Origin of the sequence: Kitasatospora sp. NPDC059146 (assembly GCF_042786665.1) — a bacterium.
Classification (GTDB): Bacteria; Actinomycetota; Actinomycetes; order Streptomycetales; family Streptomycetaceae; genus Kitasatospora.
Window position 1 is genome coordinate 1 of record NZ_JBHZCY010000087.1, and the last position, 40,714, is coordinate 40,714.

Genomic DNA, 40,714 nt, shown 5'->3' on the forward strand with positions numbered 1-40,714 from the left:
TCGCAACCCGCTACGACAAGCGGGCCTACGTCTTCCATGGCACGGTCACCGTCGCAGCGATCCGCCTCTGGCTCCGACCATGATCCGCCGGACAGGCCCTAGAGCTCGGGCCGGTCCTCGGGTACCACCGCGGCGATCCCCGTGCCGGTGCGTGGGGCGGTGCTCGGCAGCCGGCCGGAGTCGATCAGGGTGTGAGCAGGCGTGACCGCAGGGCGTCGATCCGGGCGTGGTCGATGCCGACGGTGCCGGTGAGGTAGGCCTCGACGGAGCCGTAGCGGGTGGCGAGGTCGGCGAGGGTGAGGCGGATGACGGTCTCCGGGGCGCGGCCGTAGCCGGGCCAGCGGAGGGTTTCGCCGGGGTGGGCGGCGTGCCAGTCGGCGACCAGGTGCGGGGTGGCGAGCTCGGTGAGGGCGAAGTCGGCGGCGATGTCGTCCTCGGAGACGCCGAGCAGGGTGAGCACCAGGGCGGCGATCAGGCCGGTGCGGTCCTTCCCGGACATGCAGTGGAAGACCGCCGGGGCGTCGGCGTCGGTGATCGCGTCCAGGGTCTGGCGGATCTCCTTGACGCCGTCCTCGGCGACCTCGGCGAAGCGGTCGGCGAGGTAGCGCCACGGGTCGAGGTCCGGGTCGATCGCGGCCTGGTCGTAGGGGCGGTGCTCGATCGAGTGGTTGCGGAAGTCCAGGCCGTCGACGTCGGGCACCCGGCCCTTGGCGGCGATCTCCCAGTCGTAGCGCAGGTCGATCACGGTCCGGACGCCGAGGGCCCGGAGCCGCTCCAGGTCGGCGGGGGAGGAGAGCTTGCCGAGCGAGTCGGAGCGGTAGAGCAGGCCCCACCGGACGGTCCGTCCGTCGGCGGCCCGATAGCCGCCCAGGTCACGGAAGTTGTGCAGGGCGTCGAACGCGAGGTGGCGGGTCGTCATGGGCGGCCATCCAACCACGGCGTCAGGCGCCGGAGTAGCCCCGGGCGAGCAGCTCGAAAGCGCGGTCGGCGTGGGCGACGGCCTCGGGGTGGAGGTCGTCGGCGGTGCGGCCGCCGTCCCGCAGGAGCTGCCAGTTGTGCAGGGCGAGGACCCGCTGGGTGGCGGTGACCTGGGCGGCGAGCAGGGGGGCGGTGAGCTCGTGCGGCGGGGCGAGGTCGGGGGCCTCGCGCAGCGCCTCGGCGAGGGACTGCTCGGCGCGGGCCACGTACGCGCCGACCCGGGCGGCCAGGCTGGGGGTGCCGTACACGAGGGCGGTGAAGGCCAGCACGGCCGGGTGGTCGTTGAGGCCGGTGACCGGGTCGTGCCGGTCGAGGCCGTCCAGGAAGTCCCGGCGCAGGGCGTCCAGCACGGTCTCCTCCCCGGTCCGGCCCCGGACCACGTCCGCCGCCTGCTCCTGGTGGTCGGCGAAGCGGTGGACGACCAGGTCCTCCTTGCTGGCGAAGTAGCTGAACAGGGTGGGCTTGGAGACCTCGGCGGCGGCGGCGACCTCCGCCACCGAGACCTGGTCGAAGCCGTGCTCCAGGAAGAGTGCGATGGCGGCCTCGGAGATGGCCCGCCGCGTCCGTTCCTTCTTGCGCTCCCGCAGTCCCGTCATGCCGACCAGGCTAGCAGTCGGGGTTGACCGGGACAGTTTTCTGACCCAGTACGAAAATCAGCTGCTGAGCGAGTCCAGGATCCGGCGGACCGACTCCACCACCGGCGCGCCCGCCCGCACCAGCGAGGCCACCCCCGAGATGTTGCGCAGCGCCCGGCGCAGGGCGGACGGCGAGGCCCCGGCACCGTCGCCGATGGCCTCCAGCGACTCGTCCAGCACCTCGCGGTCCTCGGCCGGCACCTGGTCGCGCAACTGCTGCACGGCGGCGACGAGTTCGCGCAGCGCGGCCTGCGGATCGACCGGGCCCTGGTTCTTGACGATGCCGATGTTGTGGTCACCGTGCTGGGTGACCGAGTCGCCGAAGTGGAAGGAGTTGCTCACAGTCCGACCCGCTTTCCGGTGTTGTGGTCGCCGTACTGGGTGATCTTGTCGCCGACGTGGAGGTTCTCCACCTGGAAGGCGAACTCCGCCTGGGGGTTGTCGATCGCCTCCATGATCATCTGGATCAGGTTGGTGATCTGCCACTCGTGGTGGCTCACCACGGCGGTGGTGGCGGCGTTCGAGGTGTCGAGGACCAGCCGGTACACCGGCTTCTGCCGCAGCTTGGTGACGAGCCGGTAGAGGAAGAACGCCAGGCCGGCCAGCAGCAGCACGCTCGGGAGGGCGGCCTGCGTGGCGTCCGCCCCGTTGCGGGTGAGCGCGCTGAGCAGGCTGACCGCGCACAGCAGCCCGATCACCTGCCGGACGAACCTGATGACCGTCCGCGAGCGCTTGGGCGGCCACCACACCAACTGCCGAGCCCGGGCGATGTGCTGCAGCGGGTAGGCGTCGCCGCCGATCCACAGCACCCGCCGGCTCACCCTGACGTCGATCACGTTCCGTGCCAAGTCCGCTCCCCCTGCCGCTCGTGCGGGGAGAACCATAGCAACGGCCGAGGACGGCAGGAATGCTGGCGGTGGATCAGGCGGTCCTCACCGGGCCTGGCGCCGGGCGGTCACCTCGATCTCGATCCGCATCCGGGGGTCGGCCAGGCCGCAGACCTGCATCGTCGCGGCGGGCCGGACCTCGCCGAAGCAGCGCCGCAGCACCGGCCAGCAGGGCTCGAAGTCCGCGCGCTCGGGCAGCAGGTAGCGCACCCGCACCACGTCGGCGAAGCCGGAGCCGGCCTCGGCCAGGGCGGCCGCGATGTTACGCAGGCACTGCTCGGCCTGCTCCACCACGTCCGGGGAGATGGTCATGGTGGCGTAGTCGAACCCCGTCGTCCCGGACACGTGCACCCAGTCGCCGTCCACCACGGCGCGGGCGTAGCCGATCTCTTCCTCGAAGGTGGAGCCGCTGAGCACGGCGCGTCGCCCGAGTCGTTCTGTCATGCGCCGAACGCTAGGTGGCCTGCGGGGATACGTCCAATACTCCTGCCGGGCCGATCTGATATCCCTGGAGGTATGGAGCACCGCCCCGAACTCCCCCTCCCGCAGCTGCACGCCTTCACCGTGCTCGCCGGGGAACTGCACTTCGGCCGGGCCGCCGCCCGCCTCGGCATCGCCCAGCCGCCGCTGTCCCAGCAGATCCGCCGACTGGAGGAGAAGGTCGGCCACCCGCTGTTCCGGCGCGAACCGGGCGGCGTCACCTTGACCCCGGCCGGGCAGGAGCTGCTGCCGGTCGCGCGCCGGGTGCTGGCCGAGCTCGCGGACGGGCTGGCGGCCGCCCGGGCGGTGGGCGACGGGGAAGCGGGCCGGCTGCGGATCGGCTTCTCCGCCTCGCTCGCCCTGACCGTCCTGCCCGGCCTGCTGCACGCCTTCCGGGAGCACCACCCGGGGGTGCGGCTGGACGTCCGGGAGATGACCAGCGCGCCCCAGCTCACCGCCCTGCGCGACCGGGGCATCGACGTCGGCCTGCTGCGCGAGCCGCCCGCCGACGACCCGGAGCTGCGCTTCCGGACGGTGCTCGGCGAGCCCTTCGTCGCGGTGCTCCCGGCGGACCATCCGCTCGCCGCCCAACGGGTCGTCCGGCTCGGGCAGTTGGCGGCGGAACCGTTCGTGCTGCTGCCCCGGGAGGAGGGGCCGCAGCTGTACGACCGGATCACCGGCCTGTGCGCGGAGGCGGGTTTCACCCCGCGGATCGGACAGCAGGCGGTGGAGTGGCAGACGGTGTGCGCCCTGGTGGGGGCGGGCCTGGGCGTCTCGCTGGCCCCGGCCGGCATCCGGCGGATCCGGCTGCGCGGCGTCGCCTTCCGCCGGATCGACCCGGCTGCCGCCCGCACCCGGGTCGCCGTGGCCTGGCGGGCCGACGACCGCAGCCCGCTGGTGCACCGGCTGCTGGAGATCGTCGGGCCGGAACGACACCAGGTCTGCCGTCCGGCTCAGACGCTGCGGTCGGCGAGCACCTCGCGGACGACGTGACGGGCGTTGGCGGTCCGGGCCGGGTCGGTGTGGCGGTAGTAGGGGATCGTCACCAGGGCTATGGAGAGGGCCCAGGCGCGGCCGCGGGCCCACATGGCGTCGTCGGCGCGCAGGGCGGCGCGGAAGGCGGGTCTGGCGGCGGCGGGCAGCAGGTTCCAGGCGGGCATCAGGTCGGTGGTGGGGTCGCCGACGCCCATCAGGGCGAAGTCGATGACGGCGGTGAGCCGGCCGGAGCCGTTGAGCAGCAGGTTGCCGGGGGTGAGGTCGCCGTGCGTCCAGGCCGGCGGTCCGGCGTACTCGGGGAGGCGGAGCGCCTTGTCCCACAGGGCGGTTGCGGCGGCGGTGTCGATCGCACCGGTGAGTTGGGCGATCGCCGCGCGGGTGGCGCCGTCCCGGGAGGCGAGCGGCACGCTGCGGTGGCCGGCCGGGGCGCCGGCCGGGTCGAGGGTGCGCAGGGCGTTGACGAAGCCGGCCAGGTCGCGGGCGAGGCCCTCGGGTGCGGCGAGCACGCCGACCGCCGGGTTGACGCCGTCGAGCCAGCGCAGCACCGACCACTGCCAGGGGTAGCCGGCGGCGGGGCGGCCGACGGCCAGCGGGGCGGGGACGGGCAGCGGCAACTGCGGTGCCAGCCGGGGCAGCCACTGGTGCTCGCGCCGGACGTCCCCGGCGGCCCACTCCACCCGGGGCAGCCGGACGGCGAGTTCGGGCCCGAGCCGGAACATGGCGTTGTCCGTCCCGGCGGACCCGACGGGCGTGACCGGTAGGCCCACCCACTGCGGGAACTGGGCGGAGAGCAACCGCCGTACCAGGGCCGCGTCGACGACCGGTCCATCGGGGTGCATCCGGGCGGCAGCGCACATGCCCGGCAGCGTACAGCGCGGACCGCCGCCCGACAGGCGGATCGGCGAACTGCCGGGCCCGACGAGGTGAGGGGACGGTGATCGGCCGGCGGACGGACGGAGAACGCCGGGCCCGGGCGCGCGCCACGCCCGCCACCCCGGGTGCGGCCGTGCGGTGTCACCGGCACCTGCCAGAATGCGGGGGGTACGGCGAAAGCACTGAAGGAGAAGGTGACCGGCTTCGTGACCACGCCAGTCGAACAGGTGGCCCGGCAGGCCCAGCAGGCGATCGAGCGCAAGATCGCCGAGGAACTGGGCGTTCGCGAGGGGCAGGTGACGTCCGCGGTCGAGTTGCTCGACGGCGGCGCGACCGTGCCGTTCGTGGCCCGCTACCGCAAGGAGGTCACCGGCTCGCTGGACGACGCCCAGCTGCGCACCCTGGAGGAGCGGCTGCGCTACCTGCGGGAGCTGGAGGAGCGCCGGGCGGCCGTCCTGGAGTCGATCGACGCCCAGGGCAAGCTGGACGACGCGCTGCGCGCCCAGGTGCTGGCCGCCGACTCCAAGGCACGGCTGGAGGACATCTACCTGCCGTACAAGCCCAAGCGGCGCACCAAGGCGCAGATCGCCCGGGAGGCCGGGCTGGAGCCGCTGGCCGACACCCTGCTCGCCGACCCGACGCAGGACCCGGCGGCGCTCGCCGCGCAGTACCTGAACGAGTCGGTGGCGGACGGCGCGGCCGCGCTGGAGGGCGCCAGGTCGATCCTGGTCGAGCGCTTCGGCGAGGACGCGGACCTGGTCGGCTCGCTGCGCGAGCGGATGTGGGGCCGCGGCCGGGTGGTCGCGAAGGTCAGGGACGGCAAGGAGGCCGACGGCGCCAAGTTCGCCGACTACTTCGACTTCTCCGAGCCGTACACCAAGCTCCCCTCGCACCGCATCCTGGCGATGCTGCGCGGCGAGAAGGAGGAGGTGCTGGACCTCGAACTCTCCCCCTACGACGGCGAGTCCGAGGGCGACCTGCCCGGCGAGAGCGACTACGAGCAGCGCATCGCGGCCCGCTTCGGCATCGCCGACCGCGGCCGCCCGGCCGACAAGTGGCTGGGCGACACCGTCCGTTGGGCCTGGCGCACCCGCGTCCTGGTGCGGCTCGGCATCGACCTGCGGGGCCGGCTGCGCGCCGAGGCCGAGGACGAGGCGGTGCGGGTCTTCGCCGCCAACCTGCGCGACCTGCTGCTCGCCGCCCCGGCCGGCACCCGCGCCACCATGGGCCTCGACCCGGGCTTCCGCACCGGGGTGAAGGTCGCCGTGGTGGACGCCACCGGCAAGGTGGTCGCGCACGAGACCATCTACCCGCACCAGCCCGCCAACAAGTGGGACGCCGCGCTGCACACCCTCGCCGCGCTGGCGAAGAAGCACGACGTCGACCTGGTGGCGATCGGCAACGGCACCGCCTCCCGGGAGACCGACAAGCTCGCCGAGGACCTGCTCAAGCGCCACCCCGAGCTGGGGCTCACCAAGGCGATGGTCAGCGAGGCCGGCGCCTCCGTGTACTCGGCCTCCGCGTTCGCCTCCCAGGAACTGCCGGAGCTGGACGTGTCGATCCGCGGCGCCGTGTCGATCGCCCGCCGGCTCCAGGACCCGCTGGCCGAACTGGTCAAGATCGACCCCAAGTCGATCGGCGTCGGCCAGTACCAGCACGACCTGAGCGAGGTGAAGCTGTCGCGCTCGCTGGACGCCGTGGTCGAGGACTGCGTCAACGCCGTCGGCGTGGACGTCAACACCGCCTCGGCACCGCTGCTCACCCGGGTCTCCGGCATCACCGCCACGCTGGCCGACAACATCGTGGCGCACCGCGACGCCAACGGCCCGTTCCGCACCCGCAAGCAGCTCAAGGACGTCTCCCGGCTGGGCCCCAAGGCCTTCGAGCAGTGCGCGGGCTTCCTGCGCATCCCCGGCGGCGAGGACCCGCTGGACGCCTCCAGCGTGCACCCCGAGGCCTACCCGGTGGTGCGCCGGATCCTCGCCTCCACCGGCGGCGAGCTGCGCGAGCTGATCGGCAACGGGGAGCGGCTGCGGGCGCTGCGCCCGGCGGAGTTCGCCGACGAGACCTTCGGCGTCCCGACCGTCACCGACATCCTCGGCGAGCTGGACAAGCCGGGCCGTGACCCGCGCCCGGCCTTCCGCACCGCGGTGTTCAAGGAGGGCGTCGACAAGATCGGCGACCTGGAGGTCGGCATGGTGCTGGAGGGCGTGGTCACCAACGTGGCCGCCTTCGGCGCCTTCGTCGACGTGGGCGTCCACCAGGACGGGCTGGTGCACGTCTCGGCGCTGTCCAGGAACTTCGTCAAGGACCCGCGCGAGGTGGTCAAGCCCGGCGACATCGTCAAGGTCCGGGTGCTCACGGTGGACGTGCCGCGCAAGCGGATCGGGCTCACCCTGCGGCTGGACGACGAGGTCGGCCGGGAGCGGGGCGGCGACCGCGGTGACCGCGGCGACCGCGGTGGTGACCGGGGCGAGCGGCAGGCCCGCCCGCCGCGCCAGGAGCGCCGGGGCGGCGACCGGGGCGCAGGTCAGGGTGCGGGCCAGGGCGGCCGGGGCGGCCAGGACCGGCGCGGCGGCGGCTCGGGCTCCGGCTCCGGCGGTAACGCCCCGCTGGCCAACAGCGCCATGGCGGACGCGCTGCGCCGGGCCGGTCTGACCGGCGGCGAGGGCGGCGGGAAGGACCGGCGCTCCGGACGGCGCTGAGCCCGGACGGCGGCGGGGCCGGTGGATGCGTCGTCCACCGGCCCCGCCGTGCGGGTGACCTCAGGCGAGCAGCTTCTCCTTGGCCCGCTGGTACTCCTCGTCGGAGATGAGGCCCTTGCCCTTGAGGTCCGCCAGCGCCGCCAGGTCGTCGACATGACTGCGAGCGCCGCCGCCCTCCGGCGCTGCGGCCTCCTTGATGTACGCCTTGACCGCAGCCTCGGTCTGCTGGGCCTGGGAGAGGTCCCGCTTGTGCATCGAGTCACCGCGGGCGATCAGGTAGGCGAGCACGCCGATCAGCGGCAGGATGATCACCAGGACCAGCCAGCCCGCCTTGCCCCAGCCGCTCAGGTCGTGGCTGCGGAAGACGTCAGTGATGATCTTGAACAGCAGGAAGATCCAGAGGATCCAGAGGAACAGCTCCAGCATCGTCCAGAAGACGTTCAGCAGCGGGTAGTCCGCGGCCAGGTGAAAGGTGCCCATGGCCGAGAGATATCATGACAAATCGGACACTGTTCCGCCCTGCTCGCCTGTTCGGGTGATCCTCGCCTCCCGACCCCCAGCCCCTCTCGGCCCTCAGCCCCGCCCGGCCCGCCGTCGCAGCTCGACCGCCAGCCCGATCAGCTCGCCCCACCAGGCGTCGTGCCCGCCGAGCAGCAGTCGCTGCGCCTCGGCGACCGGGACGGCCCGGACCTCGACCACCTGCTCGCCGTCCGCCGGGTTGGTCGGCGTGGAGTCCAGCTCGACCTCGCCCCAGCCCCACAGCCAGGCCTTGTCCGGGTGCGGCTGCCACGGCCGGTACGGCACGAGGTCCTCGGTGTGGCAGCGGTGCGCGCCCAGCCAGGCCGGCTCGCCGAGCAGCCGGGCGCCGGCCTCCTCGCGCAGCTCCCGGATCAGGCAGTCGACGACGGACTCGTCCTTCTCCCGGGTGCCGCCGGGCAGGAACCAGTGGTTCCGGTCGTCCCGGCAGAGCACCACGCCACCGTCCGCGAACCCGACCAGGTGGATGTTGGTGACCAGCTCGTCCGGCGGCAGCACGGTCGAGAACTGGGCGTCGTAGCGGCCCCAGGCCCAGTACTGCGGCGCGTGCAACGCCGGGAACAGCGCGGCGAGTTCGGCCGCTCTGGCGGCGGAATCGGTGTCGGTGCGGTCCGTGGTGTCGGTCATTCGGAGATCGTAGTGCCGGCCGGGAAACGGCGGGGGGCGCCCTGGTGGACGAGGGCGATGTCGGAGGTGGAGATGGCGCGCGGGCGCCGGCGCACCGGTTCGACCGGGGTGTCGACCCAACTGCCCAGCGAGATCTCGGCGGTGATGCCCGGTCCGAAGCCGGCGATCAGGCCGGTGGTGCCCTCGGCGACGCCGCCGTCGGCGAACAGCCGGGCCAGGGCGTCGAAGACGACGGCGCTGGCGATGTTGCCGCGCTCGGTCAGCGTGGCCCGGCTGTAGCGGAAGGTCGAGGGCTCCAGGTCGAGGAAGTGGCAGAGGTCGTCCAGGATGCGCGGGCCGCCGGCGTGCACGATGTAGAAGCCGAGCCCGGAGACGTCCCAGCCGTGCTGTCCGGCCAGGGTGCGCAGTGCGGGGGCGAGCATCTCCATGGTGCCGGGCACCCGCTTGTCCAGCTGGAAGTGGAAGCCGGTGTCCTTGACCCCGTAGGAGATCCAGCCCTCGGTGTCCGGGACGAGGTGCGAGCCGTTGCGCTCGACGTGCACCCCGCGGCCGCCCCGGCCGCGCATCACCACGGCGGCGACGGCGTCCCCGAACAGGCCGTTGGAGAGCAGCGAGCCGACGTCGAGGTCGCTCGGCTGGTAGCAGAGCGAGCAGAACTCGCAGGCGACGATGAGCACGTTGGCGCCCGGGTAGGCGCGGCAGAAGTCGTGGGCGCGGTTGACGGCGGCGCCGCCGGCCGCGCAGCCGAGCTGGGCGATCGGCACCTGGCGGGTGTCGGAGCGGAAGCCCATGGCGTTGATCAGCCAGGCGGTCATCGACGGCATCATGAAGCCGGTGCAGGACACGTAGATGATCAGGTCGATGTCCTGGGCGCCCAGTTCGGCGTGGCCGAGGGCGCGTTCGACCACCTCGGGGACGCGGCGCTTGGCCTCCTGCTCGTACACCTGGTTGCGGTGGGTGAAGCCGGGGTGGGTGAGGGTCCGCTCGATCGGCTGGACCAGGTGCCTGGTGCGCACCCCGGTGTTCTCGATCAGCCGCAGGGCCAGGCCGAGTCGGGGGTGGCCGGCGTGCAGGGTGCGGGCCAGGTCGAGGGTCTCGTCGAGGGTGATGACGTGCTCGGGCACGGCGACGGCGGGGCGGCAGAGTGTGGCCATGGGTGTGTGGGTCTCCCCGGTGCGGGAACGGTGTGTCGGGGGGAGCGGGCTACCAGGCGACCGGCAGGGTCTGCGGGAAGCGCCAGATCGAACCGGATTCCCAGTCGAGTTCGGCCGGGTCGACGGCCAGGCACAGCCCGGGGAAGCGGCGCAGCAGGGTGCCGATCGCGACCTGGAGTTCCATCAGGGCGAGGTGCGAGCCGAGGCAGCGGTGCTGGCCGTGGCCGAAGGCCATGTTGACGGGCCCGTCGGTGCGCTCCAGGCGCAGCTCGTCGGGGTGCTCGTAGGCGGCCGGGTCGCGGTTGGCGGTGAGGTAGGAGACGTGCACGGCCTCGCCGGCCCGGATCAGCACGCCGCCGAGTTCCACGTCCTCGGTGGCGATCCGGGCGATGCCGGGGCCCTGGCGGAACGGGATGAAGCGCAGCAGCTCCTCCAGGGCGCGGGGCAGGCCCTCGGGCCGGGCGCGCAGTTTCGCGAGCTGCTCGGGGTGGGTGAGCAGGGTGTAGGTGATGTTGCTCAGCTGGTAGGTGCTGGTGTCGTGGCCGGTGACCAGCAGGACCATCGCCATGACGGCCAGTTCGTCCGGGTCGAGCAGGTCCTCGCCGTCGCGGGCGGTGGCGAGCGCGCTGATCAGGTCCTCGCCGGGGTGGGCCCGGCGCTCGGCCGTGAGCTCGGTGAAGTAGGCGCGCAGGCCGGCCTTGGCCTCCTCCTGGCCCTCGCGGCTGCCGGGGCCCGTCCGCATCATCGCGACCGCCCGGGCGCGCAGCCGGTCGCGGTCCGGTTCGGGGATCTCCAGCAGTTCGCAGATGGTGTGGAGCGGGAGCCGGGCGGAGAGGAAGTGCGCGAGGTCGGCGGGGGCGCCGTGCTCGGCCATCTCGTCGAGGAAGCCGTCGACGATGGCCTGGGTCCGGGGGCGCATCCGCTCGACCTGGCGGTTGGTGAAGCCCTGGGCGACCAGGCGGCGCAGCCGGTTGTGCTCGGGCGGGTCCATCAGGTTGATGGACTCGGCCTGGGCGATGGTGGCGGGCGTCATCCGCGGCAGGTCGCGGCCGATGCCCGCGGCGCGGCTGAACCGGCGGTCGGTGGTGACCAGTTTGACGTCCTCGTAGCGGGTGGCCAGCCAGGCCTCGCCCGTGCCGTGGGGCAGGCGGACCCTGGCGATCGGGGCCTCGGTGAGCAGCCGCTTGAGGAGGGGGTCGAACTCCAGGCCGTCGGTGTGGTGGAAGGGGCAGTCCCACACGGGGGTGGTGGTGGTCACGGGCCTGTCCAATGGTCTTCGTCCTGCGGGGTGGTGCCGCGCGGACGGTGTTCGTCGCTCCGGTCGCGGATACGCAGATGCTCCCCCATGGACTGGCAAAAATGTGAATCCCTCGAGCTGTTCCCCCTAATGAGTGAGCTGGCTGATTGTCATGCGAATCATCGTGACGGGGAAGGGAATTGACGGTCAGTCGTTCGTGCCCGGTGCGACCAGGCCGGTCTCGTAGGCGAGCACCACCGCCTGGGCCCGGTCGCGCAGGTTCAACTTGGCGAAGATCCGGGCCACGTGGGTCTTCACGGTCGACTCGCTCAGGGTCAGTTCGACCGCCAACTCGCCGTTGGACAGGCCGCGTCCGAGCAGGCCGAGCACCTCCGCCTCGCGCGGGGTGAGCGGCGCGAGGTCGCGGTGCAGCCGCGGCGCGTCGGTGCCGCGCGCGGCGGGGTGCGGGGCGCCGGTCGCGAAGCGCTCCACCAGCCGGCGGGTGATCGACGGGGCGAGCAGGGCGTCGCCGGTGTCCACCAGGCGTACGGCGGCGGCGAGGTGGGCCGAGGTGACGTCCTTGAGCAGGAAGCCGCTGGCCCCCGCGGACAGCGCCGCGTAGACGTAGTGGTCCAGGTCGAAGGTGGTCAGCATGATGACCCGGCAGCCGGGCACCGCGGCCAGGATCCGGCGGGCCGCCTCCAGGCCGTCCATGGTCGGCATCCGGATGTCCAGCAGGGCCACGTCCGGCCGGTGCAGGGTGGCGGCGGCCACCGCCTCGGCGCCGTCGCCGGCCTCGGCGACCACGTCGATGCCGCGCGCGGTGAGGATCATCCGGAAGCCGGTGCGGACCAGCTCCTGGTCGTCGGCGATCACCACCCGGGGGCGGCGCTGCTGGTCCTGTTCCACGGTTCCCTCCGAGTCGTTCACGGCCGGTCCAGCGGGATGCGGGCGCGGACCCGGTAGCCGCCGCCGAGCCGGCGCCGGGCGTCCAGGTCCCCGCCGTACACGGCGACCCGCTCGCGCAGGCCGAGCAGCCCGCGCCCGGCGCCGTCCGCCTGCTTCGGGGCGGGGGCGGGCGCGCCGGAGAGCACGCTCGGGCCGCTGTTCAGCACCTCCACCCGCAGGTAGTGGTCCGCGTACCGCACCGTCACCTCCGCCGTCACCCCGTCCCCGTGCTTGAGCGCGTTGGTCAGTGCCTCCTGGACGATCCGGTAGGCCGTCACGTCCACGCCGCCGGGCAGCGGCCGCGGTTCGCCGGAGACCCGCACCTCCACCGGCAGCCCGGCGAAGGCGAACCGGTCGATCAGCGGGCTCAGCCGGCTCAGGCTCGGCTGCGGCGCGAAGTCGTCGCGCTCCGGCTCCTCGCTGCCGTCGGCGGCCGGGGCGAGCAGGCCGAGCAGGTGCCGCAGCTCCGTCATCGCGTCCCGTCCGGCGGCCTCGACCGCGCCCATCGCGGCCGCCGCCTCCTCCGGCATGGTGGCCAGCACCTCGCGGGCGGCCCCGGCCTGCACCACCATCAGGCTCACGTTGTGGCTGACGATGTCGTGCAACTCGGCCGCGATCCGCGCCCGTTCGGCGTCCACGGCGGCGCTCGCGGCGCTCTCCCGCTCACGCTCCAGCAGCCAGCCGCGCTCGCCGATGGCCGCCCGGTACAGCCGCCGCGCCCGTACCAGCGCGACGCCCAGCCAGCCGGCGGCCGCGCAGGCGGCGCCCGCCGTCGCGATCGCGATCCAGTCCGTCCCTGTTCCCCACACGGCGTCAAGCCTCCCAGGCCGGGGCTTGATCGACATCATCCGGGGGTGCCGCCCGCGTACATCCCGGGTACTACGGCGACCTGCGGTTACACCCGGGGTGGGACGCCCGGCCCGGGAGGCCGCGCCTACCGTCGTCGACCATGAGCAACGACCACGACGGGACCACCCGGCCCGACGACGCGCCGTACGTCGTCGAGCTGTCCGGGGTGCACAAGGAGTTCGGCGACGCCAAGGCGCTCGACGGCGTCGACCTGAGGATCCGCGCGGGTGAGGCGGTCGCCGTGATGGGCCCCTCGGGGTGCGGCAAGTCCACCCTGCTGAACATGGTGGCCGGACTGGACCGGCCCAGCTCCGGCAGCGTCCGGGTGCAGGGGCAGGACCTCGGCGGGCTGAACGAGAACGGCCTGGCGCTGTTCCGCCGCCGCCACATCGGCATGATCTTCCAGTTCTTCAACCTGATCGACGACCTCCCGGCCCTCGACAACGTCGCCCTGGCCGCCCAGCTGACCGGCACCAGCGCCAAGCAGGCGCGCCGACGCGCGCTGGAGCTGCTGGACGAACTCGGCGTCGCGCACCGCAAGGACGTCTACCCGGCCACCCTCAGCGGTGGCGAGCGCCAGCGGGTCGCGGTGGCCCGCGCCCTGATGAACCGTCCCGCGCTGCTGCTCGCCGACGAGCCGACCGGCGCGCTGGACAGCCGCTCCGGCGAGCAGGTGATGGACCTGCTGATCGACCTCAACCAGATCGGGCAGACCCTGCTGATCGTTACCCACGACCCCGACCTGGCCACCCGCTGCGCCAGTCGGCTGGTCGAGGTCGCCGACGGCAAGGTGGCGCGCGAGCGGATGCTGGAGGGGTCCTCGTGAACAGTGCTGTGTGGCGGGCCTCCCGGGCGGCCGTGAAGCGCCGCCGGGTGCAGACCGTCGTGATCGGACTGGTCGTCTTCTGCTCCACCGCGACGGTGCTGCTCGCCCTCGCGGTGATCAGCGCCGCCCGGGCCCCCTTCGACACCGCCTTCGAGGGTGAGCGCGGCGCGCACGTCAGCGCCCTCTTCGACCCGGCCAAGGCCTCGGCGGAGCAGCTGGCCGCCACCGCACACCGGCCGGGCGTCGAGGCGACGGCCGGGCCCTTCGACCAGGCGGTGGTGACCATCCCCACCGACTGGATCGGGCACCCGCCCGGCCCGCTGATCCTGGTCGGCCGGCCCGACCCGGCGGCCGCGCCGGTGGACCGGGTGAAGCTGCTGTCCGGCCGCTGGGCCACCGCGCCCGGCGAGGTGGTCATCGGTACCGCCGGGGGTTCCTCGGAGGGGAACCTCGGCACCCGGCTCACCACCGGCACCGGGGAGCGGCTCACCGTCGTCGGCTTCGCGAGCGAGATGAGCCAGTCCGCCGGCGGCTGGGTCACCCCCGAGCAGGCGGCCGCCCTGCACCCCACCGGGCGGCAGATGCTCTACCGCTTCACCGACGCGGCCACCGAGCAGCGGCTCACCGCCTCGCTCGGCCGCGCCACCGAGGGCCTGCCCGAGGGCGCGGTCGCCAACGCCCAGTCCTACCTGGTGCTCAAGCAGGCGTTCTCGGCCGGCGCCGACGCCTACCTGCCGGTGATGACGGTCTTCGGCGTGCTCGGCCTGGTCGTCGCCGCGCTGATCGTCGGCAACGTGGTCAGCGGCGCGGTGGTCTCCGGCTACCGGCACATCGGGGTGCTCAAGTCGATCGGCTTCACCCCGCGCCAGGTGGTCACGGTCTACCTGACGATGGTCTCGGTGCCCGCGGTCGTCGGCACGGTGCTCGGCACGGCGGCGGGCTGGACGGCCGCGTACCCGATCCTCAAGACCGCGTTCAGCGGCATCGCCACCGGCACCGCCGTGATCGATCCGGCCGGCTGGCTGCCCGCCGCGACCCTGCTCGGCGTCCCGCTGCTGGTCGCCCTCGCCGCGCTCGTCCCGGCCTCGCGGGCCCGGCGGCTCTCCGCCGCCCAGGCCATCTCGGCGGGCAGTGCGCCGCGCACCGGGCGCGGCCTCAAGGTCCAGCGGTGGCTGAGCGGCACCAGGCTGCCCCGCGCCGTCAGCCTCGGCCTCGGCCAGCCCTTCGCCCGCCCGGCCCGCACCGCGCTGACCATGGCGGCGATCGCGCTCGGCGTGGTCACCGTGACCGTGACCACCGGGCTGACCAGCACCCTGGCCGCCTCGATGTCCGCACCGGACCAGCACACCCACATCAACGTGCAGACCGCCGTCTTCTCCGGCAGCAAGCTCGCGCCCCGGCTGACCGCGGAGCAGACCGAGGCGATGCTGCACGCCACCCCCGGCGCCGACCAGGTCTCCGTCCGGGGCCTGGTGCGGGTCGGCATCGTCGGCCAGCCCCAGCCGGTCTTCGCCAACTTCTACGGCGGCGACGCCATGGTCGACCACCGGCGGCTGAACGTGGTCGAGGGCCGCCCGGCCACCGGGCTCGGTGAGGCCGAGGCCGGGCCGGCCTTCCTGGACCAGCACGGGCTCAAGCTCGGCGACCGGATCACCCTGGCCCTGGACGACCGGCGGACCACCGTCACCCTGGTCGGCCTGGAGACCCAGGGCAACGCCAACGCGCTCTCCTCCAACGCCGCCACCAGGGCGCTGCTCACCTCCGACCCGCACGTGGTCGAGTACGACGTGCGGCTCGCCGACGGCGCCGACGCCGCGGCCTACCGGAAGGCCGTCACGGACGCCGACCCGAGCCTGGGCACCGCGGTCGTCGCCCCGAGCACGGAAGGGTCGGTCGTCGCGATCAAGACGTTCAGCACGACCTTCTCCGTCCTGCTGTCGGTGGTCGCCGCGCTCGGCGTCTTCAACACCCTGCTGCTCACCATCCGGGAGCGCCGCCGCGACCTCGGCATGCTCAAGGCGATCGGGATGACGCCCCGGCAGGTGGTCGGGATGACGGTCACCTCGGTGGCCTGGCAGGGCGTGGTCAGCGGGATCGTCGGCATCCCGGTCGGGATCCTGGTGCACCGGCTGATCGCCGAGCACGTCCGGATCATCCACTTCACCGACGCGATGATCGACGTCTGGGGCGCCCCGCTGCTGGCCGCCCTCGCCCTCGCGGGCGTCGCGATCGCCGTCCTCGGCGCGCTGGTCCCGGCCCGCTCGGCGGCCCGGCTGCCGATCGCCGAGGTGCTGCACAACGAGTGAGCCCGCTCGGGGCGCGGCGGGCGGCTGGTCCGTAGGGCGGCGGGGCGGCGGGGCGGCCGGGTGGTGCACCGCCCGGCCGCCCCGCCGTGGGCGGAACCGCCGCGCCGTTACGCCGAGTACGTGACGCGGTCACGGCCGTGGCCGTAGGGGCGCCTATCATCGCGCCATGGCCACCGCTGAGCTGATCCGCATCGTGTCCCGCTCCTCACCCATGGCACTCGCCCAGGTCGACCGGGTCCGCGCCGAACTCGCCGAGCTGCACCCGGGGTTGCGCACCGAGGTGGTGCCGGTCACCACCTCCGGCGACCGCTGGACCGGGGACCTCGCCGCCCTGGGCGGCAAGGGCGCGTTCACCAAGGAGGTGGACGCCGCGCTGCTCGCCGGGGAGGCCGACGTCGCCGTGCACTGCCTCAAGGACGTGCCCGCCGACCGCCCGCTGCCCGCCGGCACCGTCTTCGCCGCCTACCTGCGCCGCGACGACATCCGCGACGCACTCGTCCACCCCGGCGGCCTGACCCTGGCCCAACTCCCGCCCGGCGCCCGGATCGGCACCTCCTCCGTCCGCCGGATCGCCCAGCTCGCCGCCTCCCACCCGCACCTGGAGTGCGTGCCGATCCGCGGCAACGCCAACAGCCGGCTCGCCAAGCTGGCCGCCGGGGACGTCGACGCGCTGCTGCTCGCCGTCTCCGGGCTGGAGCGGATCGGCGAGCGGGCCAGGATCACCGAGGTCCTGCCGGTCGAGGAGATGTGCCCGCCGATCGGTGCCGGCATCCTCGTGCTGCAGTGCCGCGAGGACGACGCGGCGACCATCGAGGCCGTCACCGGGCTCGGCCACCACGACACCTGGCGTGAGGCGGCGGCCGAGCGGATGTTCCTGCACGTGCTGCAGGGTCACTGCAACAGCCCGATCTCCGGCTTCGCCAAGGCGGAGGCGGACGGCCGGCTCTCGCTGCGCGGCCGGGTCTTCACCCCCGACGGCAAGCGGGTGCTGGACGCCCACGAGTGGGCCGGCGCGCTCACCCCGGAGGACCTCGGCACCTCGGTCGCCCTCGCGCTCAAGCGACAGGGGGCGCACGAGCTGATCTCCTCGATCCCGCACTGAGGCCCGTGCGGGCCGCTCCTCGCCCCGAGTGCCTTTCCTTCGGTTCTTTGCCTTCGTGATCTGGCCCCGCAGGCGTGCTGCTGAGATGATTCCCCGTGCGGGGCACGGCAACTGACATGTGCTCAACTGCCGTCGTCCCCGCGGAACGTGGAACGCGCACGCCGGGGGTGGACGTGGAGGCGTTGAGACCCACCGACCCGAGGACGGTCGGCGGCCGCTACCGGCTGCTGGCCCGGCTCGGCAGCGGTGGGATGGGGACCGTGTACCTGGGGCGCTCGCCCGGCGGGCGGCTCGTCGCGGTCAAGTGCGTGCACTGGGACCTCGCCACCGACCCCCACTTCCGGCTCCGCTTCACCCAGGAGATGGAGGCCGCCCGGCGGGTCGGCGGCTTCCACACCGCCCAGGTGGTCGACGCCGACCCGGACGGCGACCCGCCCTGGCTGGTCACCGCCTACATCCCCGGCCCGTCCCTGGAGTCGGCCGTCGCCGCCCACGGCCCGCTGCCCGAACCCGTCCTGCGGGTGCTCGGCGCCGGACTGGCCGAGGCCCTGGCGGCGATCCACGCGGTCGGACTCGTCCACCGCGACCTCAAGCCCTCCAACGTGCTGCTCAGCGACGACGGGCCGCGGGTCATCGACTTCGGCATCGCCCGCGCCCTCGACGGTGCCTCGATCACCCGCACCCAGACCGTCATCGGCACCCCCGGCTACATGGCGCCGGAACAGATCGCGGGCGAGCCGCTCAGCCCCGCCTGCGACCTGTTCAGCCTCGGCCGGGTGCTCTGCCACGCCGCCGGCAGCGCCCCGTACGGACACGGCGGCAACCCGCAGGTGCTGCTCTACCGGATCATGCACACCGAGCCCGACCTCGGCGAGGTGCCCGAGGCGCTGCGCCCGCTGGTCGCCGCCTGCCTGGCCCGCCGCCCGGAGGACCGGCCCACCCCCGCCGAGCTGGTGGAGCGGCTCGGGCCGCCCGGGTACGAAGGGCCGACCGGCTCATGGCTGCCGGAGGCGCTGCGGGTGCGGCCCGCCGTCCCGGAGGCACCGCTGCTGGCGCCCGGCCCGGGCCCCGGGGTGGCGCCGCCCGGGCGGGTGCCGTCCACCCGGGTGCCGACCCTGCTGGGCGCGGACCCGTACGGCGCCGGTGGCTGGGTGCGCACCGAGCCCTCGGAGGCGGCGGCCCGGAGGCGCCGGGCGCGGCGGCTCCGGATCGTGCTGCCGAGCGCGCTGGTGCTGATCGCGGCTGCGGTGCTGGTGCCGGTGTACCTCCAGCACGACAAGGGCGGCGGCACCGGGCTGGACAACGGCGGCTTCGTGGTCGCCAAGGACGACGGCGGTTCGCCGGACTGCGTGACCGGCGGGTCCTCCGGCGCGTCCGGTTCCGCCGGCGGTACGGGCGGTGACGCGAACGCCTACCAGGGCCCGCCCGCGGCGGTGCCGAACGGCACCCCGCACGCCTCCGGCCTGCTCACCCCCGCCGACCGGGACACCCTGACGCTGGGCCGCTCGCTGACGCTCAGCTGGGACAAGGCCGGCGCGGTGACCAAGGTCTTCACCCGGCGCGGCAGCCTGCCCTGGCAGGCCTCCGGCTGGCTCACCTCCGCCGCCTGCACCTTCAAGCCCACCGAGGCGGGCGTCTACCAGTGGGCCGTGGTCGGCGCCAACGCCTCCAGCGGCAGCATCGGCAGCGGCTGGAGCGCCACCCGCTACCTCAACGTGCAGACCGACCAGGACCAGGTGGCCAACCCGGTCAAGTCCGCTCCTTCGGCCCCCATCCCGGTCTTCCCGAAGGACCAGCAGGTGGTCCCGGTGGGGAAGCCGGTCGAGTTCAGCTGGGCGAGCGCCGGCACCACCTCCACGGTGAACATCCTGACGCCGGGCGCCACCGACTGGGACCACCGGCCCTGGCAGACCGCGCTGAGCATCACGTACACGCCGAAGCTGCCCGGGGTGTACATCTGGACCGTCTTCACCTCGGGGCCGGGCGACTGCACCGGCGGGCCGGCCACCGGCGGGGGCTGCGTCAGCGGCGGGAGCGAGCAGCGCTACCTGGTCGTGCAGTGACGGCCGCTCAGGGCGCCGCCGCCCGGGCCCGGGCCACTCGCCGGACCACCGGCGCCAGCGCCAGCCCCACCGCCGCCCCCAGGACGACCCCCTGCACCCCGTCCCAGACGTTCTGCACGTCGCAGGCCCGCCCGATCGACGGCACCGCGTACTGCACCGCCGACACCGCGAACGGCAGCACCGCCGCGCCCAGCAGCGCCACCACCGCCCGCCGCCTGGTCCCGGCCAGGGCGGCGGCGAAGCCGACCGGGGCGTAGGTCGCCAGCTTGAGCTCGATGTGCCGCACGTGCATCAGCTCGTACGGCGAACGCGGCCGCGCGCCCTGGACGGTGCAGTGCCGCACGGCGTCCGCGGACAGCCGGAACGCCTCCGGCAGCAGCGTCGCCACCAGGACCCCGCCGAGCCCGAGCAGCAGCAGGAAGCCCACCACCCAATGGGCCCGCAGCAACCGCCCCACCGGCCGGTTCAGCAGCGCGGCCGGCACCAGCGAGAGCAGCAGTCCGGGCCAGAACATCGGCATCCCGCCGAGCACCGCACTGATCACGCCTCAAACGGACGCACCGAACGTCCGTCCGGTTCTGGTGCCGCGCCGGTGGCCTCAGTGCTCTTCCAGCAGGGGGAACAGCCGGGTGACGGCGGCGACCGGTCGGGCCCCGGCGGGGCGGGCGGCCGGGTCGGCCTCGCGGTCGCGGTAGCGGGCGAGGATCCGGCGCACCTCCGCGCCGACGGCGGCCAGTTCGGCCGGGGTGAGGTGGACGACGGCGCTGAACGCCTCGTCCCGCTGCCACTCGGCCGGGGCCTCGGAGCGCCGGGCCAGCCAGCGCCGGTGGCTCTCGTCCTCCAGGCCGCGGGCGAGTTCGCCGAACTCCTCCTCGCCCGGCTCCGGGCTCTGTTCCGATCCCCGCTCCGGGCTCTGCTCCGGTCGGGCCCGGGGGAGGCGCCAGGGTCGGGCCCGGCCGTCGAGGGCGGGCGCCTCCTCGATCAGCCCGTAGTGGGCGAGCCGGCGCAGGTGGAAGGAGCAGAGTCCGGAGCTCAGCCCCAGGTGTGCGGCGGCCTCGGTGGAGGTGAGGGTGCCGTGTTCGGCGAGGAGTGCCAACAGGGCGGTGCGCACCGCGTGTTCGGCGAGGGCCTCGGATCTGACGACGTCTTCGGTCACTTTGCAAAGTCTGCTACTTTGCAAAGCTGACAGCAAGTCCATCGAAGGGGAGCACCCGTGTCCGAGCTGCGCGAGCGTCCGACCGTCCTGAGGATCACCGAGGTGGGGGAGGAGATCCTCCGCCGCACCTGCCGCACGGCGACCGAGCAGGACTTCGGCAGCGAGTGGCTGGCCCGGCTGGTCGACGACATGTTCGCCACCATGTACGTCGCCGACGGCTGCGGCCTCGCCGCCAACCAGGTGGACGTCGACCTCAGGCTGTTCGTCTACGACTGCACCGACGAGGACGGCGTGCGGCACGTCGGACACGTGCTCAACCCGGTGGTCGAGGCGCAGGAGCCCGGCCGCCGGCTGGTCGAGGACGTCGAAGGCTGCCTGTCCGTGCCCGGTGCCAACACCCAACTCGCCCGCCCCGCCCACGCGGTGGTGCGCGGAGTCGACCAGCACGGCGAACCCGTGGTGATCGAGGGCGCCGGCTACTTCGCCCGCTGCCTCCAGCACGAGACCGACCACCTGAACGGCGGCCTCTACCTCGACCGGCTCTCCGCCCGCGACCGCAAGCGGATGATGAAGCAGACCGCCGACCGCCGCGAGAAGGTCTTCGCCGAGCGCGCCGCCCGGGCCGCGAAGCCTGGTGCGGCGCGGTGAACCACCCTGCTCGCCCCGCCCACTCCGACCACTCCGACCACCCCGCTCACCTCGCCGCCGTCCGCGACTCCTACGACACCGTGGCCGCCGACTACCTGCGCCGCGTCGTGCCGCCGGAGGGCATGGACCCGCTCTCGCGCGCGATGCTCGCCGCCTTCGCGGAACTGGTCCGGGAGGCGGGCGGCTCCGAGGTCGCCGACCTCGGCTGCGGACCGGGGCGGGTGACGGCGTACCTGAACGGGCTGGGGCTCCGCGCCCACGGCGTCGACGTGTCGGGCGCGATGATCGCCCTCGCCCGCGGCGCGTACCCCCGACTGCGCTTCGCCGTCGGCTCGATGGCCGCCCTGGACGCCGCCGACGGCAGTCTCGGCGGCATCCTCGCCTGGTACTCCGTCCACCACACCCCGGAGGCCGAACTACCCGCGCTGCTCGCGGAGTTCCACCGGGTGCTGGCCCCCGGCGGGCACCTGCTGCTGGGCGGGCACACCGGCGACGAGGAGTCCCGGCCGAGCTCGGCGTACGGGCACCCGGTGACCTGGGCCTCCCACCTCGTCCCGGCCGACCGGCTGGTCGCGCTGCTCGCGGGAGCCGGGTTCACCGTCACCACCCGGCTGGAACAGGCCCGGCCGGAGCGCCCGGACCGGGGGTACGTCAGCCTGCTGGCGAGGGCGTGACCCGGGGCGCTCTCGGGGGTGCACCCCGACGGAAGATCAGGGGGCGGCGGCGGTCCGACCCTGATGATCGGGGCGCGGCGGGTCGGCAGACTCGTCGGTGAGCCGGACGCGCCGGCTCGCCGACGACCAGTCTGGAGCTGCAGAACCCGTGAACGCCTCCACGCACCGCACCCGTTGGGCCGCCGTCGCCGCGGCCGGAACCCTGGCGGCCGTGCTGACGGTCGGGGCCGGTGCACCCGCCCTCGCCGCCCCGGCTGCTCCCGCCGCGGGCGCGGCCGGGGCCGGAACTCCGGCACCGCTGGACCGGGCGGCCGTCCGGGCGGCACTCGCCGGGCGGCCGGCCGCCGACGTCTCCGCCTCCTTCGTCCGCGTCACCGGCTCCACCGGCCGCTTCGAGGGCAGTTCGGCGGAGGACGGCATGGCGGTGGACCCGCACGGCAGGTTCCGGATCGGGTCGGTCTCCAAGGTCTTCACCACCACCGTCGTCCTCCAACTCGTCGCCGAGGGCCGGATCGACCTGGACGCCGACGTCCGGCGGTACCTGCCGGACTTCCCCTACCAGGGGGTCGAGGTCGGCCAGTTGCTCAACCACACCAGCGGGCTGCCGGACGGCTCCAACGCGCCCTGGGGCGACGGGACGACCACCTGGTTCGAGGCCCACCGGTTCGACTCCTTCACCCCCGAGCAGGTCCTCGCCACCATGCACGGCTACCCGCTGGGCTTCACGCCCGGCACCGAGCAGCAGTACAACGGCATGAACACCTTCGTCGCCGGGCTGGTCGTCGAGGAGGTCACCGGTCGCAGCTTCGCCGACGAGCTGAACGACCGGATCATCCGGCCGCTCGGCCTGCACGACACCGCCCTCCCGGACGCCGACGACCCCTCCCTGCGCCACCCCGCCACCCGCCCCTACCTGACCGTCCCCGACGCCGGCGGCGGCACCCACCGGGCGGACGTGACCGAGCAGAGCGCCTGGCCCTGGGTCGAGGGCGGCATGGTCTCCAGCGCCGACGACCTGGACCGCTTCATGACCGCCCTGTTCCGCGGGCGCCTCCTCCCCGCCGCCCAGCAGGAACTGCTCTTCACCGTCCCCGACGTCCCCACCGCCGCCCACAGCACCCACTGCCCCGGCGGCAAGGCCTGCATGAGCACGGGCCTGGAGCGCCTCCAGGCCCACGGCATCACCGCCTGGGGCAAGACCGGCTCCCGCCCCGGCTCCACCAGCGGGGTCTTCGCCACCCGCGACCTCTCCCGCAAGGTCGTCTACTCCGTCGACCCGACCTCCCTGAACGGCGCCGAGTCGACGTACGTCCTCGGCCTGGTGGCCGCCTCATTCGGCATCAGTTCCGTGTTCTGACGCCCCCGCGCCCTCCTCCCGCAGGGTGAACCGCGGTTGGCTCTCCCGGGGGAGGAGCTCCGGTCGCGCGGTCGAGGCGGGGGAGGGGCGGTGGCGGCGAGGGTGGACGCATGGTGATGAACATCCCGGTCGGTGATACCGAACGCCCAGTGCCCCGTTGGGCCCTGCGCCTGGCCAAGGCCCTGCCCTTCGTCCTCCTGCCGCACTGCCTGTGGCGGCTGCCGTTCGCCTTCGACTTCGCGATGGGCACGGTCGACCCGGACCGCCCGCCCTGGGTCTGGTGGGCGACCCCGTACGTGTTCGGACTGAGCCTGGTCACCGAGGGGCTGGCGCTGCTCACCCTGGGCCTGGTCAGCGGCTGGGGCGAGGTGTTCCCGCGCTGGGTGCCGTTCCTGCGGGGGCGCCGGGTGCCGCCGCTGGGGCCGCTGGTCGCGACGGTGCTGGGCGGGCTGGTGCTGTTCGGACTGTTCGGGCTCCAGCCGCTCGCCTGGGCCGGCGTGGTGGACGAGGTCGGGTTCAGCAACGGCTGGTGGGAGGCGCTGTGCCGGGTCTGCGTCAGCCCGGCGGCGCTGTGGGGGCCGATCACCATCGCCCTCGGTGTCGCGTACTACCGCCGCCGCACCGCCTGAGCGCCCGGTCGGCGCGGGAAGCCGGACCGGCCGGCCTCCCGCGCCGACCGGGTGGGCGTCAGTGCGTCCGGTAGTACTCGCCGACCGCGGTGAAGGCCTCCTTCGGGTCCCAGGGCAGGCCGGGGAACCTGCTGCCCGGGCGGTCCTCGTACACCTTGACGATGCCGTAGCTGGCCAGGTCGAGGTCCTCGCGGGGGTCGCCGTCCGGGCGGTGGACGAAGTCGTACAGCGCGAAGGTGAACACGAAGGCGGCGTCGATGCCGCCCTCGTCGAAGGCCGTCAGCAGCTCGCGGACGTACCCGGCCTGGGCGGGCTCGTCGCGCTCGTACCTGCCGTCGAGGCGCACCGGGCCGTCGGCGTCGTACTCGACGACCTCCAGGCCGAGCGCGCCCCGGTCGCCCGCGCCGCGGTAGGTGGCGGAGCCGAACTCGGTGACGGCGACCGGTTTGCCCTGGGCCGTGAGGTCCCGGACGCCGTCGGCGAAGCGGTCGGCGATTCCGGCGGAGCGGTACAGGTCGAGGGAGATCCGGTCGAAGGGCGTCCAGTCGACCCGCTCCAGCGGGACGGCGGCGTAGGTGACGGGCCCGTCGAAGTGCGCGCGGACGGTGGCCACCGCCTCGCCGAGGAAGGCGTTGACCTTGGCGCTGACCGCCCCGAGGTGCTGGCGCACCTCCTCCGGCCGGGCGAGCAGCGCGACCCGCTCGTCCGTGGTGGCGCCGGGCAGGAAGCCGGGGTTCATCAGGCTCAGTTCGGCACCGGCCACGAACACCACCTCGGCCCCGCCGCGCCGCAGCCGCTCCGCGCGCCCGGCGCAGTCGGCGAACAGCCGCAGCATCTCCTCGGTGGTCAGCTCCAGCGGGTACGGGGAGAACCAGACCTCCAGCCCGAGTCCGGCGGCCAGCCCGGCGGCGAGCTCGATCCGGTCCGGATCACCGCCCATGATCCGGACGGCGGTGCAGTGCAGTTCGTCGCGGATGATCCGCAGCTCGCGTTCGACGGTCTCCGGCTCGAACAGCTTGCGGGAGTACGACCCGTCCCTGACGAAACCGGTGTCGTAGCTGATTCCCTTGGCGCGCATGGTCCCCTGCCTTCATGGCGGATCGGAAACGTACGGAATTTACGGTACGGCTAGTACCGTAGTTGCCGTCGGGGTCGGAGGGCAAGTAAGCATGGGGGCGGTACGGGCGACAGCGAGGGCGGAGCGGGAGCATGGCCGGGCAGACGCGGCGGCGCGGGGCGGCGCTGGAGGAGGCGATCCTGGCGGCCGCGGTCGCGGAGCTCGCCGGGTCCGGGTACGCCGGGCTGACGATGGACAAGGTCGCCGCCCGCGCGGGCACCAACAAGAACGCCATCTACCGGCGCTGGCCGAACCGCCTGGCCCTCGGCATCGCCGCCTACAAGCAGCTCGCCAAGGCCGCCCCGCTCCCCGACACCGGCGAACTGCGCGGTGACGCGCTGGAGTTGCTGCGCCAGGCGAACCGGCACTGGAGCTCCCCGCTCGGCGGAGTGCTGCGCGAACTGCTGGCCGCCGCGGGCGGCGCGAGCGAGTTCCTGGCGCAGTTGCAGGACCAGTCCGGCGACGCCGCGGCCGCCCCCTGGCTCACCGTGCTGGGCCGGGCCGTCGCCCGCGGCGAGGCGGAGCCCGAGGTGCTGCACCCGCGGGTGGCGACGGTGGCGGTGGTGCTGCTGCGCAACGAGTTCGTGGTGCGGGGGGTGCCGAGCGCGCCCGACGACGTGCTGGTGGAGATCGTCGACGAGGTGTACCTGCCGCTGGTGCGGCGCCGGGGCGTGCCCGGTTAGTCGTTCCCGGTGACCAGGGTGTCGGCGAGCCGCTCGGCGACGGTCGGGTCCAGCGGGCCGTGGCCGAGCAGGAAGCGGTACCAGAACACCCCGTAGACCTGGTCCACGATCAGGTCCAGGTCGGCGTGCTCGGCCAGTTCGCCGCGCTCGCGCCCCCGGGCGAGCAGCCCGTGCAGCGCGTCGCGCCGGGTGGCGGTGAAGGCCTGCATCAGTTCGGCCAGGTGCGGGTCGCGGGCGGCCTCGCGGACGAGGGTGCGCAGCGCGGAGGCCGTGGTGCTCTGCTGGGCGGCGTCGAAGGTGGTCTCGACGAAGGCCCGCAGGTCGGTGCGGAGTGCGCCGGTGTCCGGGTGGTCGGTGACGTCCTGGTCGGCGCGGTCGGTGAGGGCGTCCAGCAGGACGGCGCCCTTGGAGGGCCACCAGCGGTAGACGGTCTGCTTGCCGACGCCGGCCGCGCGGGCGATGGCGTCGATGGTGACGGGTGTGCCGTCGGATTCCGCGAGCAGGTGCAGTGCCGCGTCCAGGATCGCCCGGTGGGCCGCCTCGTTGCGGCGGCGGCCGGTGTGCGGCCGGGCGGCCTGGGGGTCGGTCTCGCTCATGGTGGTGTCCCTTTCCTCCGGTCCCCGTTCTTCCTCCCCCACTTGACAAGACTAGCAGTCTCGGCAAACATCATTACCGGAACCGATGGTCTCGACAAGTTCCTGATCAAGCCGGAAGGGCCAGAACCATGAGCACTGCATCGAACCTCTTCACCGGACAGCGCGTCGTCGTCATGGGCGGCAGCTCGGGCATCGGCGAGGCGACCGCGACCGCCTTCGCGGCCGACGGCGCCGAGGTCGTGATCACCGGCCGCGACCGCGCGAAGCTGGACGCCGCCGTCGCCCGGATCGGCGGAAAGACCGAGGGCGCACAGCTGGACGCGACCGACCCGGCCGCCCTCGCCGCCTTCTTCACCGGCGCCGGCACCGTCGACCACCTGGTCGTCGCGGTCAGCGGCGCGGCCGGCAGCGGCCCCTTCGCCCAACTCGACCTCGCCGACCTCGCCCACGGCTTCGACGCCAAGTTCTGGCCGCAGGTGCGCGTCCTCCAGACCGCCCTGCCGCACCTGCGCGAGGACGGCTCGGTCACCCTGATCACCGCCGCCTCGGCCCGCGCCGCCATCCCCGGCACCGCCGGACTGGCCGCCATCAACGGCGCCCTGGAGGCGATGGTCCCGCCGCTGGCCGTCGAACTCGCCCCGCTGCGGGTCAACGCCGTCTCGCCCGGCGTCATCGACACCCCGTGGTGGGACCGCGTCCCCGCCGAGCAGCGCACCGCGCTCTTCGATGGCCTGGCCGCCACCACCCCGGTCGGCCGGGTCGGCCGCCCCGAGGACGTCGCCCGGGCGATCCAGATGTTCGCCGCCAACACCTTCGTCACCGGCGTGGTGCTCGACTGCACCGGTGGGGCCAACCTGCCGACCGGCCGCTGACCGCTGACCGCTGTACGGCGCGACGGCCCGCCCGGGAGCACCCCGGGCGGGCCGTCCTCGCAGGTCGGGCCTAGGGTTCGAGCATGAACGTACCCGCACTGATCCCGATCCGGCGCGAGCCGGACTGGCGCACGGACACCATCGGCCGCTGGCAGGGCGGCCAGTTCCTGGCCTCGGCCGTCGTGGCCGAGGGCCGACCGTACGCGGTGCTGCACCGTTTCGACCCGGCGGGGCAGCACCTGGAGTCGAGCATCCGGGCCGTCGGCACGGCGGCGGAGGCCCGTCGGCTGCTGGACGAGTGGCTGGACGCCCTGCCCGAGCGCGCGTACGGGGACATCGCGATCGCGCAGTTCTCCGTGGAGGTCGACGGCGTGCTCTTCGGGCTCCTCCTCGACGAGGAGGAAGCCGACGAGGACGACGAGGAGGGCGAGGAGGAAGGGCCCTGGGTCGAGCTCCGCCCCGACGGCCTCGGCTTCCACGCGCCGTGGGACGGCTGCTACGACACCTGAGCCGTCACCGCCCGCGGGCCGTCACCACTCCGCGACCCGGTAGTCCTTGAGGAACACTCCCGACACCGGGTGGCCCGCCTCGCCGCGCACGATCGGGTCGTACACCCGGGCCGCGCCGTCCACGATGTCCAGCGGGGTGCGGAAGCCCCGGGCGGCGATCCGGGTCTTCGCCGGCGCCGGGTTCTCGTCGGTGATCCAGCCGGTGTCGACGGCGCACATGTGCACGCCCCGTGGGGCGAGTTCGGCGGCGCTGGTGCGGGTGAGCATGTTGAGCGCGGCCTTGGCCATGTTGGTGTGCGGGTGGCGCGCGGTCTTGTTGCGGACGGCGAACCGGCCCTCCACCGCCGTGACGTTGACGATGTAGCGGGCGGGGTGCGGGGAGGCCAGCAGCAGCGGCAGCAGCCGGTCGCAGAGCAGGGCCGGGGCCAGCGAGTTGACCAGCTGGGTCTCCAGCAGCTCCGCCGGGTCGAGCGAACCGAGCGTGGCGGACCAGGAGTTGGCCGGTGCCAGGTCGGGCAGCAGCCCGGCCTCGTCGGTGAGGTCCAGCAGGGAGCCCGCCCCGGAAGGGAGTTGGGCCGCGACGGCGGACGGCCGGAAGCCGGGGGCGTGGGTGACGGCCCGGCGGTCGGCGCCCGGCAGGGCCGCGGCCTCGCCCGCCGCCAGCAGGGCGTAGGACTCCGGGGGGCGGCGCAGGGTCTGCGCGGCGTTGTTGACCAGGATGTCCAGCGGTCGGCCCTCGGCGCGCAACTGCTCGGTCAGGCCCAGGACTTGGCGCGGGTCACGGAGGTCGATGCCGACCACGGTCAGCCGCTCCCACCACTGCGCGCTGCCCTCGGCGGCGCGGAAGCGGCGGACGGTGTCCTGTGGGAAGCGGCTGGTGACGGTCAGCTCGGCGCCGTCCCGCAGCAGCATCAGCGCGAGCTGGAAGCCGATCTTCACCCGTCCGCCGGTGAGCAGCGCCCGGCGCCCGCGCAGGTCGGTGGAGAGGCCGCGGCGGGCGGTGTTGTCGGCCGCGCAGTCCGGGCACAGCATGTGGTAGAAGCCGTCGACCTGCCGGTACGCCTGCTTGCAGACGTAGCACTTGCGCGCGACGACCAGTTCGCCGACCGGCCCTCCCGGAGCCGTGGCGAGCGCTGTGTCCTCGCGGCGCTGCCGGGCGCCGGTCGCGGTGGCGGCGAGCAGTGCGGCGTCGGCCTGCCGGACGGCGTCCTTGGCCTCCTGGCGGCGGCGCTTGCGGCTCTCCATCACGAAGGAGCTGAGCTGGCGCTCGGCGACCAGCCGGGTGCGGTCGTGCGGGGGGAGGCCGCGCAGCCGGCCCAGGGTGACGCTGAACGCGCTGAGTTCCTCGGGGGTGAGGCCCGCCGCACACGCGGCGTCGCTGGTCGTGGTGGTGGTGATCAGCTGGTGGTGGTCGTCCCGGACCGTCATGTCCGCCCCCTCGTTCCGTACAGGTGGGAGGGACTGTAGTTGACGGTCCGGGACGATGAGATGCCAATTTCTTCCGGCTGCCCGAGCCGCCCGTGCCACCCGAGCTACCCGAGCTGCCCGAGCTGTCCGTGCCGCCCGAGAGTGTCGGCCCGGCCGTGACGCACAGAGGCGCCGACGGCCCCCTGGCCCGTCGGCGCCCCGCGGGGTCGTGGCGTCAGCCCGTGTACTTGCTGAAGATCTTCGCGAACTCGTACGGCTGCTGGGTGATGTTGGTGCACTTGGCCAGCGAGCCGGTGCAGGCGTTGGCGTCCCGGGTGGCGTCCCAGAAGGCGAGCAGGCCGAGGTGGTTCTGCTGGGCGAAGGTCGTCAACTGCTGGGCGGCGGCCTGGTTGTAGATCTGGTGGTCGTCGTTCTCGCCGATCATCGGGGTGACCCCGACCATGGCCCACAGCTGGGCGTCGGTCTTCGCCGGGTAGAGCGCCTTGAGCTGGCCGAAGGTCGCCTGCGCGGCCTGGACGGCGGCGTTGCCGTAGTCGCTGCCGGAGCGGTAGTAGTCCATCGCCATGATGTTCACCAGGTCCAGGTTGACCCCGGCGTCCCGGGCGGACTTGACGATGGCGACGCCGTCGCTGGTCAGGCCCTCGGGCAGGACGGGCAGGGTGAGCGAGACCTTGAGGCCGGGGTGGGCCTGCTGGAGCTTGGCGAGCGCGGCGGAGCGGCGGTCGTTGGAGGCGGTGTCGGCGATCGCCGCGCCCTCGATGTCGTAGTCGACGTAGCGCAGGTTGTAGGCGTTGACGACCGCGTCGTACTCGTTGAACAGCGAGTCCACCGAGGTGCAGGCGGCGGCGAGTTCGGTGCCGCTGGCGCCGCCGAAGGAGAGCCTGACGTCGCCGCCGGCCGCGCGCAGCGCGTCGACCTGGTCCTTGGCCCAACCGGTGCGCGGGTCGTAGGCGTTGAACCAGCTGGCCTTGCAGCCGACGCCGGTGACGAAGCCCATGGTGTAGCCCTTGACGCCGCCGGCCTTGGCCATGTCGGGCATGGACGGGGTGGGCCAGGCGCCCATGTCGATGTACGGGGCGACGGGGAGGGCGACGTTCGGCGGCGGGGTGGTCGGGCCGCCGGTCGGGGTGGAGGTCGGCGGGGTGGTCGGGGGAGTGGTCGGTCCGCCGCCACCGGGGCCGGTGAGGGTGACGTCGTCGGCGAGGTAGGCGCCCTGCCCGTACCAGCCGTGCAGGTAGACGTTGACGCTGGTGGTGCTCGGTCCGGTGGTGAAACTGGCGGACAGCTGCTGCCAGTTGGCGCCGCCCGGGGTCCACACGGCGGGGTCGGTGACGCCGCTGCCGGTGGCGCCGAGGTAGACGTACTGGCCCTGCACCCAGGCGCTCAGGGTGTAGGTGGTGTTGGGCTGGACGCTCACGGTCTGGCCGCACTGCGCGGTGTCGCTCGCGCTCACCGCCCCCTTGAGGGCGTCGGTTCCGCTGTGGGCGCCGGAGGTGACGATGCTTCCGGTGCCGGCGGAACAGCTCCACGGGGCGAGCGTGCCGCTCTCGAAGCCGCCGTTGGCGAGCAGGTTCGCGTCCGCGGCGCCGGCGTTCCCGGCGAGGGCGGCGAGGCCGCCGGCCGCGAGCGCGGTGGCGGCGGCGAGGCTCAGCAGGGTGGTCCGGCCGGCGGGGCGGCGGCGGGTGGGGGCGTGCTGGGGCGCGCTGGGCATGGGGGTGCCTCTCGGAGCGTGGGGCCGCCCGCGCCGCGAAGGGGGGAGACGCGGGGCGGGCGGCAGCATGGGGGCTGTTCCGGTGCGGGAGGAGCGCGGTGCTGAGGATCAAACTGGACTAGACCAGCTGTGCACGTCAAGCACTTCCCGGGGTTCGGGAGCCTTCCGAGAGCAGGTTTTAGGGAGGGTTTAAGGAGGGCGGGTCGGCCCGTGACGGCCCGTCAGCCGGTCAGCCGCCGCAGCAGGGCTTGCACTCCTTCACCTGGACGTCGTCGAGCACCGGCCCGAAGGCGCCCCGCACGGTGCTCTCGAAGGTCAGCGTGGTCGAGGAGTTGTACGCGACGAAGCTGAACTGCCGTCCGACGTAGCCCATGGCGGCGCGGGTCTTGCCGGTGACGTCGAAGGAGAAGTCCTGGAAGTCCTGTCCGTCGATCAGCACTCGGCCGGTCCGCAGGGCGGGCCCGCCGCCGGGGTTGCCGGCCAGTGCGTAGCTCACCGAGTAGGTGGCGCCGGGGATCGTGGTGAAGGTCTGGGCGATGGCGCCGCTGTCGGCACCGTTGAGGTCCACCGACTGGTCGCCCTCGGCGGCCTGCCAGAACCCGGCGCCGATCAGGTCGACGCTGCCGCTGGTGACCAGCCACGGGCCGATGCTCTGGCCGGCCACCGGCTCGGTGAAGGTGTTCGGCGCGATCTTGGGGGACTCGAAGCTGCCGTCGTCGAAGCGGCTGAGCGCGCGGTGGCCGGCCGCCTGGGCCGGGGTGGCGAGGCCGGCGGTGGTCAGCGCGGTGGCGGCGGCGAGGGTGAGGGCGAGGGCGGCGGTGCGGGTGCGCGAGAGCGACATGGGTTCCTCCCCGAGGCGGGCGACGTCTTCGGTCGCCTCCGTGGCGGCGGGCCGGGTCGACCGGCCGCGGACCGAGCCTCGACCGTCGCGGCGAGCCGTGCCAAGACCGGACCGGCGGCGCCAGGTGGCGCGATGATCCCGCGACCGGGCCCCCGCGCGCCGGTTTGGCGGGGCGGACGTCCGCCGGGCCCGGGCGGACCGTCCGGGGGCGAACGCCCGGGCCGACGGCCGGGTGCGGGAGCCCGGTGGTGAAACCGGAGGCGCGCGCCCCGTTCGCGCCGCACGGCGGTCCGATGACCGTACCGGAGGCGGGGGTTGACCTCGGAAGGCTTGACCTCGAGTGCACTCCAAGGGGGAAGCTGGCGGCGTTGATCCACTTCGGCTCAGCGGAACCACAGAGCGGAACCACAGAACGGAGCACCGTCATGCGCAGCGCCTTCTTCGGCAGCGGCGGCCCGGAGGTCGGCGTGATCGGCCTCGGCTGCATGGGGATGACCCACGCCTACGACGTCCGGAGCCGGGACGACGAGAGGTCCGTCCGGGTCATCCACCAGGCCCTGGACCTCGGCGTCACCCTGATCGACACCGCCGACGTCTACGGCCCGTACAGCAACGAGGAGGTGGTCGGCGCCGCCCTGGCCGGCCCGCACCGCGAACGCGCCTTCCTCGCCACCAAGGTGGGCATCGTCCCGGGCGGCGGCGGCCCGAACGTGCGCGACGGCCGGCCCGAGCACGTGCGCCGCTCGATCGACGACAGCCTGCGCCGGCTCGGCACCGACCACGTCGACCTGTACCAGCTGCACCGGGTCGACCCGGCCGTCCCGATCGAGGAGACCTGGGGCGCGCTCGCCGAGGCCGTCCGGGCCGGAAAGGCCCGCCGGATCGGGCTCTCCGAGGTCGGCGTCGAGGAGATCCGGCGCGCCCAGGCGGTGCACCCGGTGGCCTCCGTGCAGTCCGAGCTGTCGCTGTGGACCAGGGACGTGCTGGCCGCGGTGCTGCCGTACACCGAGGAGCAGGGCATCGCCTTCCTGCCCTTCTCGCCGCTCGGCCGGGGCTTCCTGACCGGCAGCATCTCCTCCTTCGACGAGCTGCCCGAGGACGACCTCCGCCGCCGCCTGCCGCGCTTCCAGCAGGACGCGCTCAAGGCCAACCTGGCGCTGGTCGGCAGGGTCCGGGAGATCGCCGAGCGGCTCGGCACCACCCCGGCGCGGGTCGCGCTGGCCTGGGTGCTGGCGCAGGGCCGGTACGTCCTCCCGATCCCGGGCACCAAGACGCCGCGCTACCTGGAGGACAACGTGGGCGCGGCCGCGGTCGAGCTCTCGGCGGCCGACCTGGCCGAGCTGGACGCGCTGCCGGCCCCGGAGGGCGGGCGCTACTGAGCGCCCCGGGCGTCGCCCGCCCCGAGGGCCCGGGCCGTCACCGCTCCATGACCCAGACCAGCTGCCGTCCGGTCTCGCCCGGGGCCCGGACGGCGGCCTCGGCGACCCGGTCCAGCCGGTAGCCGAGCTTGCGCGGGACGGCCGCGCTGGCGGTGTTCGCCCGGTCGCAGCGGATCTCCACCCGGGCGATCCCGGGCAGCGCCAGCGCGGCCTGGGTCAGCGCCCCGGCCGCGGCGGTGGCGATGCCGCGGCCGACGTGCCGGGCCGCGACCCAGTAGCCGATCTCCAGCGCGCCCGGGCCGAGCCGCGCGTGCAGCCCGAGGGCGGCGACCACCCGGCCGGGGGCCTCGTCCAGGTCGGCGAGGTACATGAAGTCCGTCCCGGCCTCCCAGGCGGCGGTGCCGGCCCGGGTCCGTTCGGCGGTCCGGGCCCGGGTGGGGACCTCGGCCGCCCAGTCCAGCCAGGGCCGCAGGTGCTCCAGGTTGGCCCGGACCGCCCGGTGCAGCGCGGGTGCGTGGGCGCTGCGGCGGCGGTGCAGGCAGAGGCCGCCGGGCAGCCGCAGCAGTTCGGGCGGCCGCCCGGTGGTCACCTCGGGTGCCGCCCGGACGGGCTCGCAGGACTGCGGCAGTGCGGGGCTCATGGCGGCGATTATGTCCTTGGCCCGGACCTGCCACATCCGGACGGGGGCGCATCCCGTCCCGCCGACCGGCGGGGGCGGGCGGGAGCGGGAGAGGGGCGGGAGGAGGCGGCCTCCGGCGCGTCAGAGCCGGACCATCACCTCGTCCAGCTCCTTGCGCCGCAGGTCCGGCACCCGCGCCCCCTCGGCGGGGTAGCCGACCGGGATCACGTACGCGGCCCGCTCCTCCGCCGGGCGCCCGCACACCTCGTTGAGGAACCGCATCGGGCTCGGCGTGTGGGTCAGTGTGGCCAGCCCGGCCTGGTGCAGCGAGGCCAGCAGCAGTCCGACCGCGATCCCCACCGACTCCTTGGTGTAGTACGGGCGCGGCGAGTCGGGGCCCTTGTGCACCTCGAAGACCACGATCACGGCCGGCGCGTCCTCCAGGAACGGCTTGTGCCAGTCGGTGCCGATCGGCGCCAGCGCGGCCAGCCACTCCTCGGACGCCCGGTGGCCGTAGAACTCGCGCTCCTCCGCCTCGGCCGCCTCGCGCAGCAGCCGCTTGCGCTCCGGGTCGGTGATCACCACGAACCGCCAGGGCTGGACGTGGGCGCCGCTGGGCGCGGTGCTCGCGGTGCGGACGGCCCACTCGACCACCCCGTCCGGGATCGGTTCGGTGGAGTAGTCGCGGACGGTCCGGCGCTGCGCCATCACGTCGTGGAATGCCTTGCTGCGGGCCTCGGCCTGGTGGGCCGGCACCGTCATCGGGGTGAGCGGGACGGTCGGGTGGGGCGTCCCTGCCACTGCGCTGTCAACCATGGCCGACAGCACAGCACATGACGGCCGCTCCGGGAAGAGGTAGAGACCAATTCCCGGGGCGGCCGTCCGTGTCTCGAAGGAGCCTAGAGCTCGTGCACCCGGCCGCCCCGGACCTCGATCCGCCGGTTCACCGCCACCGTGTCCAGCATCCGCCGGTCGTGGGTGACCAGCAGCAGGGTGCCGGTGTACGAGCCGAGCGCGGACTCCAGCTGCTCGATCGCGGGCAGGTCCAGGTGGTTGGTGGGCTCGTCCAGCACCAGCAGGTTGACCCCGCGGGCCTGCAGCAGCGCCAGCGCGGCCCGGGTGCGCTCGCCGGGGGAGAGGGTGCCCGCCGGGCGCAGCACGTGCACCGCCTTGAGGCCGAACTTGGCCAGCAGGGTGCGCACCTCCTCCTCGGTGAGCTCCGGCACGGCGGCCGCGAAGGCGTCCGCCAGCGGCTCGCCCCCGAGGAAGAGCCCGCGCGCCTGGTCGACCTCGCCGACCACCACGCCGGAGCCCAGCACGGCACTGCCGGAGTCGAGTGCGAGCCGGCCGAGCAGGGCCGCCAGCAGGGTGGACTTGCCCGCGCCGTTGGCCCCGGTGATCGCGACCCGGTCGGCCCAGTCGATCTGCAGGTCCACCGGGCCGAAGGCGAAGTCGCCGCGCTGGGCGACGGCCGCCCGCAGGGTGGCCACCACCGAGCCGGAGCGCGGCGCGGTGGCGATCTCCATCCGCAGCTCCCACTCCTTGCGCGGCTCCTCGACCACGTCCAGCCGCTCGATCATCCGCTGGGTCTGCCGGGCCTTGGAGGCCTGCTTCTCGGTGGACTCGGTGCGCTTCGCCTTGGCGTTCTTGTCGTTGTCGCCGCCCTTGCGGCGGGCGTTGCGGACCCCGTGCTCCATCCAGTTGCGCTGCATCTGCGCCCGGGCCTCCAGCGAGGACTTGGTGTCGGCGTAGTCCTCGTACTCCTCGCGGGCGTGCCGGCGGGCCACCGCCCGCTCCTCCAGGTACGCCTCGTAGCCGCCGCCGTACAGGTTGACCTGCTGCTGGTGCAGGTCCAGCTCCAGCACCTTGGTCACGGTGCGGGCCAGGAACTCGCGGTCGTGGCTGATCAGCACGGTGCCGGCGCGCAGGCCCTTGACGAAGGCCTCCAGCCGCTCCAGGCCGTCCAGGTCGAGGTCGTTGGTGGGCTCGTCCAGCAGGAACACGTCGTAGCGGGAGAGCAGCAGCGAGGCCAGGCCCGCGCGGGCGGCCTGGCCGCCGGAGAGCGCCGTCATCGGCAGGTCGAGGGAGACCTTGAGGCCGAGCGAGTCGGCCACCTCCTCGGCCCGCTCGTCCAGGTCGGCGCCGCCGAGGTCCAGCCAGCGGTCCAGGCTCGCCGCGTAGGCGTCGTCGGCGCCGGGGCGGCCCTCGACCAGGCCCTCGGTGGCCTCGTCCAGCTCGGCCTGGGCGGCCGCCACGCCGGTGCGCCGGGCCAGGAAGCCGCGCACCGACTCGCCCTCGCGCCGCTCCGGCTCCTGCGGCAGGTGGCCGACGTTGGCGCTCGCCGGGCTGAGCCGCAGCGACCCGCCCTCGGGGGTGTCCAGCCCGGCCAGCAGCCGCAGCAGGGTCGACTTGCCGGCGCCGTTCACGCCGACCAGGCCGATCACGTCGCCGGGGGCGACGACCAGGTCCAGGCCGGTGAAGAGGGTGCGTTCGCCGTGGCCGGCGGCGAGGTCCTTGACTACGAGTGTCGCGCTCATGATGGAGCCGATTGTAGGAGGACCGGGCCCCGAGCCGGAAAAGGCGGCGGGGCCGCGGCTGGCTTCCCGCCGTCGCGGGCCCGCCCGGGGCCCGGGGGGGTCTCAGCCGCCGATCACTTGGCCTTCTTGGAGAAGTAGTCGAACATGTGCGCCGCGACGTCCTCCAGGTAGGGGCCCGCCTCGTAGGTGTTGGCGCCGTTGCCGACGGAGGTGTCGCTGACCAGGGCCGGCTTGCCGTCCTTGGTGGTGTACCAGCCGCCGCCGCTGCTGCCGCCGGTCATGTTGCAGCCGATCATCAGCATCGCCGGGCGGCTCGGGTCACCGGGCTTCGCGGCCGGCTTGCCGCCGTCGCAGTGCTCCAGCTCGACGCCGTCGAAGGGCTTGCCCTCCGGGAAGCCGTAGTTGGCGACGGAGGCGAGCTGGTCGCGCGGGGCGTTGAACCACAGCGGCACGGAGCCGCCGACGGTCTCCTCCAGCGACTTGCCGCTCGGGTCGGGGTTGGTGACCTTGATGATGCCGAAGTCGTACTGGCTCCACGGGCCGCCCTTCTCCGGGTCGGCCTCCTGGGTCCACTGCGGGGAGACCATGCCGGCGGTCGCGCCCCACTCGCCGTACGGCTCGGCGTCGTCCAGCTTGGACTTCTGCTTGTTGCCGTTGCTCAGCACGCCGTTGCTGTTGAAGGCGGGGGCGAAGGTGATGTCGGTGTAGTACTTGTTGCCCTTGCCGCCGTGCAGGCAGTGGCTCGCGGTCCACACCAGGTTGCTCTTGCCCGGGTTGGCCGGGTCGGAGACGACGGTGCCGGAGCAGACGTAGTCCTCGTTGCCGTCCTTGAAGAAGATCTTGCCGTTGACGTGCATGTTCTTCGGGAAGGGGTGCGCCACGGGCTTGGCGGCGACGACCGGGGGCAGCTGGTCCGGGCCGGTCGGCGGCTGGGCGGCGGTGGGCTGGGCCGGGGCCGCGCTCGTCGGCTGGGCGGTCGGCTGCCCGGTGGGCTGGGCCGGCGCCTGCGGCAGCGGCTTCGGCTTGGCGTTCAGCAGCTTCTGCAGGGTCCAGTAGCCCTTGGCCGCCGGGGTGATCACGTTGGCCTGGGCCCACTTGTCCCAGTCGTCGAGCTTCCAGGTCTTCAGCTCTTCGACCGTCGGCAGCTTGATCGGAGCCGCGCCCGGCTTCCCGGAGGCACTGGCCGCGACCGACGGCGCGGAGGTCTGGGCGCCGGCCGGGTCGCTGTTGTCCGGGCCGCAGCCGCTGGCGACCACCATGGTGAGCGCGGCGACGGTGGCGCCGAGGACGGCACGGCTCGGCCTGGATATCGGTGACATGATTTCAAATCCCCCTGTTGACTACCGCCATACGGCCCGGTCCTCGGGTGCGGCCGACCGGGGCCGCAGGTATGGCAGGTGAGGAGTCTGCCATGCGGATAAGGAACTCCTTACAGGCGCCCCCGGCCGGTACGAGGCCGTCACCGGATCGGCACCGGATCGGCACGGGGCCGCGTTCGGCCCGGCGCGCGGGCGGTCCGGAAAACCGGTTGCGACCGTTCGCCGACGTGCCTAGCGTGGTTCGCGTCATCCGCCAGACAAGGAGAAGGCCGTTGCTCTACTGAGGTCCCGGGACACCGCCCCCGCCACGCAGGCCCCGCTGCCGCTGTCGTTCTGACGGCCGCAGTTGTCGCCGCAGTCGCAGTCGCAGCCGTAGTCATAGCTGTAGCTGTGGCCCTTGCCGCGTGGTGTGCGAGTGTGCGACCTCAGTCACGGCCCGTGGCGCGTCATCGCGCCGTCCTGTCCTCCGGCCGTCCCGGTTCCGCACCCGCGGTGTCTCCCCGTGTTGCTCGTCACCCCTTCAGCAACCACCCGGGAGGCCTTGCATGGCACAACCCACCACCGCCGTCCTCTGCACCGACCTCGCGTTCGAGTGGCCCGACGGCAAGTCCGTCCTGGACGGCTTCCACCTCGCCGTCGGCCCCGGCCGCACCGGACTCATCGGCCTCAACGGGGCCGGCAAGTCGACCCTGCTGCGGCTGATCGCCGGCGAACTCACCCCCACCGGCGGCACCGTCCGGGTCGAGGGCGAACTCGGCCACCTGCCGCAGGGCCTCACCCTCGACACCGGCCTGCGGGTCGACGAGGCGCTCGGCATCCGGGCCGCCCGCGAGGCCCTGCACGCCATCGAGTCGGGCGACACCGACCAGCGGCACTTCGACGCCGTCGGCGACGACTGGGACGTCGAGGAGCGCGCCCGCGCCACCCTCGACAAGCTCGGCCTGCGCCGCCTCGGCCTCGACCGCACCACCGGCGAACTCTCCGGCGGCGAGGCGGTGTTGCTGCGACTGGCCGCCCTGCTGCTGAGCCGCCCCGACGTGCTGCTGCTGGACGAGCCCACCAACAACCTCGACCGGGCCGCCCGCGAGCGGCTCTACGAGACGGTGGCCGGCTGGCAGGGCGCCATGGTGATCGTCAGCCACGACCGCGAACTGCTCCGGCACGTCGACCAGATCGCCGACCTCCGGGACGGCGGGGTGACGTGGTACGGCGGCAACTACGACGACTACGAGCGCACCCTCGCCGCCCAGCAGGAGACGGCCGAGCGGCTGCTGCGCAACGCCGAGGCCGACGTCCAGCGCCAGAAGCGGGACTTGGCCGAAGCCCGCACCAGGCTGGACCGCAGCGCCAGCTACGGCAAGAAGCGCGCGGTCACCCGCAACGACCCGCACATCTTCGCCGGGATGCTCAAACGCAAGGGCCAGGAGACGGCCGGCCGGCTCACCGGCATGCACGCCGAACGCCTGGAGGAGGCCAGGGCGCGGCTGACCGCCGCCGAGGAGGCGGTGCGCGACGACGCCGAGATCCGGATCGACCTGCCGCGCACCGAGGTGCCGGCCGGGCGCACCGTGCTCACCCTGCAGAAGGTCCGGCTGCCCTTCGGCGCCACCGTCGACCTCGACCTGCGCGGCCCCGAACGGATCGCCCTGGTCGGGCGCAACGGCTCCGGCAAGACCACGCTGCTGCGCACCATCGCGGGCGAACTCTCCCCGCTGGAGGGGCAGATCACCACCCCGGAGGGGCTGCGCCACCTGCCGCAGCGGCTCGACCTGCTGGACGACGCACTCACCGTCGTGGAGAACGTCAAGCGGTTCGCCCCCGCCGCCGGGGACAACGCGATCCGCGCCCGGCTGGCCCGCTTCCTGTTCCGGGGCGCCCGGGCCGAGCAGCCGGTCGGCACGCTGTCCGGCGGCGAACGCTTCCGGGCGACGCTGGCCGCCCTGCTGCTGGCCGACCCGCCGCCGCAGCTGCTGCTGCTCGACGAGCCGACCAACAACCTGGACCTCGCCAGCGTCCACCAGCTCACCCAGGCGCTGGCCGCCTACCGGGGCGCGCTGATCGTGGTCAGCCACGACCTGCCCTTCCTGCGCGGCCTGGGCCTGACCAGGTGGCTGGAGCTGGACGGCGAACTGAGGGCGGTGGATCCGATGTAGCGGCTCCTGCTACCGCTGCCGCAGGGGGCCCTGGTCGCCCCGGGCATCCTCGGCGAGCACCCGGCGGGCCGTGCTCAGGGCGGAGTCCTTGAGCGCGGCCAGCTCCTCGGGGCTGTACACCGGGGTCCGGAGGTCCGGCGCGATGCCCGGGCCGTCGAAGGTGCTGCCACTTCGGGTGAGGTACTTCTCGTTCGGCAGGACGACCGCGAAGTCCGGCGAGAGCGGCTTGATCAGGACGTCCGAGTAGACGCCCTGGGTGTTCTCGCCGATCCGGGTCACGTGCGGGGAGCGGCCCATCAGCGCCTGGGTGAAGGTCTCCGCCGCGCTGGCCGAGATCGAGGAGGTGAGCAGAGCCACCGGCCCGGTGAAGTGCTCGCCGTCCGAGGGCTCCACGGGGACGGGTACGGGCCGGGTGAACTTCGTCGTGTCGGCCGGGTCGTTCCGCGCCACCTTCCGGTAGGCGAGGTACGGGCGGTCGGTGAGCCGGGCGGCGATGTGCAGCCCGAGCGCGTCCGAGCCGCCGCCGTTCAGCCGGACGTCGAGCACCAGCCCGGTGAGCCCGTCCGGGTCGGCGAGCAGGGCGTCCAGCGCCCTGTCCAGCTCGGCGACCTGGCTGCGGTAGTCGCCGCCGGTGTAGCCGTCGAAGCTGCCCACCCGCAGGTAGCCGACGTCGTCGGGAAGCCGGCCCACGCCGAGCTTCCCGGCGGCGAAGAGCTGCTCCGGCCCGGTGAGCTGGGCGGCGACGGCCTCCCCGGCCCGGGTGGTCAGCTCCTTGGTGCGCACCGTCGAGCCGGGCCGCCGTCCGCCGAACACCCCGGTCGGCTGCCCGTCGACGATCCGGGCCAGCCCGGTGTGGGCGTCGCCGAGCGGCCGCAGCATGTCGACGAACACCTCCTGCAACTGGTCGGTGGTCGTCGTCGGCGTGATCCGTCGCCGCTGCTCCTCCCGGACGGCGTGCCAGTCGATCCCCTTGGCCGCGAAGAAGGGGTAGTTCTCCTCGAAGTCCTCCCAGAACCGGTCGAAGACCGCGAGCGGGTCGTTCGGTGCCGGGGTGGTGCACAGGGCCGGCAGGGCGGGGAGCCGGTACAGGTCCTTGGTGCCGACCCCGCCCTCCTCGCGGTCGACCAGCCGGTCACGGCCCTTCGGGGTGAGGGTCACCGCGTTGCTGCCCACGACGTAGCGGACGGTGCCGTCCGGTCCCGGCGGGCCGGCTTGCGTCGCGGTGATCCAGCCGGGCACGCAGCTGTGCGCGGTCACGTCGTAGGTGGTCAGCTTGCCCCCGT

The 40,714-nt window shown here is 73.8% G+C and carries 39 protein-coding genes; 15 read left to right on the forward strand and 24 right to left on the reverse strand.

Annotated features, from left to right (window positions below; translation table 11 throughout):
- Window positions 1-184: 184 nt before the first annotated feature.
- The 5 genes from ACFXPX_RS29760 to ACFXPX_RS29780 all read right to left on the reverse strand — a co-directional run bounded on the left by ACFXPX_RS29760 (window position 185) and on the right by ACFXPX_RS29780 (window position 2,944).
- Window positions 185-919, reverse strand: a complete 735-nt coding sequence (locus ACFXPX_RS29760; RefSeq protein WP_380644073.1) for a tyrosine-protein phosphatase — start codon at window positions 917-919, stop codon at window positions 185-187.
- A gap of 22 nt (window positions 920-941) precedes the next feature.
- Window positions 942-1,574 (reverse strand): TetR/AcrR family transcriptional regulator, encoded by a 633-nt coding sequence (locus tag ACFXPX_RS29765; RefSeq protein ID WP_380529695.1) that lies wholly within the window; start codon window positions 1,572-1,574, stop codon window positions 942-944.
- A gap of 57 nt (window positions 1,575-1,631) precedes the next feature.
- Entirely contained in the window at window positions 1,632-1,955 is a 324-nt protein-coding gene (locus ACFXPX_RS29770) for a hypothetical protein (protein WP_380409715.1), read from the reverse strand.
- Window positions 1,952-2,461 carry a DUF6232 family protein gene (locus ACFXPX_RS29775; protein WP_380529693.1) on the reverse strand — a complete coding sequence of 170 codons (510 nt, stop codon included), beginning with the start codon at window positions 2,459-2,461 and terminating at the stop codon, window positions 1,952-1,954. The genes ACFXPX_RS29770 and ACFXPX_RS29775 overlap by 4 nt, the downstream gene beginning before the upstream one ends.
- Before the next feature lie 84 nt (window positions 2,462-2,545).
- Window positions 2,546-2,944, reverse strand: a complete 399-nt coding sequence (locus ACFXPX_RS29780) for a RidA family protein (RefSeq protein ID WP_380594803.1) — start codon at window positions 2,942-2,944, stop codon at window positions 2,546-2,548.
- A 72-nt stretch (window positions 2,945-3,016) separates the two neighbouring features.
- Between ACFXPX_RS29780 and ACFXPX_RS29785 the strand changes: the two genes are divergently transcribed.
- A complete protein-coding gene (locus ACFXPX_RS29785; RefSeq protein ID WP_375890281.1) occupies window positions 3,017-3,973 on the forward strand; it encodes a LysR substrate-binding domain-containing protein in 957 nt (318 codons plus the stop codon).
- Here the strand turns inward: ACFXPX_RS29785 and ACFXPX_RS29790 are convergent.
- A complete protein-coding gene (locus tag ACFXPX_RS29790; RefSeq protein ID WP_380644074.1) occupies window positions 3,934-4,833 on the reverse strand; it encodes an aminoglycoside phosphotransferase family protein in 900 nt (299 codons plus the stop codon). The genes ACFXPX_RS29785 and ACFXPX_RS29790 overlap by 40 nt on opposite strands.
- Before the next feature lie 222 nt (window positions 4,834-5,055).
- Here ACFXPX_RS29790 and ACFXPX_RS29795 point away from each other — a divergent pair, with 222 nt between their 5' ends.
- Complete coding sequence (locus ACFXPX_RS29795) at window positions 5,056-7,554, forward strand: Tex family protein (protein WP_380529686.1); 2,499 nt, start codon at window positions 5,056-5,058, stop codon at window positions 7,552-7,554.
- Between the two features lie 60 nt (window positions 7,555-7,614).
- On the opposite strand, the gene ACFXPX_RS29800 is transcribed toward ACFXPX_RS29795, so the two are convergent.
- The 6 genes from ACFXPX_RS29800 to ACFXPX_RS29825 all read right to left on the reverse strand — a co-directional run bounded on the left by ACFXPX_RS29800 (window position 7,615) and on the right by ACFXPX_RS29825 (window position 12,866).
- Window positions 7,615-8,034, reverse strand: coding sequence for an SHOCT domain-containing protein (locus ACFXPX_RS29800; protein ID WP_375897129.1), 420 nt, complete (start codon window positions 8,032-8,034; stop codon window positions 7,615-7,617).
- A 93-nt stretch (window positions 8,035-8,127) separates the two neighbouring features.
- On the reverse strand, window positions 8,128-8,718 hold the full coding sequence (locus tag ACFXPX_RS29805; protein ID WP_380529684.1) for an NUDIX domain-containing protein: 591 nt from the start codon (window positions 8,716-8,718) through the stop codon (window positions 8,128-8,130).
- Window positions 8,715-9,872: a type III polyketide synthase gene (locus ACFXPX_RS29810; protein ID WP_380594807.1), complete on the reverse strand. Its 1,158-nt coding sequence runs from the start codon at window positions 9,870-9,872 to the stop codon at window positions 8,715-8,717. The genes ACFXPX_RS29805 and ACFXPX_RS29810 overlap by 4 nt, the downstream gene beginning before the upstream one ends.
- Before the next feature lie 49 nt (window positions 9,873-9,921).
- Complete coding sequence (locus tag ACFXPX_RS29815) at window positions 9,922-11,130, reverse strand: cytochrome P450 (RefSeq protein WP_380644075.1); 1,209 nt, start codon at window positions 11,128-11,130, stop codon at window positions 9,922-9,924.
- A 186-nt stretch (window positions 11,131-11,316) separates the two neighbouring features.
- Window positions 11,317-12,018 (reverse strand): response regulator, encoded by a 702-nt coding sequence (locus ACFXPX_RS29820; protein WP_380529678.1) that lies wholly within the window; start codon window positions 12,016-12,018, stop codon window positions 11,317-11,319.
- Between the two features lie 17 nt (window positions 12,019-12,035).
- A complete protein-coding gene (locus ACFXPX_RS29825; protein ID WP_375897140.1) occupies window positions 12,036-12,866 on the reverse strand; it encodes a sensor histidine kinase in 831 nt (276 codons plus the stop codon).
- A gap of 140 nt (window positions 12,867-13,006) precedes the next feature.
- Between ACFXPX_RS29825 and ACFXPX_RS29830 the strand changes: the two genes are divergently transcribed.
- The 4 genes from ACFXPX_RS29830 to ACFXPX_RS29845 all read left to right on the forward strand — a co-directional run bounded on the left by ACFXPX_RS29830 (window position 13,007) and on the right by ACFXPX_RS29845 (window position 19,203).
- Complete coding sequence (locus ACFXPX_RS29830; protein ID WP_380529676.1) at window positions 13,007-13,732, forward strand: ABC transporter ATP-binding protein; 726 nt, start codon at window positions 13,007-13,009, stop codon at window positions 13,730-13,732.
- A complete protein-coding gene (locus ACFXPX_RS29835; protein ID WP_380529674.1) occupies window positions 13,729-16,038 on the forward strand; it encodes an ABC transporter permease in 2,310 nt (769 codons plus the stop codon). The genes ACFXPX_RS29830 and ACFXPX_RS29835 overlap by 4 nt, the downstream gene beginning before the upstream one ends.
- A 166-nt stretch (window positions 16,039-16,204) precedes the next feature.
- Window positions 16,205-17,140, forward strand: coding sequence for a hydroxymethylbilane synthase (hemC, locus tag ACFXPX_RS29840; protein WP_380529672.1), 936 nt, complete (start codon window positions 16,205-16,207; stop codon window positions 17,138-17,140).
- A gap of 182 nt (window positions 17,141-17,322) precedes the next feature.
- On the forward strand, window positions 17,323-19,203 hold the full coding sequence (locus ACFXPX_RS29845) for a serine/threonine protein kinase (protein WP_380644076.1): 1,881 nt from the start codon (window positions 17,323-17,325) through the stop codon (window positions 19,201-19,203).
- 7 nt (window positions 19,204-19,210) lie between these two features.
- Here the strand turns inward: ACFXPX_RS29845 and ACFXPX_RS29850 are convergent, their stop codons facing one another.
- Together ACFXPX_RS29850 and ACFXPX_RS29855 are read right to left on the reverse strand one after the other, a co-directional pair.
- On the reverse strand, window positions 19,211-19,747 hold the full coding sequence (locus ACFXPX_RS29850; RefSeq protein ID WP_380588680.1) for a hypothetical protein: 537 nt from the start codon (window positions 19,745-19,747) through the stop codon (window positions 19,211-19,213).
- Between the two features lie 54 nt (window positions 19,748-19,801).
- A complete protein-coding gene (locus ACFXPX_RS29855) occupies window positions 19,802-20,359 on the reverse strand; it encodes a helix-turn-helix domain-containing protein (RefSeq protein WP_380644077.1) in 558 nt (185 codons plus the stop codon).
- 57 nt (window positions 20,360-20,416) lie between these two features.
- Here ACFXPX_RS29855 and def point away from each other — a divergent pair, with 57 nt between their 5' ends.
- The 4 genes from def to ACFXPX_RS29875 all read left to right on the forward strand — a co-directional run bounded on the left by def (window position 20,417) and on the right by ACFXPX_RS29875 (window position 23,667).
- Window positions 20,417-21,007: a peptide deformylase gene (def, locus tag ACFXPX_RS29860; protein ID WP_375891130.1), complete on the forward strand. Its 591-nt coding sequence runs from the start codon at window positions 20,417-20,419 to the stop codon at window positions 21,005-21,007.
- Entirely contained in the window at window positions 21,004-21,681 is a 678-nt protein-coding gene (locus tag ACFXPX_RS29865; protein ID WP_380588675.1) for a class I SAM-dependent methyltransferase, read from the forward strand. The genes def and ACFXPX_RS29865 overlap by 4 nt, the downstream gene beginning before the upstream one ends.
- A gap of 148 nt (window positions 21,682-21,829) precedes the next feature.
- Window positions 21,830-23,038, forward strand: coding sequence for a serine hydrolase domain-containing protein (locus ACFXPX_RS29870; protein ID WP_380644078.1), 1,209 nt, complete (start codon window positions 21,830-21,832; stop codon window positions 23,036-23,038).
- Between the two features lie 149 nt (window positions 23,039-23,187).
- A complete protein-coding gene (locus ACFXPX_RS29875) occupies window positions 23,188-23,667 on the forward strand; it encodes a hypothetical protein (RefSeq protein WP_380588672.1) in 480 nt (159 codons plus the stop codon).
- A 58-nt stretch (window positions 23,668-23,725) separates the two neighbouring features.
- Here ACFXPX_RS29875 and ACFXPX_RS29880 read toward each other — a convergent pair whose 3' ends face one another.
- Window positions 23,726-24,745, reverse strand: a complete 1,020-nt coding sequence (locus ACFXPX_RS29880) for a hypothetical protein (protein WP_380529659.1) — start codon at window positions 24,743-24,745, stop codon at window positions 23,726-23,728.
- 131 nt (window positions 24,746-24,876) lie between these two features.
- Here ACFXPX_RS29880 and ACFXPX_RS29885 point away from each other — a divergent pair, with 131 nt between their 5' ends.
- A complete protein-coding gene (locus ACFXPX_RS29885; RefSeq protein WP_375891138.1) occupies window positions 24,877-25,467 on the forward strand; it encodes a TetR/AcrR family transcriptional regulator in 591 nt (196 codons plus the stop codon).
- Here ACFXPX_RS29885 and ACFXPX_RS29890 read toward each other — a convergent pair.
- Window positions 25,464-26,063 carry a TetR/AcrR family transcriptional regulator gene (locus ACFXPX_RS29890; protein WP_380644079.1) on the reverse strand — a complete coding sequence of 200 codons (600 nt, stop codon included), beginning with the start codon at window positions 26,061-26,063 and terminating at the stop codon, window positions 25,464-25,466. The two genes, ACFXPX_RS29885 and ACFXPX_RS29890, sit on opposite strands and share 4 nt — an antisense overlap.
- A gap of 128 nt (window positions 26,064-26,191) precedes the next feature.
- Here ACFXPX_RS29890 and ACFXPX_RS29895 point away from each other — a divergent pair, with 128 nt between their 5' ends.
- Both ACFXPX_RS29895 and ACFXPX_RS29900 read left to right on the forward strand, forming a co-directional pair.
- Window positions 26,192-26,935: an SDR family oxidoreductase gene (locus ACFXPX_RS29895; protein ID WP_380644080.1), complete on the forward strand. Its 744-nt coding sequence runs from the start codon at window positions 26,192-26,194 to the stop codon at window positions 26,933-26,935.
- A gap of 83 nt (window positions 26,936-27,018) precedes the next feature.
- Window positions 27,019-27,444 carry a hypothetical protein gene (locus ACFXPX_RS29900; protein ID WP_375891143.1) on the forward strand — a complete coding sequence of 142 codons (426 nt, stop codon included), beginning with the start codon at window positions 27,019-27,021 and terminating at the stop codon, window positions 27,442-27,444.
- A 21-nt stretch (window positions 27,445-27,465) separates the two neighbouring features.
- Here the strand turns inward: ACFXPX_RS29900 and ACFXPX_RS29905 are convergent, their stop codons facing one another.
- The 3 genes from ACFXPX_RS29905 to ACFXPX_RS29915 form a co-directional block, all read right to left on the reverse strand.
- The gene (locus ACFXPX_RS29905) at window positions 27,466-28,872 is read right to left on the reverse strand and encodes an SDR family NAD(P)-dependent oxidoreductase (protein ID WP_380644081.1); all 1,407 of its coding nucleotides are present in this window, start codon (window positions 28,870-28,872) and stop codon (window positions 27,466-27,468) included.
- 214 nt (window positions 28,873-29,086) lie between these two features.
- The gene (locus ACFXPX_RS29910) at window positions 29,087-30,583 is read right to left on the reverse strand and encodes a carbohydrate binding domain-containing protein (RefSeq protein WP_380523589.1); all 1,497 of its coding nucleotides are present in this window, start codon (window positions 30,581-30,583) and stop codon (window positions 29,087-29,089) included.
- A 229-nt stretch (window positions 30,584-30,812) separates the two neighbouring features.
- The gene (locus ACFXPX_RS29915; RefSeq protein WP_380644082.1) at window positions 30,813-31,424 is read right to left on the reverse strand and encodes a choice-of-anchor C family protein; all 612 of its coding nucleotides are present in this window, start codon (window positions 31,422-31,424) and stop codon (window positions 30,813-30,815) included.
- Window positions 31,425-31,849: 425 nt separating this feature from the next.
- Here ACFXPX_RS29915 and ACFXPX_RS29920 point away from each other — a divergent pair, with 425 nt between their 5' ends.
- Window positions 31,850-32,803 (forward strand): aldo/keto reductase, encoded by a 954-nt coding sequence (locus ACFXPX_RS29920; protein ID WP_380644083.1) that lies wholly within the window; start codon window positions 31,850-31,852, stop codon window positions 32,801-32,803.
- 37 nt (window positions 32,804-32,840) lie between these two features.
- Here ACFXPX_RS29920 and ACFXPX_RS29925 read toward each other — a convergent pair whose 3' ends face one another.
- The 4 genes from ACFXPX_RS29925 to ACFXPX_RS29940 form a co-directional block, all read right to left on the reverse strand.
- Window positions 32,841-33,443, reverse strand: a complete 603-nt coding sequence (locus tag ACFXPX_RS29925; protein WP_380644084.1) for a GNAT family N-acetyltransferase — start codon at window positions 33,441-33,443, stop codon at window positions 32,841-32,843.
- 120 nt (window positions 33,444-33,563) lie between these two features.
- Entirely contained in the window at window positions 33,564-34,238 is a 675-nt protein-coding gene (locus tag ACFXPX_RS29930; RefSeq protein ID WP_375891153.1) for a nitroreductase family protein, read from the reverse strand.
- A gap of 83 nt (window positions 34,239-34,321) precedes the next feature.
- The gene (locus ACFXPX_RS29935; protein ID WP_375891155.1) at window positions 34,322-35,959 is read right to left on the reverse strand and encodes an ABC-F family ATP-binding cassette domain-containing protein; all 1,638 of its coding nucleotides are present in this window, start codon (window positions 35,957-35,959) and stop codon (window positions 34,322-34,324) included.
- A gap of 113 nt (window positions 35,960-36,072) precedes the next feature.
- Window positions 36,073-37,278 (reverse strand): trypsin-like serine peptidase, encoded by a 1,206-nt coding sequence (locus ACFXPX_RS29940; RefSeq protein ID WP_380523578.1) that lies wholly within the window; start codon window positions 37,276-37,278, stop codon window positions 36,073-36,075.
- A 545-nt stretch (window positions 37,279-37,823) separates the two neighbouring features.
- On the opposite strand from ACFXPX_RS29940, the gene ACFXPX_RS29945 reads away from it, so the two are divergent.
- Window positions 37,824-39,431 (forward strand): ABC-F family ATP-binding cassette domain-containing protein, encoded by a 1,608-nt coding sequence (locus ACFXPX_RS29945; RefSeq protein ID WP_375891158.1) that lies wholly within the window; start codon window positions 37,824-37,826, stop codon window positions 39,429-39,431.
- Window positions 39,432-39,440: 9 nt separating this feature from the next.
- Here the strand turns inward: ACFXPX_RS29945 and ACFXPX_RS29950 are convergent.
- The coding region (locus tag ACFXPX_RS29950) for a S41 family peptidase (protein ID WP_380644085.1) at window positions 39,441-40,714 on the reverse strand (1,274 nt) is incomplete at its 5' end.

Excerpts from the sequence above, each read along its gene's own strand:
- ACFXPX_RS29830 (WP_380529676.1), top strand. The coding sequence starts at position 13,007 with ATGAGCAACGACCACGACGGGACCACCCGGCCCGACGACGCGCCGTAC.
- ACFXPX_RS29800 (WP_375897129.1), bottom strand. The coding sequence starts at position 8,034 with ATGGGCACCTTTCACCTGGCCGCGGACTACCCGCTGCTGAACGTCTTC.
- ACFXPX_RS29785 (WP_375890281.1), top strand. The coding sequence starts at position 3,017 with ATGGAGCACCGCCCCGAACTCCCCCTCCCGCAGCTGCACGCCTTCACC.
- ACFXPX_RS29810 (WP_380594807.1), bottom strand. The coding sequence starts at position 9,872 with ATGGCCACACTCTGCCGCCCCGCCGTCGCCGTGCCCGAGCACGTCATC.
- ACFXPX_RS29790 (WP_380644074.1), bottom strand. The coding sequence starts at position 4,833 with ATGTGCGCTGCCGCCCGGATGCACCCCGATGGACCGGTCGTCGACGCG.
- ACFXPX_RS29905 (WP_380644081.1), bottom strand. The coding sequence starts at position 28,872 with ATGACGGTCCGGGACGACCACCACCAGCTGATCACCACCACCACGACC.
- ACFXPX_RS29760 (WP_380644073.1), bottom strand. The coding sequence starts at position 919 with ATGACGACCCGCCACCTCGCGTTCGACGCCCTGCACAACTTCCGTGAC.
- ACFXPX_RS29890 (WP_380644079.1), bottom strand. The coding sequence starts at position 26,063 with ATGAGCGAGACCGACCCCCAGGCCGCCCGGCCGCACACCGGCCGCCGC.
- ACFXPX_RS29915 (WP_380644082.1), bottom strand. The coding sequence starts at position 31,424 with ATGTCGCTCTCGCGCACCCGCACCGCCGCCCTCGCCCTCACCCTCGCC.
- ACFXPX_RS29945 (WP_375891158.1), top strand. The coding sequence starts at position 37,824 with ATGGCACAACCCACCACCGCCGTCCTCTGCACCGACCTCGCGTTCGAG.
- ACFXPX_RS29930 (WP_375891153.1), bottom strand. The coding sequence starts at position 34,238 with ATGGTTGACAGCGCAGTGGCAGGGACGCCCCACCCGACCGTCCCGCTC.
- ACFXPX_RS29900 (WP_375891143.1), top strand. The coding sequence starts at position 27,019 with ATGAACGTACCCGCACTGATCCCGATCCGGCGCGAGCCGGACTGGCGC.
- ACFXPX_RS29910 (WP_380523589.1), bottom strand. The coding sequence starts at position 30,583 with ATGCCCAGCGCGCCCCAGCACGCCCCCACCCGCCGCCGCCCCGCCGGC.
- ACFXPX_RS29925 (WP_380644084.1), bottom strand. The coding sequence starts at position 33,443 with ATGAGCCCCGCACTGCCGCAGTCCTGCGAGCCCGTCCGGGCGGCACCC.
- ACFXPX_RS29765 (WP_380529695.1), bottom strand. The coding sequence starts at position 1,574 with ATGACGGGACTGCGGGAGCGCAAGAAGGAACGGACGCGGCGGGCCATC.
- ACFXPX_RS29780 (WP_380594803.1), bottom strand. The coding sequence starts at position 2,944 with ATGACAGAACGACTCGGGCGACGCGCCGTGCTCAGCGGCTCCACCTTC.
- ACFXPX_RS29805 (WP_380529684.1), bottom strand. The coding sequence starts at position 8,718 with ATGACCGACACCACGGACCGCACCGACACCGATTCCGCCGCCAGAGCG.
- ACFXPX_RS29935 (WP_375891155.1), bottom strand. The coding sequence starts at position 35,959 with ATGAGCGCGACACTCGTAGTCAAGGACCTCGCCGCCGGCCACGGCGAA.
- ACFXPX_RS29940 (WP_380523578.1), bottom strand. The coding sequence starts at position 37,278 with ATGTCACCGATATCCAGGCCGAGCCGTGCCGTCCTCGGCGCCACCGTC.
- ACFXPX_RS29920 (WP_380644083.1), top strand. The coding sequence starts at position 31,850 with ATGCGCAGCGCCTTCTTCGGCAGCGGCGGCCCGGAGGTCGGCGTGATC.
- ACFXPX_RS29895 (WP_380644080.1), top strand. The coding sequence starts at position 26,192 with ATGAGCACTGCATCGAACCTCTTCACCGGACAGCGCGTCGTCGTCATG.
- ACFXPX_RS29885 (WP_375891138.1), top strand. The coding sequence starts at position 24,877 with ATGGCCGGGCAGACGCGGCGGCGCGGGGCGGCGCTGGAGGAGGCGATC.
- hemC (WP_380529672.1), top strand. The coding sequence starts at position 16,205 with ATGGCCACCGCTGAGCTGATCCGCATCGTGTCCCGCTCCTCACCCATG.
- ACFXPX_RS29880 (WP_380529659.1), bottom strand. The coding sequence starts at position 24,745 with ATGCGCGCCAAGGGAATCAGCTACGACACCGGTTTCGTCAGGGACGGG.